Below are 42,271 nucleotides of genomic sequence, written 5' to 3' on the forward strand. Positions count from 1 at the left end.
GAAGGAGCACCTGCTCGAACGCGGTACCGAACTGGGCGAATACGCGCGGGCGCGGTTCCAGAAGATGGTCGACGAGCATCCCATCGCGGCGGCGGTGCGCGGTTGCGGCCTCAACCTGGGCGTGGACATCATGGAGCCCGGCACGCGTACCAAGAGCGCGAAAATGGCGCTGAAGATTGTCTATCGCGCCTTCGAACTGGGCGTGGTCATCATCACCTACGCCGACTCGGTGCTGCGTTTCCAGCCGCCGCTCGTGATCGAGCGCGACGAACTCGATCATGCGCTCGACGTGATCGACCAATGCATCGGCGAAGTCGAGCGCGGGGAAGTGCCCGACGACTTGGTCCCGGCCGGGAAGGGCTGGTAGGAGCCGCCCGGATGAGTCAAAGGGGCTACACTCTTTGACTCATCCGCCTATGGGCCTACAGCGGCAGAAGTGGCGTGAGCAGGCTGAGCAGGGCCTGCGAAGCGGTGGGGAAGGTGAAGACCATCTGCGACAGGTCGCGCCCGGTCAGTTTCCGGTCGATCACGATCGCGGCGAGGTCGGCCCACACGCCGGCATCCTGGCCGTAGAAGGCGGCACCTTCGAGCAGACCGGTTTCCTGCGAGAAGACGAAGGCGAACTCGGCGTCGGCCTCGTTCTTCGCCTCGAACAGCAGCCGTTTACCGAAATCGACGGTTTCGATGCGCCAGCGTTCGGGGCTGGCTTCCGCTTCGGCCAGGGTGACGCCCACCTGCGCGATGCGCGGCAGGGTGAACACCAGGTTGGGGATAGCGGGGTAGGCGATCGGGTCGGAGGAAAGCCCCAGGATCTGCAGGGCGATGTAGTTCGATTCGAACGTCGCGGTGGGCGTGAGTTTGGGGATGCGCTTGTCCACGCAGTCGCCCGAAGCGAAAATGGTGGGCACGGAAGTGCGCAGGTGGTTGTCGACCTCGATGCCGCGGCTCGACGTGGCGATGCCGAGCTCTTCGAGCCCCAGGTCCTCGACGTTGGCGATGCGGCCGGTGGCACCGAGCACGTAATCGCAGGCCAGGGTCGATTCGTCGGTGAAGGTGACGACGGTGTCGCTTCCGATCTGCTCCACCTTGGCGAGCTCGTGATTCAAAAGGAAGGTGACGCCCTGGGCTTTCATCTTGTCGACCACGCGGGAGACGTAACGGGCCGGGTACATCGAAAGGACGCGCTCGTTGCGGTGGACGACGGTGACCTCGGAACCCATGCGCGCGGCGATCGAGGCGAATTCCATCGAGATGATGCCGGCGCCCACGAAAACGATGCGCTTGGGGAAGACGTCGACGTCGAGGAAGTCGCGGCTATCGTGAACGAGTTCCTCACCGGGGACGTCCAAGCGGCGCGGCCTCTCGCCGGTCCCAAGGACGATGTACTCGGCGGTGATGCGCTTGTCGCCGGCCTGCACGGTGTGCGCGTCGACCAGCCTGCCGTGGCCGCGGAACACGGGCATGCCCATCTGGGCGAACATGCCTTCAAGCACCGTGTGGACGGGCGTGACGACCTTCTTCTTGTAAGCCATGAGCGCGGTCCAGTCGATCGAAGGCGCTTCGTCGATGCCGATGCCGCGGTAGCGATCGAGCCCGTCGACCATCTCGAAAGGCGAATCGAGCAGGATCTTGGCGTTGCAGCCCCAGTTGGTGCAGGTGCCGGCTACGGTGTCCTCCTCGACGAAGGCCACCTTCTTCTGGGCTTTGGCAAGCAGAAGCGCGGCATGCCAGCAGGCATGGCCGGATCCAATGAACACCACGTCGTAATCGTACATAGTTGCCTCCTCGGCATCTCCGTCTGTGATGACGGCTTCTTATAGGACGTTAACCAATTGTGCAAAATTGAATAGCGTGTGTCAAGAATCCCGCCGAGGTCTGTACAAGGTCGGCACCGGTGTTGGGGTCGTTGCGGCAAGCTGAGGCGACGGGCTTCGGTTCCATGCCGTATGGCGCGACCGTGTGCGTGGTGCGCTCGCCAACGAAGGGGGTCTGCCAATTCTGCACGGTAAGATTTATGATGAGAACGAACGAAGATGCGTGACCAGGCGCTGCTGCGTCAGGGCCCCTATGGAGCGGCATATGAAGACTTTCGAGAAGCTGAAGAACAACGAACGCGGTTTCACCCTCGTGGAGCTTATCGTCGTGCTGGTCATTCTGGCCGTGCTCGCTGCCATTCTTGTGCCCACGTTACTCGGCTACATCAACCAGGCGGGCGCGCAAAAGGACTACGCGGCCGCCCAGTCGCTGCGCGAAGCCGCTCAGGCCGAAATCGACGAGCACTATGCCGAGGTGCCGACAGAGAAGAACTACCAGGTCATCTACTATGCCGGTGGGGGATCGGGGATTCCAAAACCCTACAATACCGACGCGATTGCCCTGGCAGGCCTTGATGCCAACCAGGTGCACTACGTCTTCTACGTTGACGCCAAGACCCACCAGGTTGAAGAAGGCTGCGTGGCGTTTTCCGGCAAGCACGCCTACTACCTCACGTCCGACAACCAGTGGACCACGACCAAGCCCACCGCCACCGAATACAAGACGGACGCTGCCCTGTCCATGTACGACTACATTCTCAACAGCGTGCAGTAACTCGACTTGGCCAAGGGCGACGGCGCCTCGCCTCGCCCCGTCCTGCGAGCGCTCTGCAGCTGAGACCGGAGCCGCAAGCTGGTCGACCCCCATCCCCGGCGATTGTTGATTCCCCGCATTCGGCTGCTTCCCGTTTCCACGGCTGTGCCCCTGCGTTACGATTCCCCCTCGTATGCATGCGCGGGCCCAGGGTAGGAGAGGCGAAAATGGCAATCGATTTGGATACGTTGAACGACGAGCAGCGCGAGGCCGTGCTCTGCACCGAAGGGCCCTTGCTCGTGCTCGCGGGCGCCGGTTCGGGCAAAACGCGCGTGCTCACCTACCGTATCGCGCACATGATCGAGGATCTGGGCGTCGCCCCGTGGGAAATCCTCGCCATCACCTTCACCAACAAGGCGGCTGCCGAAATGCGCGAGCGCTTGGGCAAACTCGTAGGACATTCGAGCCGCGGCATGTGGGTGTCCACCTTCCACAGCATGTGCGTCCGCATGCTGCGCGCCGACGCCGAAAAGCTCGGGTTTTCGAAGAGCTTCACCATCTACGCCGACGACGACAGCAAGCGCCTGGTGAAGGACATCATGGCCGGTATGGACATCGATCCCAAGCGCTTCCCGATCAACGCCATCCGCAACCGCATTTCCACGGCGAAAAACGAGCTCATCATGCCGGGCGATTTCGCCAGCCAGGCCAACGACCCCATCGCCAAAGTCGCTGCCCGCGTCTACGAAGAGCTGCAGAAGCGCTTGAAGCAGGCCAACGCCTTCGACTTCGACGACCTGCTCGTCTACGCCTGGCTCTTGCTGAAGAACCACCCCGACGTCCTCGAGGCCTATCAGGAACGCTTCCGCTACCTGCTCGTCGACGAATACCAGGACACCAACCATGCCCAGTACGCCATCACTCAGCTGCTGGCCAAGAAGTACGGCAACATCATGGTCGTGGGCGACGACGACCAGTCTATTTACAGCTGGCGCGGCGCCGACATCCGCAACATCCTCGATTTCGAAAAGGATTACCCGCGCGCCCACACGGTCAAGCTTGAGAAGAACTACCGCTCGACCGGCACGATTCTGGCTGCAGCCAACGCCGTGATCGCCCACAACTCCCACCGCACCGACAAAAAGCTCGTGGCCACGGGTGCCGAAGGCGAGAAAATCCAGGTCTACATGGCCAGCGACGAACGCGACGAGGGCCGTTGGATCGCCGGCGAGATCGACCGCCGGCACGCCCAGGGCACAAGCTACAACCAGATTGCCGTCTTCTACCGCACCAACGCCCAGTCGCGTATGCTCGAAGATATGCTCCTGCGCGCCGGCGTGCCCTACCGCATCGTGGGAGGCACCCGCTTCTTCGATCGCGCCGAAATCCGCGACGTTATGGCCTACCTTACCCTGGCGGTGAACCCCAACGACGACATCGCCGCCAAGCGCGTGATCAACGTGCCGCGCCGCGGCGTGGGCAAGACCACGATCGACCGCATCGACGCCCTTGCCGCCCAGAACGGCTGCACCTTCCTGGAAGCCTGCCAGCTGGCAACGGTCGACCCCGACATTCGTGCGGCCACCCGCCGGGCCTTGGGCGAGTTCACGAGCCTCATCATTGAAGCATCGATGTGGGAAGGCGAGCTCCGTCGCATGGTCGAAATGATCATTGACAAGAGCGGACTGGTGCGCGCGCTCGAAAACGAGGGCACCGACGAAGCCCGCGCCCGCGTCGAGAACATTAAGGAATTCCTGGGCGTTGTCGACGAGTACGCCCAAACCCACGACGTCGACGATGCCCAGTTCGCCGCTCCGGTGGCGGGCGATGCCGACATGACCGACGCCGCGCTTGCGGCGGGGGAGGAAGCCCTGCCCGACGCGGATGCGCCCGCCGGCGAAGAGCCGCCCGTGCGCGTGCTTTCGGGCAACAGCCTGGCCGACTTCATCGAATGGGTCACCCTGCGCACCGACCTCGACACGGTCAACGAAAACGATGCGGCGGTCACGCTCATGACTGTGCATGCCGCCAAGGGCCTGGAATTCGACGTGGTCTTCGTGGCCGGCATGGAAGAGACGATCTTCCCGCACGTGATCAGCATCTCCGAAGCGAGCGGCATCGAAGAGGAGCGCCGCCTCGCCTACGTGGCGATCACGCGCGCCCGTAAGCGCCTCTACCTCACCTGCGCGGCGTCCCGCAAGCTCTTCGGCCAAACCCAGGCCAACCCGGTCTCGCGCTTCCTGCACGAGATTCCCGACAGCCTGCGGCGCACGAGTGGGCTGGGTTCAGCGGGCTTTTCGGGCACCGGCTGGGAAAAGCGCGGAAGCCGCAAGGGCATTTCCGGCAGCGGCACCGAAGCCGGCCACGGCCGCGTATTCGGCCAGTCGAGCGCGTCCGCGGCGTATAGGAGACAGGGGCGGCGGGGCCTGCGCTTGCTCGGGGGCCTGCGGAGAGGACATGTCTGATGAATCGTGTGCCGTCGTGCTATACCTGTCTCTTATACACATCTAGATGTGTATAAGAGACAGGGCCGCGCCGCAGCGCAGCGCTTCGGCCGACGTCAACTTCAAAGTGGGCGACATGGTCGTGCACAAGGTTTTCGGCCGCGGCAAGGTGCTCAAGGTCGATGGCGACACCCTGTCGATCCGCTTCGCCAAAACCGGTTCGACGAAAAAACTGTTGAAAGACTACGCGCCGATTGTCAAAATTAATTAGTTAGCCGCTCTCGACGGTCGATGTGCGGCGCTATCAAGGAAGGATATGCATTCATGGCAGAACAAGTAATCGTGGTAGGGCATAAGAACCCCGACAACGACGCCATTTCCGCTGCGGTGGGCCTGGCTTTCTTCGAGAACGAACTGGCCAAGCGCCAGGGTAGGGACGTGGAATACAAGGCTGTGCGCCTGGGCGGCCTTCCGCCGGAAACCGAATGGAACCTTGCCGAAAACGGGATCGACCAGCCCGAGCTCATCGATCACGTCGAAGCGGGACAGAAGGTTATCCTCGTCGACCATAACGAGCTCAAGCAGGCCGTCGACGGTCTGGCCGACGCTGAAGTCGTGGGCATCGTCGACCACCACCGCATCGGCGACGTGACCACCGCTTCCCCCATTTACATGACGGTACGCCCCTGGGGCTCTTCGGCCACGGTCGTCACCGCCCTCTGCCGCCAGCATGGTATCGAAATCCCCGAAGGCATCGCCAACATGCTGCTCGGCGCCATCCTCACCGACACCGTCATCCTGAAATCGCCCACGGCCACCAAGGTCGACGAAGAGCAGATCGCCTTCCTCGAGGGCATCACGGGCAAGAAGCACGTGGAATTCGGCCAGGCCCTCTTCAACTGCCGCGGCGCCGAAGCCGACCTGCCGATTGAGACCTACGTGGGCGCCGACGCCAAAGAATTCGAAGTCTGCGGCAAGACCGTGCTCATCGCCCAGCATGAAACCGTCGACATCGACGGCGCCATGAAGCGCGAGGGCGAGGCCCGCGAACAGATGCGCAAGCTCGCCGCCGACAAGGGCTACGACTTTGTGCTCGTGCTGGTGACCGACATCCTCAACGAGGGCTCCTACTTCCTCGTCGAGGGCAACCATGCCGTGGTCGACCAGGTCTTCGGCATCGATTCTTCCGCGGCCGTGTGGATCGACGGCATCATGTCGCGCAAGAAGCAGGTTGCCGCGCCGCTGCTCAAGGCCTAGGGCCTCGAAGCATCGAAACGAAACGACGGGGCGTTCGCCGGTAGGGCGGGCGCCCCGTTTTCGTGCGCCTTCCCTTGGGTACGCTGAGGAAGATGGGGAAGCGTCGTTTCCGGTCACGAAAAACCCGCCTCCGAAGAGGCGGGTGGCAAGCGCTTGTTGGTATTTGTTTGTACGTGGACGGTCTACACCAGGTGCAGGGAGCGGGCGCGTTCGGCGGCTTGCGAGCGGCGGTTCACGCCCAGCTTCGTGAGAATATGGCTCACGTGAGTCTTCACCGTGGGCAGTTTCACGCCCAGAATCTCGCAGATCTCGTTGTTGCTCTTGTTCTTGCACAAAAGGCGCAGCACTTGCATTTCGGTGTCGGTCAAGGCCTCCACCGTGTCGGGCGCGCTCATAAGGAAGTTGGGGTAATACGACGCCTGCGTGCGGGCTGCCTTCGTAAGCGTGTTGATGAAGGCAGCGCGGTCACTATCTGTCTCCCGGCTGTGAGCATCGGAAAGCAGGGGCAGGACCACGGCCCCGTAGAGAGCGATCGTGCGCACGTAGTGGTAGCGGTAGCACAGGGCAATGGCCTTGTCGAAGAGGTTGGGCCACAGGTCGTCGTCCAGGTTCCAATGCGCGAGGGCGGCAATCGTGTACAGGTGAATGGGCGTGAGCGTCTGCCCGCGCTGTTCGGCGAAGTCCATAAGAGCTCCGGTGAGCATGAGGGCGTCGTGGTAGCGGGCTTCGGCCAGGTAGACCTTGGCAGCCGTCACGTACACGTAGCGGTCAAGGTAGAAGAGGGGCTGGCTCAAATCGGGCGCGTTGTCTTCTAGCCACTCCTGGGTGTAGGACCGGGCGTCTTGGCGCAACCAGATACGGCAGCGCAGGGCGTCCAAGTTGCGGGCCACGCGCTTTTCCATGTAGGAATCGCCGGAGCCGATTGAGCGGCGCAGGTTGTCGAGCTGCTTCATGGCGCCTTTGGCGTCGCCCTGGGTCACGCGGATGCGGGCCAAAAGCCCCACGGCGGCAAACTCGGTCGAGAGCACCCCGTTGCGCTTGATGCGCGGAAGCACGCGCGACATCTTGGCGAGCAAGGGCTCGACGGGCTCGCCTTTCTCGAATTTGCTCTCGGCTAAGACCACGTCGGTCATGCCGATTCCCTCGGAGCCCATGAACCGCTCGGCGAAGACGCCTATGGCTTTGATGGTCTTGGCGTCGTCGGGCACCCAGGCGCTGAAATCGCGCCCGCCGTTGAGCACGCTCGGCATGCCGCTTGTGGCCGATGGTACAAGGTCGGTGTCGTGGCCTACCGATGCACGGGCCAGGTTGCTGAACACCGATACGATATCGTCCATGCGCCGATGGGGCAGGGCGATATCCAAATAGGCCATGTAGGCGCGCGCTTGTTGACGCTGTGCGCGGTCCTTCGATTTGTCGTGGGCGATGCGGGATAGTTCCGCGTACCAATACTCTGATCCGTCGATGTCCATGGCCATGGAATCGAGCAGACTCATGATGCGCATGAGCGAAAGCGACGTCCGCACGATGTCTTTGGGCAGCGTGCGGTAATAGTCTTCGAGCTCAAGGTAGCTGCCCATGCCGGGGTGCAGATGCGAATGCGCTTCGAGCAGCTCGACCATGCGTTCGTAATGCCCCTCACGCTCGCAAAGCTTGAGTGCGCTCACGAAATCATCGCGCGTTTCGAAGTAGTCGATCGCACGTTCGATGGACCGTTCGATTTCGTCGCTATGGCTCCGTTGGGCGTACTCCCATGCGCAGAAGGCGCGAAGGCCCGGCAGTACGGTCCAGCCATTGTCGCTGGGAGTGAGGAAGTTGGTATCGCGGAAGAGCACGTGGCGCATGGTCTGGGCGTCTTCGGGTGCGAACAGGGCGTCGAGCAGGTTGTCGTTGACTTCTTCGAACAGGGACACCAAGAGTAGGGCCCGCTGTTCTTTGGGGTTGAAGCGCTTGGTGAATTCGGCCGAGAAATACGACATGGTGTCGTTTTTCAACTGCCTTCGCAGGGCTTCGTCGCACTTGGCGCCCGTCTGCAGGCGCTGCACGGCCAGTGCGGCCGTGAACGGATAGCGGCGCGTCGCTTCGGCAAGGTAATCGACCGTGGTGGCCAAAGGCGGAAGGTCGTTGGCCACGAGCAGGTGAGCCAGGTCGGTTTTCGTGAACGTCAGGTCGTCCTTCGTCACGAGCAGAAGTTCTCCGCGAGCGAAGAAGGGGGTGAGCCAGCCGGGCAGGGGCGCACGCGAGATGAACACGAAGCGCGTATGGGGACTTCTGTCGACCAGGGTGCTGATGGCGGCGATCGTCTCGCGGTCGTCGACGTCGTGCAGGTCGTCGACGGCCACGGCATGGTAGGCGTCGAGGTCGATATCGTCTATTCGCTCCTTGAGATCGGCCTCGCTGCCGGAAAGCCACAGGGTGGTCGTGTTCGTGGCGTCGAGCATGCGGCGGGCGAACGAAGTCTTGCCGAAACCGCAGGGTGCGCAAATAAAGGCGATGCGCATGTACTTCCACGACGACCAGATGTATTCGTCGAGCTCAAGGGCGATTTGCTGAATCATGAAAAGGAAAGCCTCCTCACCGCGGCATCCTTCCGAATGGGAACATAAGGCACCTGCAGCGGGTCTATTGCCCGCTGCAGGTGCCCGAATCGAGCAGGATATGCTCTTGCATGAAAGTGAATTGGGTACACTTAGAGTTTCGTGAATTGATGCGATTCATGCAAGGTGCGATTCCGACAGAAAGCGCGGAAACGCTGGTACGATGCCTACAAGTCGAGGGCTTCGAGCTCTTGCGCCGTGGCTTCGACGAGCTTTTCAATCTTCTTGGCATTGCCGCCGAAAGCCGAAAAGATCGAATAAACCCCGCCGGTCACGTCGGTGACGGCTTCGTTGATGAGCGCGTTGCCGGCCCCGGCTATCTGGTTCTTCTGGATGAGAATCTTGTTCTTGCCCTGCATCATGACCCAGACCTGGTTCTGACGGTCGAGCGGAGGGAAGACGATGACCTTGTTGAAACCGTGCTCGACGAGCTCGGGTTTGCCGGCCGTAAACTTCTCGTCCTTGATGCGTTCGAACAGCTCTTCCTCGTTGTTAAACGTTTCCTTGGTTTTCACCGTTTTGAGTTTGAATCCGAAAGCCATGAGGGTCCTCCTTTGCGGTGGTGCGGTCGGTGCCAACGCGAACGTGCGCTGTTTAGGCGCAGTATACGAAGGAGACGGCGGGTCCACGTCATGCCAAAGTATGAGAGCGGGGGTGAAAGAGGGCCTCACGCTTGTGTATAGCGCCCCGGGGGATGAGGAGCCACGCTGTCGCGCGCGGCCAACCGGCGGTGAGGAAAGGGGTCCGTCCCAGCCGAACCGATCGAACGGGAAGTCGGCGCGCTGCCGTTTGAGCGTCCGTTCGGCGGGCTTTTGCACACGGCTCATACTTTGGTATGACGCAGCCCATTCGACCGCTTTCTAGAATCGGCTCATACGCCGAGACACCCAGACATTCAGACCATTCGGCACGTGGAAGGAGCCAACAGTGGAAGCGGTTTCGATGAAATGCCCCAACTGCATGGGCGATGTGATCCCTTACGGCAACGGGAAATACGGTCGCTGCAATTCCTGCGACAGCGTGTTCAAGCTTCGCGACGACGTCGATGAGGAAGCCTACGACGAAGATGAAATCGACGACGAAGACGACGAAGAAGAAGCCTTCGATTTCGAGGAATTCTTCGACGACGCCTACGACACCTATGTCGACGATCCCGACGAACTGTCCGACTGCTACTTCGGCAAACGTCTCGAAGACAACGGGTACAAGAAGGACGCGGCTATCAAGCACTTCGAGATTGACGAAGACGATGAAGACGAGATCTGGTGCATCGTGGACACGACGATCTTCGGATCCTGCAAGGTCGGTTTCGCGATGACGACGAGCGGCATCTACTTCGTCGACGAAGACGGCGAGAGCGGATTTATCGATTGGGACGAATACGACGAAAGCCGCATTAAGCGCGACGGCGGCGCCATCACGTTCTGCGGCCACAAGTTCATCCTGTCGAGCGACGAGGCCCGCTTGTTCGTTCGCATCCTGCGCGACCTGCAGGAATAAGTACTCATCATGCGCACGGGCGCCTGCTTGCACGGCCTGCTGGCGTCGGCGAGCAGGCGCCCGGTGCGTGTGCCCCGCGTGAATCCACCGGCTCGTTTCAAAAGAAGGAAGCATCATGGCATTGATCAAAGCGGCGCTCGGCGCCTTGGGCGGCAACCTTGCCGACCAGTGGAAAGAAATGTTCTACTGCGATTCGCTCGACGCCGACACCCTGGTTGCCAAAGGCCAGAAGCGCCAGAACGATCGCACGAGCAACACGAAAGGCGACGACAACATCATTTCCAACGGCTCTATCGTGGTCGTGAACAACGGCCAGTGCATGGTGATCGTGGAACAGGGCAAGATCGTCGATTTCTGCGCCGAGCCCGGCGAATATACCTACGATTCCAATGCGGCGCCTTCGGTGTTCACGGGCGGCCTGGGCAAGGGAATCTTGGACACATTCAAGAACATCGGCAAGCGCTTTACCTTTGGCGGCGATACGGGCCTCGACCAGCGCGTTTACTACTTCAACACGAAAGAAATCGTGGGGAACCGCTATGGAACGGCCAGTCCCGTGCCTTTCCGCGTGGTCGACGCCAACATCGGGCTCGACATGGACATCTCGGTGCGCTGCAACGGCGAGTACTCCTACAAGATCGAAGACCCCCTGCTCTTCTACACGAACGTGTGCGGCAACGTGGAGGACGTCTATACGCGCGACGCGATTTCCTCGCAGTTGCGCAGCGAGCTGCTCACGTCGCTGCAGCCGGCGTTCGCTCGCATCAGCGCCATGGGCGTGCGCTATTCGGCGGTGCCCGCGCATACCGAAGAGATGTCGCAGGTCCTCTCCGATCTGCTGTCGAAGAAGTGGCGTCAGACGCGCGGCATCCAAATAGTGGCGTTCGGCGTGAGCGCCATCGCGGCCGATGCCGAAGACGAGAAGATGATCAAGGACCTGCAGCGCACGGCGGTCATGCGCGACCCCCGTATGGCGGCGGCCAACATCGCGGCGGCCCAGGGCGATGCCATGCGCACGGCGGCCGGCAACGACGGCGGCGCCTTCGTGGGCTTCGCCGGCATGAACATGGCGCAGATGGCCGGCAGCATGAACACGGGCAACCTGTTCGGCATGGCGGCCGGTGACGGCTATGCGGCCCCTCATATGGGGCAGGCGGCTGGGCCCATGGCGGGCCAGGCTGGATTCGCACCTCAAGGAGGCGGCATGCCGGACACCGGCATGGGTGGTCAGCCCGCAGGCACCACCGATGCGGGTGCGGCGGCAGCCGGTGCGGCGGCTGCGGGCGCTGTGGCGGGGGCGGCCGCAGCGGGGGCAGCAGCGCCCACCGCGGCTCCAACTCCGACCGCGACCCCGGCAGCCGATGACGGCAGCTGGGCCTGCCCCTCGTGCGGAACGCAGAACACGGGCAAGTTCTGCATGGAATGCGGTACGCCCAAGCCCAAGCCGGCCGCGCCCCCTCACTACCGTTGCGACAAGTGCGGATGGGTACCCGAAGACCAGACCAAGCCGCCCAAATTCTGCCCCGAATGCGGCGATAGGTTCGACGAGAACGACGTCGAGTAACGTCTACACATCGGGTAGAAAGTCGAAAAGCCTGGCGGGGGGTTGGCCCCCTTGTCAGGCTTTTTTCGCGGTGGGCGGCGGAGCGGTTCATGCTTCGGAACAGTGCGGTTTCTTCTTGCATGGCGAAAAGTATATCCATGCACCTTTCCTATTCCTTCTACGACGCCTCCGGAAAGGACGTGACGCCCTACTTCTCCAACGTCTCGACGGCCGCGGGCGAGCTCACCGTGACGCCCGCGCCGCTCGCGGTGGCGACCGTTTCTCCCTGTCCCGCGGCCGGTGCAAGATCGTCTTCGCCTGCCACGGACGACGTCCCCCTGGGCGCGGTTGTGGCGATAGTGGCCGTCGGCGCCCTGGGCGCCGCAGGGGCTGCTTTCCACCGTGCTCGCAAGCCCAAGCGCTGACAGGGAATCACCGGGCCGGGAAAGATGCCCCCGCCCGGTGATTGTGCTCACGGCCGGGATCCTCATCCCTTGATTCGGCCTGCTCATACTTTGGAATGACGGCGAAGGGGCCCCAATTCCGTAAGATGAAGTCACGTTACACGTGAAAGGGAACACAAGTAAAAGAAAGAAGGTTGTTCCATGCCCTCCTATTCCAAAAAGTCCAACGCCGAGATCCTGCGCATTGCCTCGATTATCATGATCGTCTGGGGCGTCATCGATTTCATCGCCGGCATCTTTTTGACCGCCACCGGCGGTGCCCTCGTCGACGACGTCGAGATGGACGTTGCCGGCGCCGCCGTTGCCATTTTCGGTATGGCTATGATCTGCGCGGGCATCGTCAACGCCATCGTCGGCCTCATCGGCATGAAGTCGGCCAAGCAGGATGGCCCGCACACCGTGGCTTTCGTCCTGGGCATCATCACCACCCTGGGTGGCCTGTTTACCTTGTTCAGCTCGTTTGGTTCCGGCGATGCCGGCCAGGTGGTCAACGGCATTATCGGCTTGGTCGTTCCGGCTCTGTACCTGTACGGCGCTTACCAGCTTCGCAAGGAAGCAGCGTAGGCCCTACAAGAAAGAAGGGGTCAGCATGGGCTCTGCATTCGCACATCGCGTCCATGCGTCTGCCGGTAACAAAGCGCACGGGGCACTGCTCCGTGCGCTTTTTGCTGGGGCGCTTTTCGCAAGTATGGTTGGCTTGGCGTCGTGCGGTTTGCTCGACGACGAAGACGTGACCATGGGCGGCGTATCGGGAACCAACGCTTCGACTGCCGGCATGCGCAGTTACTATACCGACACGGCCAACGCCAAAAATGCTACGGTCATGGTGTATATGGTGGGCTCCGATCTTGAATCGCAGGCGGGCGTTGCCAGCGCCGACATAGAGGAGATGGCAGCGTCGACGGTGGGTACCAACGTCAACTTGGTCATCGAAACGGGCGGGTCGAGCGACTGGTCCTTTTCGCGTCAGGCATCGACCACTACGCGCCAGCGGTGGCTCGTGGCGGGCGGCGAGGTCCAGCTCTTGGGCGATGCCGGCGCTGGCACCATGCTCGACGCGGGCGAAGTGACCGACTTCGTAGACTGGGCTGCCTCCTCCTATCCGGCCGATCGCTACCTGCTCTTCTTTTGGGATCATGGCGGCGGCACGGTGGGCGGTTTCGGCTACGATGAGCTCTATCCCGATGCCCCGGCCTTGTCCCTGGCCGATATCCGTTCGGCCCTCGACGCCACGGGCAAGAAGTTCGACATGGTGGGCTTCGACGCCTGTCTTATGGGCACGATCGAAACAGCCTACGCGCTTGAACCCTGCGCCGACTACCTGCTCGCGTCCGAAGAGCTTGAACCGGGTCAGGGCTGGTCGTGGACCGGTTTTCTTTCGGTGCTCGAAGCCAACCCGGCGGCTCCCTCGGTCGATATCGGCACGCGGGCCATCGACGACTTCATCGATCATTACGCCTCCCAGGGCGAATATGACGTGACCTTGTCGCTCGTGGACCTGCGCGAGGTACCCAGCGTGTACGAGAACCTGGGCGACTTTTTGACCCAGGCCCAAGAGACGATCAAGGCCGACAACGCGAAGTTCCAGGAACTTTCCCAAGCTCGCTCGCGGGCGACGGCCTTTGCCGAAGGGCAAGTGGACCAGGTTGACCTCGTCGATCTGGTAGACCGTACGACCTTTGCAGGCAAAGACGAGCTCAAGGCGGCCGTGCAGAGCTGCGTGAAGTACCGCACCCAATCGGGCATCGCCGGGGCCAACGGCTTGGCCCTCTACTTCCCCTATGAAGCGGTGTCGTCCTATGACGGTATGCGGACCACCCTGCAGCAGATTTCCTACACCAAGCCCACGGAATTCTACGACTACTTCCTGAGCGTCATGGGCAGCTCGACGTCGGCCTACAGCTCGAGCGGCTCGGGCTCGTATTCCGATGGGGCCGGCGGGGCAGGCGACGGCACCGGCGATTTGCTGGATTTGGACGGTCTCATCGACGCCTTGTCGACAGAGCTTTCGACTCCTTCGGAAGACCAGGCGGCGGCTTCGGCTGCGGGCGGCGACTACGCGACCGATGCCTATGCGGGCTCGTCGTGGTTCACCGACCAGTCGAGTGATTTTACCTATCAGGACCTGCCCAGCTCCCTGCTCTTGGTAGAAGACGGTTCGCAGTACGTGGTCGAAATGGATGCCACCCTGTGGGACGCTCTGGCCGATTTCCAGGTCAACGTGATGGAAGAATACAACGGCGGCTATCTCATGCTTGGCTCCGACAACGTGTGGGACACCACGGCCGACGACAACATCATCGTCGATTACGATGGCACCTGGACGTCGCTCGGCGGTGAGCGCGTGGCCTTCTACGGCGATGCCCCCACCGCGCAATCCGACGGGGAGTACAGCTTTTCCGGCATCATTCCGGCCCTGCTCAACGGCACGACCCGCATCGACGTGGTCGTCTACTATCCGCCTATGAGCCAACAGGGCGATCGTACGGTAGGCTACGTGCAGGGGTGGCGCGCCCACGACATGACGGCCAGCAACCTGTTCGGTCATGGTCTGTCGCCGTTCAACGAGGGCGACACGATCACGCCTCTGTTCGACTTCTACGACGCGAGCGGCACCTACCAGGAAACCCTGCAGGGCGACCCCATTGCCATGCAGGAATCGAATATGCCGGTGAGCTACGAAAGTTTCGGCGATGCGGCCACTTATTTCTGGGGAACGATGACGACGGTGTACGGCGACGCGATAGACACGGAAGCGCTCTCCATCGAGTAGCACGTTTTCGTGGATTGATCGAAAGCCCGACAGGAGGTGAGCCCCCTGTCGGGCTTTGTTGTGTCTGAGCGGGGGGCGGGGGAGCTGCAGCAGAACGCACGGGCCTGCAAAGGACAGAGCTCCTTTTGCCAGATGTCGGAGGGCGTGCTGAAACGCCAGCGGGCAATCGGAAGCCCTTGTAAATCCCTCGACGGTCGATCCGCTGGCCGCCGAGGCGTGATTCACGAGCTTGCGCGCTCATTCTGTGCGCTGCGACCAGGGGCAGAGCCGCGTCCCCATTCATGCGAGAGCCGCCTGGTGCAAAGTGGCGGTGCCAGGCGGCTCTCGCATGGTTCCCCGAAACCGAACGAGCCCCGCCGAAGCGGGGCTCGTTCAAGGGACTCTTACCGCTTCCGGCAGCACGGGAAGGGATTCATTGCTGCCGGAGGGTGTGTTGAAGGCTAGGCCAGCGAGTCGGTGTAGGTCTGGATGGCCTGGATCGTGGAGATCGTGTCGTTGATGTCGGCCTTGGCCAACACGGCCTTGCCCAGTTCGTTGCCCATGTCGATCGTGACCGTGCCGTCACCGTTGCTCGCGATGCCGAAGGTCAGGGTGTTGCCGGTGACCTGGTCGGTAACGGTGATCAGGTTCTCGCCGTTCTGCTGGGTCATGGTGGCCGGGCCCATGAAGCTCACGTTAGCGGCATTGTTGGCGTCGACGAAGAAGATGCCGACCTGGGAGTTGTCCTGGTTGGCGATCCAGAAGACGGCTTCGCCGGCTTCGGAAACGCCTGCGTAAGCCTCGGTGATCGAAGCGGCGTCAATCGAGTAGCTGCGCGTGGTGCCGGCGGAGCTTGAAGAGCTCGGCGTGCTCGCGGTGGTCGAAGAGGTGCTAGCGCTCGTGGAGCTCGAAGAGCTGCTAGCGCTCGTGGAGCTCGAAGAGCTGGAAGACGTGGAAGTCGACGAGCTTGAAGGGGCGGCCGCCGAAGACGAGGACGAGCTCGACGTGTCGGAGTCGGAGCCGCCGCAGGCGGTCAGCGTGGCGGCCGGCAGGCCCAGAGCCAGAACGAGGGCGAATGCCATGGTGAGGTTCTTGTGCTTGGTCTTCATGATGATCAGGTCCTTTCCCTAGAATCGTTTGGTACGCGGTCCTTGCGATGGTTAGAGAATACGACCCACCCGATACGCGGGGCATCATCCCGAAGTATGAGGAGACCATGTCCTCCTCTGAGCTGTGTACGGTCTTTGGAGATACGTCTGAGTCGAGGATAGATGCAAGGAATAGACGGAAGTATGAGAAGGACCTGAGGCGAAGGCCAACCCATGGCTCTGTCCTCGGCTGAAATTAAGGCGACGCGGGTTGTTGGGGAGACCGCCCCGGTCGAATGCGGCGGACGGCATCCCGGTTGGCCGCCGCGCTCTGTCTCCGCAGCGGGGCCGCCCGTCGATCTCCTCGCTCAGGAGGCACAGATTGCGCGAAGTGCAGTTGATTTCGCCCGCCACTGGCTTTTGCGGGACGCGGCCGTCGCCTGGTGGGGTGGCTGCCTACGAGCCTGGGCAATAAAAAGCCCGCCTCCGAAGAGGCGGGCTGTCAAACTCTTGAAAGGAGCTCTTTATGCGCGGGTGACCTTGCCAGCCTTGAGGCACTTGGTGCACACGTTGGCCTTGCGCACGCGGCCGTTGGCTTCCTTGATGGTCATCTTCTGCACGTTGGGACGGAACCAACGGTTGGTTACGCGATGAGAGTGGCTGATGCTACGACCAGCAACCGGTGCCTTACCGCAGATTTCGCAAACCTTGGACATTCAAATCACTCCAGACTGTATGTTTTTGGCCTACCCGCGTAGGCATGCATCACAAAAAGCCTTCGTAATATAGCACGAGGCGGAAGGCGGGGGAAAGGAAATTCTCCCGGGCATGCAGAGCGGTTCACACTATCTACGCATAATAACACGCCACCGGGTGTGTCCACAACGAAGGGTGCGTGACTCCATCCGTGCGCCTTCGCGGCAATCCCTGCGGTCTTCCATGCGGACGGGTGGTTCTTCTTTTGCCCTCAGGCACCTCGTTTTCCCGCTCCCCTTCGGCCAATATGGAGAAGTGCTCGAGCGTGGGCGGGGGCGGGTGGGGACGAACCGTATGCGGTATACTAAGCTGCTGAAATCATTCCGACCTTCATGCTTTCCGACATCCGTGAAAGGAAGACTAATGGCAGACTCTATTCCCGGCGATCTGCATGTCGCCAACGATGTGCTCTCCGATCTGGTAGGCAACGCTGCGATGAACGTCTACGGCGTCGTGGGCATGTCGGCCCCCAACGCAGCCGACGGCATCGCCAAGCTGCTGCCCGCTTCCCGCTTGCGTCGTGGCGTGGTCGTCGACACGAACGAAGACGGCGTGCATGTCGACCTTTATGTAATCATCGAATACGGCACCAACATCAACACGGTGTCCCAGAACCTCGTCGAGTCGGTTACGTTCGCGCTCACGCATTACGCACAGGTCCCGCTTTCCGGCGTGGACGTCCACGTTCAGGGCGTCAAGGTCCGCAAGTAGGATTCGTGCGGCCCCATCGGGCCCTTCAAGGAGAGACTCACCAACCATGGCAGATACCTATTCGATTACCGACATCCTTAACGCTATCGCGGTTGCCGGAAAAACGCTCGACCAGCGCAAGGACGAAGTCAACCGTCTGAACGTCTTCCCGGTCCCCGACGGCGACACGGGTACCAACATGTCGCTCACCATCAAGATGGTGTGCGATAACCTGGCCGCCCTGCCCGCCGACGCGCCCCGCGCCGACATTCGCAAGGCCATCACCACGGGTGCCCTCATGGGCGCGCGCGGCAATTCCGGCGTGATCACGTCGCAGATTCTGCGCGGCCTGTGCGAAGGCGCCGCCCAATCCGACGAGCTCACCGTCGCCAGCGTCGACAAGGCCTTCGACGCTGCCGTCACCACCGCCTTCCAGGCCGTGCGCAAGCCGGTCGAGGGCACGATTCTCACCGTCCTGCGCGACACGGCCGCCGCTGCCCACAAGGCCAACAAGAAGAAGATGGAGTTCGACGAAGCCCTCACCTTCATCGTGTCGGAATCCTACGCGTCGGTGCAGCGCACGCCCGATCTGCTGCCTGTGCTCAAGGAAAACAACGTCGTCGACGCCGGCGGCTTCGGTTTGGCCATCCTCGTCGACAGCTTCGTCGCCGCCCTGCTCGGTCACGAGAAGACGGTGGGCGCCGACCTGTCCATCGGCAAGGGCGAACCCAAGGTCGAAATCGAGCACATCAACGACTGGGAAGGTTCCCGCTACACCTACTGCAACGAGTTCCTCGTCGATTCCGACACCCTCAACAAGGAAGAGGCGCTCGACTTCCTGCAGACCATGGGCGACTGCGAGCTGTGCGTGGGCGAGAACCCCAAGTTCAAGGTGCACGTGCATTCCAACCACCCCGACCAGGTCCTCAAGTACTTCCTCGACCGCGGCCAGATCTTCGAAGTCTTCATCCACAACATGAAGCTCCAGGCCGAAGACCGCAACGCCAAGCTCGAAGCCGAACACGAGCGCGAGCACAAGCACATCGGCTTCGTGGCCGTCGCGGCGGGCGAGGGCAACGCCAAGATCCTCGAGAGCCTGGGCGTCGACTACGTCGTGTCCGGCGGGCAGACCATGAACCCGTCGACGAAAGACCTGCTTGACGCGGTCAATGCGCTCAACTGCGATGCCGCCATCATCCTGCCCAACAACTCCAACATCATCATGGCCGCCCAGAGCGCGGCGCAGGTATCCGAAAAGGTGCCTGTCGGCGTGGTGCCCACCAAGAGCGTGCCCGCGGCCTTTTCCGCCCTCTTCGCCGCCGACCAGGACGCGACGCTCGAAGAGAACGTCGAAGCCATGACCGAAGCGCTCGAAGACGTGAAGACCGGCGAGGTCACCACGGCCATCAAAGATGCCAAGGATGCGCACGGCAACCCCATCAAGGACGGCGACACGATCGGCATCGCCGACGGCTCGATTGAAGAGGTGGGCTCTTCGGTAGACGAGGTCACGCTCGCCCTGCTGGCCGACATGGGCGTCGAGGACGCCGACACGCTCACGATCCTGGCCGGCGCCGACCTGCCTCAGGACGCTTTCGACGCCCTCGTCGAAAAGATCGAGGCTACCTATGACGACGTCGAGGTCGACCCCCATCGCGGCGACCAGCCCCTGTACCCGATCGTCTTCTCCCTCGAGTAGGCTTGCCGGGGCGTGACGGCCGTACATAACACATCGGCGCGCAAGGCGGCGGGGACTTCGGTGCCCAGCCGCCTTGCTGCTACCTTGGCGCTCGACAAACCCGTGCAGAGCGTCAAGGCCATCTCGGGCGCGCGCCAGGCGTCGTTTGCGAAACTGGGCATCAAGACGGTGCGCGATTTGGTGACCCATTTCCCGCGTCGCTACATCGACATGTCGCGCGTGACTACCGCTGCCGACGCGCAGATCAACGACACCTGCACGGTCGTGGGCAACGTCTACGACATCAAGCTCAAGCAGACGCGCAAGAAGTGGCTTTCCATCGTGGAAATCACCCTTGTCGACCAGACGGGCGCCCTTATGATCACCTGCTTCCGCCAGCCCTGGCTCATGGACCACGTGCACAAGGGCGACTGGCTTCAGGCTTCGGGTAAGGTCGAGTTCAACTACGGGTTTAAGCGGATGACCAACCCCTATCTGGAAGCCGTCGATCCCTCCTCTCCCAACGGGGGCGTGATTCTGGCGGTGCACCCCGCGAGCGAGAAGGTGCCCGCCAAGCTCATGCGCACCCTGGTGGGCAATGCCCTCGATGCGGTCTGCGGGCTCGACGACCCCCTGCCTGCCCGTCTGCGCATCCGCTACGATTTCTACAGCCGGGGGAGCGCCCTGCGCTGCATCCACTTCCCCCATACGATGGACGAGGCTGCCCAAGCCCGTCGTCGACTCACCTACGAAGAGGTCCTTCTGCTCGAGCTTCACCTGATGCTCGCAGCCGAAAAGCGGGGCAGTGGCGGCGAGCCCTGTGCCCACACGGTCGACGGGCCGCATGTGGCCGCTCTCGAAGCGGCGCTGCCCTTCAGCCTTACCGACGAACAGGCCCGCGCCCGCGACGAGATCTTCGCCGCGATGGCCGCGCCTCGTCCCGCCAACCACCTGCTCTTGGGCGACGTGGGCACGGGCAAGACGGCTGTGGCCGCCTTCGGCCTGGCTGCGGCGGCCGACTCCGGCGGTCAGGCCCTCATGATGGCCCCGACTGAAGTGCTCGCCCAGCAGTACGCGCGCAAGCTGGGGCCCTTGCTCGATGCGGCGGGCGTCAGCTGGGCCCTGCTTACCGGCACGACCGACATGTCCGCCCGCACCCGGATCTGTGCGGGGCTTGCCGACGGAAGCCTGTCGGTTCTTTTCGGCACCCATGCCCTGCTCGAGCCCGACGTGCGCCCCGCCCGTTGCACCTTTGTCGTGATCGACGAGCAGCAGCGTTTCGGCGTGGCGCAACGGGAAAAGCTCGTGGCCAAGGGAGCCTGCGCCGACGTCCTCGCCATGACGGCGACGCCCATCCCGCGCTCGCTTGCCCTGGCCCTTTACGGCGATATGACCCTGTCCTACCTACACCATCGGCCGCTCGAGCGCCAGCCCACCGCGACGCACGTCTTTCCCTTCGCCCAGCGCGGGGCCGCCTACGAGCTCGTGCGCAACGAGCTCGAGGCCGGTCGCCAAGCCTACGTGGTCTGCCCTCTGGTGGGCACGGCGGCGCCCAAGCCCAAGAAGGCCGACAAGGGCGCTTCCGACGACGACTACGCCTACGCCAACATCGCCATCGAGGATGCCGGGGATATGGCGGCGGGGGGCGACGCTCGTGCGGCTATCGACGAGGCCCGCTTCCTGCAGGCCAAAATATTCCCCGGCTTCGAAGTGGGAGTCCTTCACGGCAAGATGAAGGCCGAAGAAAAACGGGAGGTCATGGACCGTTTCGTGTCCGGGGAGGTCCGCGTGCTCGTGGCCACGACGGTGATCGAAGTGGGCGTCGACGTGCCCAATGCGACCGCCATGGTCGTCGAGGACGCCGACCGCTTCGGCTTGGCCCAGCTCCACCAGCTGCGGGGCCGCGTGGGCCGCGGCGAACATCCGGGCGTCGTCTGCCTTGTGTCAGCGAGCAAGGCGCCGGCCGCCCTGGAGCGCCTTGCGGCCATGGAACGCACCAACGACGGCTTCGAGCTCGCCGAATTCGACCTCTCCCTGCGGCGGGAGGGCGACATCCTGGGCAACCGCCAGTCGGGCGCCTCGGTGCTGAAACTCGTCAACGTCGTGCGCGACAAAGACGTCATCGAGGCGGCGCACGGGGATGCCCGGCGCCTGCTCGAAGGCGACCCGAACCTGTCCGACCCAGCGCATCAGGCGCTTCGATACGAAATGGTCCGCATGTTCGGGCCGCTTGAGGGGGAATAGCCATGCGCGTGATCGCCGGCCTCTACCGGGGACGCACCCTTGTGGCGCCCAAGGGGCGCACGACCCGACCCACGACCGACCGCGTGCGCGAGTCGCTCATGAGCACGATATCCTCGGCGCGCGGCGGCTTCGAAGGCGCGATCGTCCTCGATGCCTTCGCGGGCAGCGGGGCGCTCGGCGTGGAATCGCTTTCGCGCGGGGCCCGCTTCGCCTGCCTGTGCGACCGAGACCGCGCCGCTTTGGAAGCCCTTGCCCGCAACACCTCCTTCGTGGAGCGGGGGAGGGCGCGCGTGCAGCGCGTCGACGTTGCCAAGCGGCTGCCCGCCGCTGGTCCGGCGCCCTACGACCTGGTCTATCTCGACCCGCCCTACGCCCTGCGCGCCGCAGACGTGGCCGACCTGCTTGGGCGCCTGGCTGCGGCGGGGCTGGTCGACGGGGGCGCCCTCGTCGTCTACGAACACGACGACAGTCAAGATCCCCTCGCCGAAGGCTCCTTCGATGGGCTACACTTGTGCCCATTGACCAGAAAGACCTACGGCGACACCGTCGTCGATTTGTTCGAAGGGAACCTCAAGTGAAACGCGCGCTCGTACCGGGAACGTTCGATCCAATCACCGAAGGGCATCTCGACATCGTGCGTCGTGCGGCGCAGATCTTCGATGAGGTGATCATCGCCGTCGCCGCTTCGCCTACCAAAAACGGGCACGGGCGGCTCTTTACCCAGGAAGAGCGCGTGGCCATGGCCGAGGTGTCGGTTGCCGACCTAGCCAACGTCCGCGTCGAGCCCTTCGACGACCTGTTGGTGAACTTCGCCCGCAAGATGGACGCGAACGTGCTGGTGAAGGGCCTGCGCGCCATCACCGACTTCGAATACGAGTTCCAGATGACTGCGATGAACTACGAAATCGAGCCTTCCATCGAAACGGTCTTCATCATGTCGCCGCCCAACTATATGTACCTGTCGTCTTCGATCGTGCGCGAGATCGCCAGCTACGGAGGCCCCTTCAAGCAGTTCGTCTCGAAGCCCGTCTTCCACGCTCTCTGCGAGAAGTTTTCCCTCGACGAGGACACGCAGGCCTAGGCGACGGGCAACCGTTCGTCGTCCTGCGGGGCGGTGCCCGCGACATGTGATATTGTTCTGTACGCATGCATTTTTGCATGCCCTCTAAAGGCGCATGCTAAAATACTCTTTTGTTTGGATTCGTATCGCAGCAATTGCGCGCTCTGCTTATTTGGGAAGGACTCACATGGACGAAACGGGAGTTTTGGGGTTGATCGAGGAGCTTTCGATCCTTCTTGAAGATTCGAAGCCCGCCTTCGGTCGCAATAGCAACATCCGTCAGGTCGACGTGGCTGCCGCCTTCGAAATCATCGACGACATCCGCGACGCGTTCCCCAGCGAGTTCGCTCAGTCCCGCCAGATCGTGCGCGAGCGCCAGAGCCTGCTCGACGACGCCGAGGCCGAAGCAGACCGCATGATCGAAGACGCGCGCAACCAGGCGCTTACCATTGCGAGCGAGCAGGAAATCGTCCGCATTTCCCAGCAGCAGGCCGATCAGATCATGGCCGATGCGCGCGAGCTCGAGCGCGAAACCCGCGCCGGCGCCGAAGATTACGCCGACGAAGTGTTCGGCCATGTCGAGCAGAGCCTCGATTCGCTGTTGGCCAATGTCCGCCGCTGCCGCGACCGTTTGAACTCGAGCGCGAGCAACGCCGGCGGCCCCGCGTCCCGCTAGGCTGCCGCCATGTCCGCCCTGCGCATCGAGATCCCCGATCGTCTGCTGGCTCCCGCGGAGTGCGAGACCTTCACGGGTACGATCGACCTGCCCGAATTCGACGCCAAACCCGACACCTACCGGTTCGCCGACCCGCTTGCGTGGAGCGTCACGGTGTCGAACACCGGGGACGCCCTGGTGGTCGACGGGCACGTGAAGGGGGTGGGCACTACGTCGTGCGCCCGCTGCCTCGACGACTTCGACCTCGACATCGACGGCCATGTAGAAGGCTATTATCTGCTTCCCGAAGCGGAAGAGCCCGAAGACCGCGACGAAGACGACTACGATCGCCTGTCCGAAGACCATGTCATCGACCTCGAGCCTCTTATCGAGGCGGCCATTTTAGTAGACGTGCCGCTCGTGCCCCTGTGCCGCGAGGACTGCAAGGGCCTCTGCCCCGATTGCGGGGCCAACCTCAACCGCGAGACCTGCGACTGTGCCGCCAAGCGCGCTCAAGAGCGCGCGAGCTTCGAGGACGCCGCCAATCCCTTTGCGGTTCTGAAGGACCTCGATTTCGGCGACGGTGGGGAAGACGTCCAAGGCCGATAGGCTCTTTGGGCCTATAGATGCGCCCGGGAGCGTGATACACAGGCACCTGGGCCTGCGCGTATGAAGTATCGGTGGATACGTCTTGCGCCCTTTGCGCGACTTCGTTAATATAATTCGTCGCGTGTTCATGTGGAACTTCAGCGTGGAGCGATTCCCGCTGTACACAAAGGAGATACAAATGGCAGTACCTAAACAAAAGATGGGGCGCATCCGCACCCATAACCGTCGTTCCGCTAACGACAAGATCGCCGCCCCCGCCCGTTCCGTGTGCCCCCAGTGCGGCGAAGTGAAGCTTCCGCACCGCGTGTGCCCGAACTGCGGCTATTACCGCGACCGCGAGGTCATCGAAACCGCGTAGGTGGCTGCCTTTATGTGAAGCGAATCCCCTGTGCCGCCGTGCGGCGCGGGGGATTTTTTTTGATGGGGGGCACGCCGCGTGACGACGGGCCCCAGCTGAAAGGAAACTGACGTGAGTGAAACGGTGACCATTGCCGTCGACGCAATCGGGGGAGACGCCGGCGCGTCGGTCGTCCTGCCCGGCGTCGAAGCCGCGCTTGCCGCAGACACCGACCTTGCGGTCCTGCTCTGCGGCCCTGCCGACGTGGTCGAACCCTTCGCTGCCGCGCACGACCGCTGCGAGGCGGTCGTCTGCACCGAAGAGATCGCCATGGGCGAGCATCCCGCCCAGGCGGTGCGCAAGAAGAAGGACTCCTCGATCGTCGTGGGCTGCCGCAAGGTTAAGGAAGGCGCTGCCGACGGCTTCTTTTCGGCCGGTTCGACGGGTGCCGTCATGAGCGCCGGTACGCTCATGATCGGCCGCATCCGCGGGGTCAAGCGCCCGGCCCTCTGCACCGTCCTTCCCGCGCCCAGCCAGAAGGTCCTCTTGTGCGACTGCGGCGCAAACGCCGACTGCAAGCCCGAATACCTTCTGCAGTTCGGTCAGATGGCCTCAATTTACGCCGAAAAGGTCATGGGCATCGCCCAACCGCGCGTGGCCCTGCTCAATATCGGGTCGGAAGAGGCCAAGGGTTCGGCCCTTGCCCAGGAAGCACATGCCCTGCTCGCCGCGCACCTGCCCACCTTCGTCGGCAACGGGGAGGGCACCGACGTGCTTTCGGGTCGTTTCGACGTCTTCGTTGCCGATGGCTTCACGGGCAACGTGTGCTTGAAGACCATCGAGGGCACGGCCGGCGCCCTCATGGGCGCTCTGAAGGGCGTCTTCAAAAAGAATGCGCTCACCATGCTCGCCGCCGCCTTGGTCAAGGGTGGTCTTTCCGGCCTGAAGCAGTCGCTTTCGGCCGATTCGGTGGGGGCGGCGCCCCTGCTCGGCGTGAAGGGCGCCTGCACGGTAGGCCATGGGTCGTCGAACGAAACCGCCATCAAGAACGGCGTGCTCACGACGGCGGCGATTGCCCGCGCCCACGTTTCTGATTTAATCGCGCAAGAGGTTCAGCCTAAAAGCGCTTAGAGTACCATGTACCGATAAGGTGCGTTCAGTCGCCGGCGCGGGTTTCGCCTGCGTCGGCGCTTGTTGCAAAGGAGGGAAGCAGAAGTGGATTCGGTCTCACAGGGAGAACAGCGCGAAAAGCTCGACCGAGCGCAGATGATTCTGGGCTACCGCTTCAAGCAGGAGAGATATCTGCTTTCCGCTATCACCCATCCGTCCGCCGTCGAGGGGAAGCCCGTCAAGTATTCCTACGAACGGCTCGAGTTTCTGGGTGACAGCATTTTGGGCGCCGTCGTGGCAGACGCCGCCTTTCACCGGTTCCCCGAAATCGACGAAGGCGGGCTCACCCGCATCAAGGTGGCGCTCGTGTCCGGCGAAACGCTTTCCAAGGTGGCCAATGAGCTCGGCTTCGCCGATTTCATCATCTTCGGCAGCTCCGAGCGGGGCACGGGCCGTCGCGGCCTGCATTCCGCGCTCGAAAACGTCTACGAAGCGGTGGTAGCCGCCCTCTATCTGGACAGCGGCATGGACACGGTGCGCGAGTTCATCGCTCGCACCCTGCTCGATTACATGGACATCAACATGGCCAAAGAGCCCGAAAATCCCAAGAGTGTCCTGCAGGAGCGCTTGCAGGAAGACGGGATCACGCCCACCTACAAGCTCATCGAAACCCAAGGGCCCCCGCACGACCGTACCTTCGTCACCCAGGTCTTTGCCGGCGTGAAGGCGCTCGCCCGCGGGGTGGGCCGCACCAAGAAGGAATCCGAAAGCCATGCGGCCCGCACGGCCCTCACCCTGCTTTCCAGCGAAGACGAGGCGTCGGGCATGAGCGAAAAAGAACTCAAGCGCCAGCGCAAGGCCCGGGCCAAGGCGCGCAAAGCACAAGAGCGTGCGGAAGCCAAGGCCGAAAAGGCTGCCGACAAGGCCGAAAAGGCAGCGGAACGCGCCCGTCAGACCAAGCCTGCGGAAGACGATGCGGCTTCCGATGCGGAGCGGCGGTAGCGCGTGTACCTGAAGTCTCTCGTCCTGAAGGGGTTCAAATCCTTCGCCGACCGCAGCGTGCTCACCTTCGAGCCGGGCATCACGGCGGTGGTGGGGCCCAACGGGTCGGGAAAATCGAATATTTCCGATTCGGTCCTGTGGGTCTTGGGCGAACGCAACGCCAAGAACCTCCGCGGCCAGTCTATGGAAGACGTGATCTTCGCTGGGTCGAGTGCGCGCAAGGCCGTGAGCGTAGCCGAAGTCGAACTCGTGCTCGACAATTCCGACGGCACCTTGCCCGTCGATTACGCGGAGGTCTCGATCGGTCGGCGTATGTACCGTTCGGGCGAAAGCGAGTACCTGATCAACGGGGTTGTGGCCCGCCGCATGGACGTGCTCGACATCCTGCACGATTCGGGTTTGGGAACCGGTACCCATTCGATCATCTCCCAGGGCCACCTGGCGTCTATTCTCGCCAGCAAGCCCGAAGACCGGCGCGCCCTCATAGAAGAGGCGGCCGGCGTCCTCAAGCACAAGCAGCGCAAGGCCAAAAGCGAGCGCAAGCTCGAGCGGATGGACGACCATCTGGCCCGCGTGCGCGACGTCGTGGCCGAAGTACAGCGACAGGTGAAACCCCTCGAGCGCAAGGCCAAGCGCGCCCTTGCCTACAAGGAGGTTTCGGCTCAGCTCGCCGAAATCGATCTTGCCCTTGCCGTCGACGACCTGCGGTCCCTGCAGGAGAAATGGGACGGCGTCATCGAAGCCGAATCGAAGCTCGTGGGCCAGACCCAGGAGCTTCATTCCTCGATTGCCCATAGCGAGTCTCAATCGGAAGCTCTGCAGAAGAAGCTCCAAGCCGCCACCGAAGCTGCCGGCAAGACCTCCGACCTCTATCGCCGCGCCCAGGCGGCCTCCGACAAGCTCGACTCCCTGGTCCTCCTCTTGCACGAAAAGAAGCGGTCGGCCCAAACCTACGTAACCGATCTGGAGCTGCGCGTGCAGGCTGACGAGGCTGCGGCGGCTGACCTGGACGCCCGTCGCGCCGAGGCCAAGAAGGCTGCCGATGAAGCGGCAACGGCGCGCGAAGCGGCCGACAAACGCTTCTCTGACGCCCGCGAGCGCACGCGCGACCTGCAGGAACAACGGCGCGGTTTGCAGTCGAAGCTCGACGAGGCCACCCGCGCCCGTCGCGATGCGCTGGCCCAGCTCGAGGCCGTACGCGCCAAGCAGGCCCGCACCCGCGAGATCCTGGCGAGCAATCGCGCGCAGGAAAAGCTCATCGGCACCCATGCGGCCGAACTGGAAGAGCGCCTTTCCGCCGCTCGGTCGACGGCTGAAGAAGCTGCGATAGGTGCGCAGAAGGCGGTCGCCGCGGTCGATACGGCCAAAGAGGCCGATACGCGCGTACGTGCGCGCGTGGGCGAGGCCGTAGCCGAACGCGACCGTCTGCGCGCTGCCGTCGATGCCGCCCGCGAAACCCGTGCGGCCGCCACCGCGGAAGTGCGCTCGCTCGAAGCCGCTCGCCGCGCGCGTACGGCTGCAAACCCCTTGCTGGCCTCTTCCGTGAAGGCAGCGGGGGAGTCCGCCCGCGCCCTGGCCGACGTCATCGATGCCACCCCCGAGCTGTCGGCGCTCATTTCGGTCCTGCTTGGATCCGATCTGGACGCCCTGGTCGTCCCGGCCGACCGCATCGACGCGTGCGCCGCCCGGGCTGCCGCGGCGCCTGAAGCGGGAGCGGTCCTCTTCGTGCCGACCGACGCGCGTGCGTTGACGGTGCCGGCAGGCGTTGGCGCCCGACGTTTGGTCGACGAGATTTCCTATCCCGCATCCGCTGCCGCGGCGGTGGAGTCCCTGCTGGGCAACGTGGTCGTGTGCGATGAGCCCTCCGAGGCCCGCGCCCTCGCGGCGGGCAACCCGGGCGTGTGTGCCGTGACGGCTGCGGGGGCCATCGCCCGCGAGAGCGGGTCCTTGGCGGTCGTGCGTCCGTCGAGCGACGCCGTCGACGCAATCGCCGAGCATCGCAAGCTCGAAGAGGCGCGCGCCCGGGCGAAAGAGGCCGAAGACGCCCTTGCCCAGGCGCAAGCCCAGGCAGCAGAAGCCGAAGCCGCCCTGCGTGACGCCCAGGCGGCAAGCCTCGACGCTTCCCAGGCCCTTGCGCAGAAGAAGGGCGATGCAAACGCGGCGCGGTCGCGGGCCCAGAGCACCCAGCAGGCGCTTGCGGCCTTGGAACGCGAGCAGCGTGCGATCGAGGCCCAACGCGAGGCCGCCCGCAAGGCGCTCGAGAAGGCCGAGCCCGACGCGGCAGCCCTCGATGCCCGCGAGAAGGAGCTGGCCGACACCGTCGAAGGCGCAAAGGCCGACATCGATGATCTGCGCGAAGCCCTGTCCCCCCTGCGGGTCAAGGTCGACGAAGCCCAAAACGAGCTTGCCGAAGCCAAGCTTGCCGCTGCCACGGCGAAAGAGCGCACCGACTACTCGGCCCGTATGCTCATCACCCGCGAGCAAGACGTGCGAGCCTCGCGCGATGCCCGCGCCAAGGCCAAGGCCAACATCGCCCGAAAAAAGGCGGCGGCCGAGCGCATCGATCCCCTCATCGCCCTCTTCGAGCGCCTCGCCGGCGCCGCCCATCGCCGCACCGAACTTCTGGAAGACCGGTCTGCCCGGTCGCAGGCGGTTTCCGCCGACCTGCACGAGCAGATCAACGCGGTTCGCTCGCAGACGCGGGACGCCCACGAGGCCTTCGATGCCGCCAACGGACAGCTGGCCAACGTGCGCGTCGAGAAGGGCCGGCTCGAAATGCAGGTGCAGGCGGCCGTGAAGGCGATCACCGAAGACTGCGACACCCCGATCGAAGTCGCCCAGGAACTGCCCCGTCTCGAGGAACGCGCTCCCCTGCAGGACCAGGCCGACAAGCTCCGTCGCCGCATCAAGAACATGGGGACCATCAACCCCGATGCGGCGGACGAGTACCGCGAGCTCAAGGCGCGCTATGATTACCTACAGGCCCAGCTCGACGACATGGTGGCGGCCCGGCGGTCGCTTTCGAAGATCGTGCGCGTGATCGACGCCCGCATGAAGGACGATTTCGTGCAGACGTTCTCACAGGTCAACGAAAACTTCCAAACCATTTTCCGCCTGCTCTTCCCCGGCGGATCGGGCTCGCTCGAGCTCGTCGATCCCGAAGACCCCGAAAACACCGGCATCGAGGTCAACGCCCAGCCGCGCGGCAAGCGCGTCCTGAAGATGTCGCTTCTTTCGGGCGGCGAGAAATCGCTCGTGGCGCTCGCTTTGCTCTTCGCGGTCTACAAGACGCGGTCGACCCCCTTCTACATCCTCGATGAGATCGAGGCTGCCCTCGATGACACCAACCTGCGTCGTCTTCTTGCCTATCTCGATTCGATTCGAGAGGACACGCAGTTCATCATGATCACCCACCAGCGCCGTACGATGGAGATGGCCGACGTCCTGTACGGCATCTCCATGCAGTCCGACGGCGTGACCAAGGTAATGAGTCAGCGCTTGGACCAGGCGCTGCGCCATGCGGAAGGATAACCGATGTTCGAACGAGTAAAGGCGGGCATGTCCCGCACGCGCACGCGTTTCACCGAGCGCATGAACATGCTTCTCGACCGCGGCCCCGATGTCGACGACGACTTCTGGGACGGGCTCGAAGAGGCCCTCATCCTGGCAGATGTGGGTGCGCCCGCTGCCCTGCATATCGTGGAAACCATGCGGGAGGAAGCCACGCGCAAGGCCCTGCCCGACGCCTATGCGGTCATGGACGCCTTGGCCGACCAGATTGCCAGCGAGTTCACGATGGCCGATGTGAACCTCTTCGACGAGAACCCGGTCCTCGTGCTCTTCGTGGGCATCAACGGGGCGGGCAAGACCACTACGGTGGGCAAGATCGCCTACGAACAGCATGCCAAGGGGCGCAACGTCCTTCTGGGCAGCGCCGACACCTTCCGCGCCGCGGCCATCGAACAGCTTGAGGAATGGGGGCGTCGCGCCGACGTGGAAATCGTCGAGCGCGAGCGCGGGGCAGATCCGGCAAGCGTGTGCTACGACGCGATCGAGCGCGCCGAAGCCAAGGGTTCCGACCTGGTCCTCATCGACACGGCCGGCCGCCTGCATACCTCCGACGACCTCATGCGCGAACTGCAGAAAGTGGTCAACGTGGTCCGCAAGCGTTCCCAGATGCCGGTGAAGACCGTCCTCGTCATCGACGCGACCACGGGCCAGAACGGCCTGTCGCAGGCCCGCAAGTTCGACGAGGCGCTCGATTTGGACGGCCTTATCGTGACCAAGCTCGACGGTACGGCCAAGGGCGGCATCGCGCTGGCGGTGTCGCACGAACTGGGCCTGCCGATCGCTAAGATCGGGGTGGGGGAGCACCTGGAAGACCTTCAGGATTTCGACGCCCACGATTTCGCCGCTGCTCTTATTGGGGCCGAGCCGGAGGGCGACGAGGATGAAAATGCGCGCCCTGCGGAACCTGAAGCCGCGCCTGTTCCGGAACCGGAAGCCGAGGCCGAATCGAGGGCCGATACGGAAGCGTTCGATGGGATCGATGTCGAAGACCGAGGGTCTGCACCGACGCCCGAAGAGGCCGCATCCGCCGCTTGGCCGGCGTCTGTCGCGGAGGGCGAGGTTTCGTCACCCGCAGACGAAGAGGCGCCTGCTGGCGATGAGACGCGCGTCGACGACGAGCCCACCGACGAAGCGCCCGCCGACGAAGACGGGGAGCCCGCCGACGAGGCGGCCGAGGAAGAGCCCCAGAAGAAGGGCCGTATCCGCCGCCTGTTCAAGTGGCGCGGAAGGAAGGAATAAGCATGCTCGACAATCTTTCCGATCGACTGCAACACATCTTCGGGGGCCTGCGCAGCAAGGGCAAGCTCACTGAAGACGACATCAACGCCGCCATGCGCGAGATCCGTATGGCCCTGCTCGAAGCCGACGTCAACTACAAGGTGGTCAAGGACTTCACCAAGCGCACCAAGGAGCGCTGCCTGACCGCCGATGTGCTCGAGTCGCTCACGCCGGCCCAGAACGTCGTCAAGGTCGTGCTCGACGAGCTCACCCACCTCTTGGGCGATGCCGATTCCAAGCTCGTCCTGTCGAGCCGCATGCCCAACGTGATCATGCTCGTGGGCCTGCAGGGCGCCGGCAAGACCACGGCGGCGGCCAAACTCGCCTACCTCTTGAAGAGCAAGAACCATTCGCCCCTGCTCGTCGCCTGCGACGTCTACCGCCCCGCAGCCGCCGACCAGCTCGAAACGCTCGGCAACGAGATCGGCGTGCGCGTCTACCGCAGCGATTCTAAAGACCCGGTGGCCATCGCCAAGGCGGGCGTGCAGGACGCCATCGACCACCTGCGCGACGTCGTGATCGTCGACACGGCCGGTCGCCTGCACGTTGACGATACGATGATGGACGAAGCGGCCAATATCAAGGCCGCCGTCAAGCCCGACCAGGTCCTTATGGTCGTCGATGCCATGACCGGCCAGGACGTCGTCAACGTTGCGGCCGCCTTCGCCGAAAAGGTCGACTTCGACGGCGTGATCATGTCGAAGATGGACGGCGACGCCCGTGGCGGCGGTGCGCTTTCGATCCGCGAGGTCACCGGCAAGCCCATCAAGTTCATCTCGTCGGGAGAAAAGCCCGATTCGCTCGAGGAGTTCCATCCCGACCGCATGGCCAAGCGCATCTTGGGCATGGGCGACGTGGTGAGCCTTATCGAAACGGCGTCAAAGCTGCAGGAAGAGAAGCTCGAGCAAGAGCAGACCGAGCGCATGCTCAAGGCCCAGCTCAATCTGAACGACTTCTTGGAAATGAACAAGCGCGTCCACAAGATCGGCGGCGTGCAGAAGCTCGTGTCGGCCCTGCCCGGCGGCGACAAGGCGCTCGCCCAGGGCCAGGTCGACACGTCGGCCCTCGACCGCATGGAGGTCATCATCCATTCGATGACGGCCGAAGAGCGCGTGCATCCCGAAGTGCTCAACGGCAGCCGCCGCGCGCGCATCGCCCGCGGCGCCGGCGTCACGGTCACCGACGTCAACCAGCTCATCAAGAAGTTCAACGAAACCAAGAAGATGCTCAAACAGGTCATGCCCGCCCTAGGCGGCGGCAAGGGGGGCGGCAAGAAGCGCGGCAAGCAGCGCAAGCGCCGTCGCGGCCTTCCCGGCATGCAGGGCATGAACATGGATGACATGAAGAAGCTTCAGCAGATGCTCGACGACCAGAAATAGACGTTCCTTGAAGGTCTCTTGTCGGCGAAGACGCTTCGGTCTGCCTGCGTCATACTGTAGGGTATGAGGCTGAGTGGCCTAATGTGAGCGTTTCGCGTGAGCGCTTGCGTTCGCATGCTGTTGGCATTACACTTTTGAATCGCTGTTTTTAAGGGAGTTCGGCTTCCTGGTATATTGGATTAAAGGAGTTCACCTCTATGGCAACCAAGATTCGCCTCGCCCGCCATGGCGCTAAAAAGGCACCGTACTATCGCGTCGTCGTCATCGACGAGCGCGCCGCTCGCAACAGCAAGCCCATCGAGGAAGTCGGCCGTTACAATCCCTGCGTCGATCCTTCCATGATCGATCTCGACCTGACCAAGATCGACGAGTGGCTGTCCAAGGGCGCCCAGCCTACCGACACCGTCCGTTGCCTCATCGAAACGGCCCGTAAGGAAGCTTAAGGCCCATGCCTGAATCCACGTTGGATATCGCCGGCCTCGTCCGCACGCTTGTTGAGCCGATTATCGAACACGAAGAGGACCTTGACGTCGTCCAGTCTGAAAACGAAGACGGCGACATTCTCGTCGAGGTACGTGTCAACGATGAGGACACCGGTAAGGTCATCGGCCGTCAGGGCCGTGTGATCAAGGCCGTCCGCACGCTTGCCCGTGCTTCGGCCACGCGTGACAACGTTCATGTCGACGTAGAAATCGTTGAGTAACATGAGCGATTGGGCCCGGGTTGCGCGTATCACAAAAACCAGGAACCTTGAAGGGAGCCTCGTTCTGCGATCGGTAGACGGGCTCCCTTTTCTTCTGTCGCCCCAGATGAAAGTGCGTTTCGTGCCGCCTACCTTGCGCGGTCCCTTCGGCGGTGCCGTTGCCTCGGTGCGCGAATTCCGCGAAGGCTCCTTCGAAGTCGCTTTCGACAGCGTGTGCGACGTGCGCACGGCCGAAACGCTCGTCGGGTCATATTGCCTCGTCCGCAAGGCCGACCTGCCCGACATCGACCGTTTGGAAGAGCCGGCCACTCTGGTGGGTTGGCGGGTCGTCGATGATGAGTGGGGCGATTTAGGCACGGTGGCCGACGTCGACGAAACCTCTCTGCAGGCGCGCCTTGTGGTGCGCGGAGTGGATGGAGAGGTGCTCATCCCCCTGGTCGACGCCTTCGTGGCCGATTTTAGCGAGGCTGACCACACCATTTCGGTTCATATCCCCCAGGGCCTGCTCGACCTGGCGCGTAGCAACGCGCATGAGGCGGGGGAGTAACGTGCGCATCGAAACCCTTTCCACCTTTCCCGATATGTACGCATCGGTGATGGGCGCTTCGATGATGCGCATTGCACAAGACAAGGGCGCGCTTGATTTCTGCGCCTATGACCTGCGCGATTGGACGCACGACCGCCATCGCACGACCGACGACGAACCCTACGGGGGCGGCCAGGGGCTCGTGATGAAGTGCGCGCCCATCTTCGAAGCCTACGACGACATCGCCGCGCGCTTTCCCCAACGGCCCCACACGGTCTTCCTTGCGCCCACGGGCACGCCCTTCACCGAAGCCCATGCCCAGCGCCTCGCCTGCGAAGACCGCCTTCTGTTCGTGTGCGGCCACTACGAGGGCATCGACGAGCGTGCCTACACCCTGGCGGACAGCTGCTTTTCCATTGGCGACTACGTCCTTACGAGCGGCGAGCTGGCGAGCATGGTGATCATCGACGCCGTCGTGCGCCTGTTGCCCGGTGTGTTGGGGGACGACGCAAGTGCCGTCGACGAAAGCTTCCACGACAACCTGCTCGAATACCCCCAGTACACGCGCCCGGCCGAATACCGCGGCATGGCGGTGCCCGACGTTTTGCGCTCGGGCGACCATGCCAAGGTCGATCGCTGGCGTCGCGAGCAAAGCTTGGCCCGTACGGCTGCCCGTCGCCCCGACTTGCTCGAGGACGCTTGTCTTGATTCCGCCGACCGCGCGTTTCTAGATTCTTTACGCGCGCCTCGCGACCCGCGCGCCTAAAGCGGTATCATGGGCGCTTGTGCGGGATGCGCCGCACGTTGTCGTTCGTGAAAGGGAAACCATGGCTCAGCAGGACCAAGTGAAGCGCTCGCATGGCTTTCTGCGCCTGGTGCTCATGGTCGTCGTGGTCCTTGCCTGCGTGTGGGGCCTGCGCACCTTCGTGATCGCCCCTTACGAAATCCCGTCGGGTTCGATGGAAACCACGATCATGACGGGGGACCGCATCTTTTCCGAGAAGATCACCTACTACACGCGCGACATCCAGGCGGGCGATATCGTGACCTTCGACGATCCCATCAATCCGGGGCGCACCCTGATCAAGCGCGTGATCGCCACCGGCGGTCAGACGGTCGACTTGCGCGATGGGGTGGTCTATGTCGACGACGTGCCGTTGGCCGAATCCTATACGCATGGCTTGCCCAGCTACCCCCTTTCCGTCACGGCGGTCGACGTGAGCTTTCCCTATACGGTGCCCCAAGGCGACGTGTGGGTCATGGGCGACAACCGCACCAATTCGGCCGATTCGCGATCCTTTGGGGCGGTGCCGGTTGCCAACGTGACCGGCAAAGCCTGCGCAATCTACTGGCCCCTGAACCGCATCGGCGGTTTGTCATAGGCAATTCGGCGGGCTTTGGGCCCGCTGTTCGTTTTCGATGGGCGCCGAAGGGGCGCCCCGTTCAAGGAGGAGCATTGGAAGGCATGCAAGCTGCCCCCGGTAAGCTCGGCCAGGTGCCCAGCTTCCAGGACATCATCATGAACCTGCAGCATTTCTGGGCCTCGCAGGGTTGCGTCGTTCTGCAACCCTACGACAACGCGGTCGGCGCGGGTACCAACCACCCAGCCACCACGCTGCGCAGCTTGGGGCCCGGCACCTGGCGCACGGCCTACGTGCAGGGCTGCCGCCGTCCCACCGACGGCCGTTACGGCGAAAACCCCAACCGCCTGCAGTACTACTACCAGTTCCAGGTGCTCATGAAGCCCTCGCCCGACAACATCCAGGACCTCTATCTCGACAGCCTGCGTGCGATCGGCATCGAGCCCAACGAGCACGACGTCCGCTTCGTCGAAGACGACTGGGAAAGTCCCACGCTCGGTGCCTGGGGTCTGGGTTGGGAAGTGTGGCTCAACGGCATGGAAGTGACCCAGTTCACCTACTTCCAGCAGGTGGGCGGCTTCGAGTGCGATCCCGTGCCGGTCGAAGTGGCCTACGGTCTCGAACGCTTGACCATGTACATCCAGGGCGTCGACAGCGTCTACGACATCATCTGGGCGCGTGGCGACGACGGCGTGGAATTCACCTACGGCGACGTCTACCTTGAAAACGAGCGCGAGTTTTCGGCCTACAACTTCGAAATCGCCGACACCGACTTCCTCTTCAAGGCCTTCGACAAGTTCGAAGCCGAAGCCAAAGCCTGCCTCGACGCACACCTGGCCCTGCCGGCCTATGACTGGGTGCTCAAGTGCAACCACGCCTTCAACCTGCTCGACGCCCGCGGCGTGATTTCGGCCACCGAACGCATGGCTTACATCCTGCGCGTGCGCTCGATGGTGAAGAGCTGCTGCGCCGCCTACATGGAACACGTGGTGGGTATCGAGCCCGCCGCCGACGAAACGGAAGGGGAGTAGCATGGCCCAGACGCATACACTCGCATTCGAGGTCGGCGTCGAAGAAATTCCCGCCTTCGACTTGGATTCCGCTACCAAGCAGCTGCGCCAGATGGTGCCGGCAGCCTTCGACGACGCCCGCATTCCCTACGAATCGATCGAGGTGCTCTCTAGTCCCCGTCGCTTGATTGTGATGGCCTACGGCGTGGCCGACGAAACGCCCGCTTTGGAAGAGGAGTACCGGGGCCCGGCCGCCAAAGTGGCTTTCGACGCCGACGGCAACCCCACCAAGGCCGCCATCGGTTTCGCTCGCGGCAAGGGGCTTACGGTCGACGACCTCGAGCGTCGCGAGGTGAAGGGGGTCGACTACGTCTTCGCCACGAAGAGCATCTCCGCGCAGCCGGTCGCCGAGCTCCTTCCGCCGATTCTCTCGCAGTTCATCGTCGATTTGAAGTGGCCGCGCAGCCAGCGCTGGGCTTCGTATCGCGCGTACTTCGTGCGCCCTGTGCGCTGGATTGTCGCGATGCTTGACGACGTGGTGTTGCCCGTATCCTTCGCCGGCGCCGTGTCGGGCAAGGAGACCTGGGGCCATCGTGTGCTCGCCCCGGGCGCGCATGCGGTCGATACGGCTGCCCACCTGCTCGACGTGGTGCGCGCCGCCTACGTGGTGCCCAGCGAAGAGGAGCGCGAGGCGATCATTCGTGCCGGCGTCAAGAAGATCGAAGAGGAGACCGGCTTCACGGCCGAGCTGCCTGCGAAAACCCTGCTCGAAGTGGTGAATCTCTCCGAGTACCCCACGCCTTTGTGCGGCACCTTCGACGAGGAGTTCCTGCAGGTGCCCGAAGAGATCATCGTCGACGCCATGCTCATGCATCAGCGCTACTTCCCCCTCTACGACGGTAACCATAAGCTCACCAACCGCTTCATCATCGTGAGCAACGGCGACCCGGCATGTTCCGACACCATTCGCGACGGCAACGAGCGCGTCGTGCGCGCCCGCCTCGACGATGCCAAGTTCTTCTACGAAGAGGATCTGAAGAAGCCCCTCGAAGCCTATGTCGAAAAGCTCGACACGGTGGTCTTCCAGGAATCCCTGGGCACGGTGCGCGACAAGACTGCCCGCCTGGTCAAGCTCGCCGACCATCTGGGTCGCGATGCCGGCCTGTCGGAAACGGATGCCGCCGACCTGTCGCGCGCCTGCTATCTGTGCAAGGCCGACTTGGTCACCAACGCCGTGATCGAATTCACGAGCGTGCAGGGCATCATGGGGAGCTACTACGCCAAGGCCGCCGGCGAAACCGACCAGGTGGCCCAGGCCATCGGCCAGCACTACCAGCCGCGCTTCGCCGGCGACGACGCACCCGACACCCTGGTGGGCAAACTTACCGCCTTCGCCGACAAGCTCGACACCGTGTGCGGCCTGTTCAGCGTAGGGCAGGGGCCCACGGGTTCGAGCGACCCCTTCGCTCTGCGCCGCAGCGCCATCGGCATTGTCAACATGCTCGACGACGGTCTGCCCGTGTCCTTGGGGGCCGCGATCGATGTGGCGCTTGCAGCTTTGGCCGACCAGGGCGTTTCCTTCGACGCTGCGGCCGTGCGCGCCGAGGTCGTCGACTTCTTCGTCACCCGCACGAAGGTGATCCTGCGCGATGCCGGGGCGACCGCCGACGCGATTGACGCCGTGCTCGCCGCCGGGGTCGACGAGCCGGCCGTGATTTGCGCCCGCACGCGCGCGCTCGAAGCTGCGCGCGCCCAGATGCCCGAGGTCATGGTCGACCTTGCCACGGCTTTCGCGCGCGCCAACAATCTGCGCGACGCCAAGCTGGGCGAGGATACCGATGCGGCCTTGTTCGGCGCTGAAGAGAAAGCCCTTTCCGAGGCCGTCGACGTCGCCTGTGCCCGCGTGCCGCAGGCCCTCGAGATGGGCGACTATGCAGCGGCCCTCACCCAGCTCGCCGAGCTGCGCGGCCCGATCGACGCCTTCTTCGACGCGGTCATGATCATGGACGAAGACGAAGCGCTGCGCGCCAACCGCCTGCGTCTGCTCAACCGCTTCGTGGCCGTCTTCCGCGACGTGGCCGATTTCGGCAAGCTCGCGCCCGCCAAGGCCAAGGGCAAGGGGAAGAAAAAGAACAAGTAACGGTGACGCATTCGTAGCGTTTCGGGGCCGGCAGCCAAGCTGCCGGCCCCTTTGTTTTGGAAAGGAGTGCGCGGTGCTCTCGTGCCGCTCGGGGTATGATGGAGGCACCGTCAACGAGAGAGGAAGCGTATGGACGCGTTCACCCTTCGCGAGAACCAAACCTCCATCCCCACCATCCACGTGATCAGCGATTCGGTGGGGGCCACGGCGCAGGCGATTGCCCGCGCGGCGGCAAGCCAGTTCGGCGAGGCCGACCCCAACATCGAGCTGCTTTCGAACGTACGCAATTTCCAAATGGTCGAAAAGTTCCTGCTCGAGCAGCTCGAGACCCACGAAATGGTCTTCGGCGACCCCCGCATCGTGGTCTTCTACACGATCATCGACGACGACATCAAAACCCGTCTTCACAAGTTTCTCGTCGACCATCCCACCATTTACGCCGTCGACCTGCTCACCAAGGCAGTCGACGCCATTGCGCAGGTGTCGGGCATGGTTCCTATGGACGTGCCGGGCGAGCAGCATATCGTCAACGAGCGCTATTTCCATCGCATCGAGGCCATGGAATGGACCATCGCCCACGACGACGGCCGCAATCCCCAAGACCTTCCCAAGTCGGAAATCGTTCTGCTCGGCGTGTCGCGTTGCGGCAAAACGCCCACGTCGATTTACCTTGCCCAAGAGGGCTACCGGGTGTCCAACGTGCCGCTCGACCCGCAATCTACGCCGCCCAAAGAAATCTTCCAGGTCGATTCGACCCGACTTTTCGGCCTCATGACAACCGTCGACGTCCTCCGTCCCATCCGCAAACGCCGTTTGGGCAATGCTCTGGGAGTGGCCTCCGACTACGCCGATCCCGAAAAAATCGAGGAGGACCTAGAGAAATCGCGCGCCCTCATGCGCAAGCTCGGCTGCATTGTGGTGCACACCGAGAACCGAGCTGTTGAAGAAACGGCCCAGCAGATCTTGCGTTATTATGAAATGGCTCACCCACGAAAGGCCGGCAACGGTCGTCGTGGATAAATCTTTACGCAAAGATTTTGAACATAGTCGCGAATAAGGAGTAACAGTGACTGAAGAAGTGAAGCGCGTGTTCGCATTCGGCAAGGATGCGAATGGCAACAACGTGACGGAGGGTAACACCAACATGAAGCCCGTCCTGGGCGGCAAGGGTGCGAACCTGGCCGAAATGGCCAACATCGGCCTTCCGGTCCCTCCGGGATTCACTATTTCCTGCCAGACCTGCATGGAATACGCGAATGCCGGCAACGTGTGGCCCGAAGGCGTGCTCGATACCATCCACCAGTATCGTGAAGACCTGGAACAGCGCGTCGGCAAGAAGATCGGCGACCCCAAGGACCCGCTGCTCGTCTCCGTGCGTTCCGGCGCTCCCATGTCCATGCCGGGCATGATGGACACGGTTCTGAACCTTGGCTTGAACGACGAATCCATCAACGGCCTCATCGCGCAGACGCAGAACCCTCGTTTCGGCTGGGACTCCTACCGCCGTTTCATCCAGATGTTCTCGAACGTGGTCATGGGCCTCGACGGCGACCTGTTCGAAAACGCCATCAACGTCAAGAAGGCCCAGCGCGGCGTGAAGGACGACACCGACCTCACCGCCCAGGACCTGCAGGAGCTCGTTGAAGAGTTCAAGCGCATCTTCTCCGAAAACGTCGATCCCGACCAGTATCCCGACCTCGCTCGCGAAGGCGTGGCCGTCTTCCCGCAGGACCCGATGATCCAGCTCAAGCTGGCCATCGAGGCCGTCTTCGGCAGCTGGGACAACCCCCGTGCCGTCCTCTACCGTAAGAAGAACAAGATCGACGACAACATGGGCACGGCCGTCAACGTTCAGACCATGGTCTTCGGCAACATGGGCGACACGTCCGCCACGGGCGTGGCCTTCACCCGCAACCCCGCCAACGGCGACAAAGAATTCTACGGCGACTACCTGGTCAACGCCCAGGGCGAAGACGTCGTCTCCGGCATCCGCAACACGAGCCCCATCGCCGAGCTCAAGCATACCCCGGGCCTTGAAGAGGCCGGCAAGGAGCTCGAAGAGGTCTTCGTCATCCTCGAAAACCACTTCCACGACATGATGGACATCGAGTTCACCATCATGCAGGGCAAGCTCTACATGCTGCAGACCCGCGTGGGCAAGCGCACCGCCCAGGCCGCCCTGCACATCGCGATCGATATGGAAAAGGAAGGCCTCATCGACAAGAAGACGGCCGTCCAGCGCGTCGAGCCCGAACAGCTCGACCAGCTCCTGCACCCCCAGTTCGACAAGAACGCCACCTATGACGTGCTCTGCAAGGGCCTCAACGCTTCCCCGGGCGCTGCCGTGGGCGAAGTCGTCTTCTCTTCCGAAGCCGCCGTCAAGGCCGCCGAAGAAGGCCGCAAGACCGTGCTCGTGCGTTGGGAAACCACGCCCGACGACCTGGCCGGCATGATCGCCGCCGAAGGCATCCTGACGAGCCATGGCGGAAAGACGAGCCATGCGGCCGTTATCGCTCGCGGTATGGGCGCGCCTTGCGTCTGCGGCGCCGACGCCCTGCACATCGATGCCGACAAGAAGGAAGTTATCGTGGCCGGCACCGACGTCGTGCTGCACGAAGGCGACATGATTTCGCTCGACGGTTCCACCGGCGACGTCGTTCTGGGCGCCGTCGACCTGGTCCTGCCCGAACTCACGGGCGACCTCGACACGATTCTGTCCTGGGCCGACGACATTCGCGAGCTCGGCGTGCGTGCCAACGCCGACAACCCCGAAGACGCTCAGCTCGCCCGCGACTTCGGTGCCGAAGGCATCGGCCTGTGCCGCACCGAGCACATGTTCCTGGGCGACCGCAAGCAGATCATCCAGAAGTTCATCTTGAACGACGACGAAGAGATTCGCGCCGACTGCGTGGCTCAGCTGGGCGAACTGCAGAAGGGCGACTTCCTGGGCATGTTCAAGGCCATGGATGGCCTGCCCGTCATCGTTCGTTTGCTCGACCCGCCCCTGCACGAGTTCCTCGAAAGCCCCCGCGCGCTCGACGTGGAAATCGCCCACATGGAAGAGCAGGGCGCCCCGGCCGAGGAAATCGCCGCCAAGCGTCACCTCATGGAACAGGTCGACTCCTGGTCTGAGGCCAACCCCATGCTCGGCCTGCGCGGTTGCCGCCTGTCGATCGTCTTCCCGCAGCTCCCGAAGATGCAGGTGCGCGCCATCGCCGGCGCCGCTGCCGAACTTAAGAAGCAGGGTCTCAACCCCCAGCCCGAAATCATGATTCCGCTCGTCGCCTTCGAAAGCGAAATCGAAACGCTGCGCGCCACGGCCGAAGAGGTCGTCGCCGAAGTGGCCAAGGAAGAGGGCGTCGAGCTCAACATCAAGATCGGCACCATGATCGAGCTGCCGCGCGCTGCCGTGATCGCCGACAAGATTGCCGCTCATGCCGACTTCTTCTCCTTCGGCACCAACGACCTCACGCAGACCACGCTGGGCTTCTCGCGCGACGATGCCGAAGCCAAGTTCCTGCCGGCCTACCTTGAGCAGCACCTGCTCAAGCGCAACCCCTTCGCGACCGTCGACGACGGCGTGGCCGAACTGGTGAAGATGGGCTGCGAGAAGGGCAAGGCTGCCAACCCCGCACTGGTGTGCGGCGTCTGCGGCGAGCATGGTGGCGACCCCGAGTCCATCATGAAGTTCGCCAAGATCGGTCCCGACTACGTGAGCTGCTCGCCCTACCGCGTGCCGCTCGCACGTCTGGCTGCCGCTCAGGCCGCCCTGGCCAAATAAGCCTCTCGCTTCGCGCGTATGGGAAAGGGGCCGCAAGCGTCATGAACTGCGTCCCAAAACTTGGACGGCCAAATAGAGACTAAGCCACATTCAGGGACTGATTCCGGAACTCCTCCGGGGTCAGTCCCTTCAGTTTAACTTGCCGCCTTCTCGTGTTCCAGTGGATGAC

Annotated in this window: 36 protein-coding genes and 1 pseudogene (1 of these 37 cut by a window edge); 31 read left to right on the plus strand and 6 right to left on the minus strand. The window is 63.1% G+C overall.

Annotated features, from left to right (window positions below; translation table 11 throughout):
* Window positions 1–367, plus strand: partial view of an aspartate aminotransferase family protein gene (locus BN3270_RS01630; protein WP_058985461.1) — the 3' portion only. It extends 989 nt beyond the left edge of the window; only the last 367 of its 1,356 coding nucleotides appear in the window; its start codon lies beyond the left edge, outside the window; its stop codon occupies window positions 365–367.
* 55 nt (window positions 368–422) lie between these two features.
* Here BN3270_RS01630 and BN3270_RS01635 read toward each other — a convergent pair whose 3' ends face one another.
* Window positions 423–1,775 carry a dihydrolipoyl dehydrogenase family protein gene (locus BN3270_RS01635; protein ID WP_058985462.1) on the minus strand — a complete coding sequence of 451 codons (1,353 nt, stop codon included), beginning with the start codon at window positions 1,773–1,775 and terminating at the stop codon, window positions 423–425.
* A gap of 304 nt (window positions 1,776–2,079) precedes the next feature.
* Between BN3270_RS01635 and BN3270_RS01640 the strand changes: the two genes are divergently transcribed.
* The 3 genes and pseudogenes from BN3270_RS01640 (at window position 2,080) to BN3270_RS01650 (ending at window position 6,269) form a co-directional block, all read left to right on the plus strand.
* Window positions 2,080–2,589 carry a type II secretion system protein gene (locus tag BN3270_RS01640; RefSeq protein WP_058985463.1) on the plus strand — a complete coding sequence of 170 codons (510 nt, stop codon included), beginning with the start codon at window positions 2,080–2,082 and terminating at the stop codon, window positions 2,587–2,589.
* A 206-nt stretch (window positions 2,590–2,795) separates the two neighbouring features.
* A pseudogene (locus BN3270_RS01645) lies at window positions 2,796–5,283 on the plus strand (ATP-dependent helicase).
* 53 nt (window positions 5,284–5,336) lie between these two features.
* Window positions 5,337–6,269, plus strand: a complete 933-nt coding sequence (locus BN3270_RS01650; protein ID WP_058985464.1) for a manganese-dependent inorganic pyrophosphatase — start codon at window positions 5,337–5,339, stop codon at window positions 6,267–6,269.
* Window positions 6,270–6,451: 182 nt separating this feature from the next.
* On the opposite strand, the gene BN3270_RS01655 is transcribed toward BN3270_RS01650, so the two are convergent.
* Entirely contained in the window at window positions 6,452–8,827 is a 2,376-nt protein-coding gene (locus BN3270_RS01655; protein WP_058985465.1) for a LuxR C-terminal-related transcriptional regulator, read from the minus strand.
* A gap of 206 nt (window positions 8,828–9,033) precedes the next feature.
* Window positions 9,034–9,408 (minus strand): hypothetical protein, encoded by a 375-nt coding sequence (locus BN3270_RS01660; protein WP_058985466.1) that lies wholly within the window; start codon window positions 9,406–9,408, stop codon window positions 9,034–9,036.
* Between the two features lie 385 nt (window positions 9,409–9,793).
* Between BN3270_RS01660 and BN3270_RS01665 the strand changes: the two genes are divergently transcribed.
* From BN3270_RS01665 to BN3270_RS01685, 5 genes are all read left to right on the plus strand, one after another.
* Window positions 9,794–10,366: a hypothetical protein gene (locus BN3270_RS01665; RefSeq protein WP_058985467.1), complete on the plus strand. Its 573-nt coding sequence runs from the start codon at window positions 9,794–9,796 to the stop codon at window positions 10,364–10,366.
* A gap of 115 nt (window positions 10,367–10,481) precedes the next feature.
* On the plus strand, window positions 10,482–11,930 hold the full coding sequence (locus tag BN3270_RS01670) for an SPFH domain-containing protein (RefSeq protein ID WP_058985468.1): 1,449 nt from the start codon (window positions 10,482–10,484) through the stop codon (window positions 11,928–11,930).
* Window positions 11,931–12,067: 137 nt separating this feature from the next.
* Window positions 12,068–12,334 carry a hypothetical protein gene (locus BN3270_RS01675; protein ID WP_058985469.1) on the plus strand — a complete coding sequence of 89 codons (267 nt, stop codon included), beginning with the start codon at window positions 12,068–12,070 and terminating at the stop codon, window positions 12,332–12,334.
* 180 nt (window positions 12,335–12,514) lie between these two features.
* On the plus strand, window positions 12,515–12,937 hold the full coding sequence (locus tag BN3270_RS09590) for a hypothetical protein (protein WP_058985470.1): 423 nt from the start codon (window positions 12,515–12,517) through the stop codon (window positions 12,935–12,937).
* 133 nt (window positions 12,938–13,070) lie between these two features.
* Window positions 13,071–15,146 carry a clostripain-related cysteine peptidase gene (locus BN3270_RS01685; protein ID WP_271711870.1) on the plus strand — a complete coding sequence of 692 codons (2,076 nt, stop codon included), beginning with the start codon at window positions 13,071–13,073 and terminating at the stop codon, window positions 15,144–15,146.
* Window positions 15,147–15,586: 440 nt separating this feature from the next.
* Here BN3270_RS01685 and BN3270_RS01690 read toward each other — a convergent pair whose 3' ends face one another.
* Both BN3270_RS01690 and rpmB read right to left on the minus strand, forming a co-directional pair.
* Window positions 15,587–16,234: a hypothetical protein gene (locus BN3270_RS01690; protein ID WP_058985472.1), complete on the minus strand. Its 648-nt coding sequence runs from the start codon at window positions 16,232–16,234 to the stop codon at window positions 15,587–15,589.
* Window positions 16,235–16,737: 503 nt separating this feature from the next.
* Window positions 16,738–16,929: a 50S ribosomal protein L28 gene (rpmB, locus tag BN3270_RS01695; RefSeq protein WP_058985473.1), complete on the minus strand. Its 192-nt coding sequence runs from the start codon at window positions 16,927–16,929 to the stop codon at window positions 16,738–16,740.
* 403 nt (window positions 16,930–17,332) lie between these two features.
* Between rpmB and BN3270_RS01700 the strand changes: the two genes are divergently transcribed.
* From BN3270_RS01700 to ppdK, 22 genes are all read left to right on the plus strand, one after another.
* The gene (locus BN3270_RS01700; RefSeq protein ID WP_058985474.1) at window positions 17,333–17,680 is read left to right on the plus strand and encodes an Asp23/Gls24 family envelope stress response protein; all 348 of its coding nucleotides are present in this window, start codon (window positions 17,333–17,335) and stop codon (window positions 17,678–17,680) included.
* A gap of 46 nt (window positions 17,681–17,726) precedes the next feature.
* Window positions 17,727–19,358 carry a DAK2 domain-containing protein gene (locus BN3270_RS01705; RefSeq protein ID WP_058985475.1) on the plus strand — a complete coding sequence of 544 codons (1,632 nt, stop codon included), beginning with the start codon at window positions 17,727–17,729 and terminating at the stop codon, window positions 19,356–19,358.
* A gap of 12 nt (window positions 19,359–19,370) precedes the next feature.
* Window positions 19,371–21,581: an ATP-dependent DNA helicase RecG gene (locus BN3270_RS01710; protein WP_271711871.1), complete on the plus strand. Its 2,211-nt coding sequence runs from the start codon at window positions 19,371–19,373 to the stop codon at window positions 21,579–21,581.
* Between the two features lie 2 nt (window positions 21,582–21,583).
* On the plus strand, window positions 21,584–22,159 hold the full coding sequence (gene rsmD / locus BN3270_RS01715) for a 16S rRNA (guanine(966)-N(2))-methyltransferase RsmD (protein WP_058985477.1): 576 nt from the start codon (window positions 21,584–21,586) through the stop codon (window positions 22,157–22,159).
* Window positions 22,156–22,662: a pantetheine-phosphate adenylyltransferase gene (gene coaD, locus BN3270_RS01720; protein WP_058985478.1), complete on the plus strand. Its 507-nt coding sequence runs from the start codon at window positions 22,156–22,158 to the stop codon at window positions 22,660–22,662. Before rsmD ends, coaD begins: the two co-directional genes overlap by 4 nt.
* A gap of 166 nt (window positions 22,663–22,828) precedes the next feature.
* Window positions 22,829–23,317, plus strand: a complete 489-nt coding sequence (locus tag BN3270_RS01725; RefSeq protein WP_058985479.1) for an ATP synthase subunit B family protein — start codon at window positions 22,829–22,831, stop codon at window positions 23,315–23,317.
* Between the two features lie 9 nt (window positions 23,318–23,326).
* The gene (locus BN3270_RS01730; protein ID WP_058985480.1) at window positions 23,327–23,905 is read left to right on the plus strand and encodes a YceD family protein; all 579 of its coding nucleotides are present in this window, start codon (window positions 23,327–23,329) and stop codon (window positions 23,903–23,905) included.
* A 178-nt stretch (window positions 23,906–24,083) separates the two neighbouring features.
* Window positions 24,084–24,263: a 50S ribosomal protein L32 gene (rpmF, locus tag BN3270_RS01735; protein WP_058985481.1), complete on the plus strand. Its 180-nt coding sequence runs from the start codon at window positions 24,084–24,086 to the stop codon at window positions 24,261–24,263.
* Window positions 24,264–24,374: 111 nt separating this feature from the next.
* A complete protein-coding gene (gene plsX, locus BN3270_RS01740) occupies window positions 24,375–25,373 on the plus strand; it encodes a phosphate acyltransferase PlsX (protein ID WP_058985482.1) in 999 nt (332 codons plus the stop codon).
* Between the two features lie 135 nt (window positions 25,374–25,508).
* Window positions 25,509–26,354, plus strand: a complete 846-nt coding sequence (rnc, locus tag BN3270_RS01745) for a ribonuclease III (protein WP_058985500.1) — start codon at window positions 25,509–25,511, stop codon at window positions 26,352–26,354.
* Window positions 26,355–26,357: 3 nt separating this feature from the next.
* Window positions 26,358–29,885: a chromosome segregation protein SMC gene (smc, locus tag BN3270_RS01750; protein ID WP_058985483.1), complete on the plus strand. Its 3,528-nt coding sequence runs from the start codon at window positions 26,358–26,360 to the stop codon at window positions 29,883–29,885.
* A gap of 3 nt (window positions 29,886–29,888) precedes the next feature.
* Window positions 29,889–31,163: a signal recognition particle-docking protein FtsY gene (ftsY, locus tag BN3270_RS01755; RefSeq protein ID WP_271711872.1), complete on the plus strand. Its 1,275-nt coding sequence runs from the start codon at window positions 29,889–29,891 to the stop codon at window positions 31,161–31,163.
* Between the two features lie 2 nt (window positions 31,164–31,165).
* On the plus strand, window positions 31,166–32,581 hold the full coding sequence (ffh, locus tag BN3270_RS01760) for a signal recognition particle protein (RefSeq protein ID WP_058985484.1): 1,416 nt from the start codon (window positions 31,166–31,168) through the stop codon (window positions 32,579–32,581).
* A 197-nt stretch (window positions 32,582–32,778) separates the two neighbouring features.
* Complete coding sequence (gene rpsP / locus BN3270_RS01765) at window positions 32,779–33,024, plus strand: 30S ribosomal protein S16 (protein ID WP_058985485.1); 246 nt, start codon at window positions 32,779–32,781, stop codon at window positions 33,022–33,024.
* A gap of 5 nt (window positions 33,025–33,029) precedes the next feature.
* Window positions 33,030–33,284, plus strand: a complete 255-nt coding sequence (locus BN3270_RS01770) for a KH domain-containing protein (protein WP_058985486.1) — start codon at window positions 33,030–33,032, stop codon at window positions 33,282–33,284.
* 121 nt (window positions 33,285–33,405) lie between these two features.
* Window positions 33,406–33,831 carry a ribosome maturation factor RimM gene (locus BN3270_RS01775; protein ID WP_148335449.1) on the plus strand — a complete coding sequence of 142 codons (426 nt, stop codon included), beginning with the start codon at window positions 33,406–33,408 and terminating at the stop codon, window positions 33,829–33,831.
* A 1-nt stretch (window position 33,832) separates the two neighbouring features.
* Complete coding sequence (gene trmD / locus BN3270_RS01780) at window positions 33,833–34,576, plus strand: tRNA (guanosine(37)-N1)-methyltransferase TrmD (RefSeq protein WP_058985488.1); 744 nt, start codon at window positions 33,833–33,835, stop codon at window positions 34,574–34,576.
* Window positions 34,577–34,637: 61 nt separating this feature from the next.
* On the plus strand, window positions 34,638–35,192 hold the full coding sequence (lepB, locus tag BN3270_RS01785; RefSeq protein WP_058985489.1) for a signal peptidase I: 555 nt from the start codon (window positions 34,638–34,640) through the stop codon (window positions 35,190–35,192).
* An 83-nt stretch (window positions 35,193–35,275) separates the two neighbouring features.
* Complete coding sequence (gene glyQ, locus BN3270_RS01790) at window positions 35,276–36,202, plus strand: glycine--tRNA ligase subunit alpha (protein ID WP_058985501.1); 927 nt, start codon at window positions 35,276–35,278, stop codon at window positions 36,200–36,202.
* 1 nt (window position 36,203) lies between these two features.
* Complete coding sequence (glyS, locus tag BN3270_RS01795) at window positions 36,204–38,321, plus strand: glycine--tRNA ligase subunit beta (protein ID WP_058985490.1); 2,118 nt, start codon at window positions 36,204–36,206, stop codon at window positions 38,319–38,321.
* Between the two features lie 129 nt (window positions 38,322–38,450).
* Complete coding sequence (locus BN3270_RS01800; RefSeq protein WP_058985491.1) at window positions 38,451–39,341, plus strand: pyruvate, water dikinase regulatory protein; 891 nt, start codon at window positions 38,451–38,453, stop codon at window positions 39,339–39,341.
* A gap of 46 nt (window positions 39,342–39,387) precedes the next feature.
* Complete coding sequence (gene ppdK / locus BN3270_RS01805) at window positions 39,388–42,102, plus strand: pyruvate, phosphate dikinase (RefSeq protein WP_058985492.1); 2,715 nt, start codon at window positions 39,388–39,390, stop codon at window positions 42,100–42,102.
* A gap of 79 nt (window positions 42,103–42,181) precedes the next feature.
* Here ppdK and BN3270_RS09410 read toward each other — a convergent pair.
* Window positions 42,182–42,271: IS3 family transposase (locus tag BN3270_RS09410; protein WP_148335450.1), on the minus strand; the 90-nt coding region annotated here is incomplete at its 5' end.

This window comes from Hugonella massiliensis (assembly GCA_001486445.1).
In the GTDB taxonomy this organism is placed as follows: domain Bacteria; phylum Actinomycetota; class Coriobacteriia; order Coriobacteriales; family Eggerthellaceae; genus Hugonella; species Hugonella massiliensis.

Excerpts from the sequence above, each read along its gene's own strand:
- BN3270_RS01640 (WP_058985463.1), top strand. The coding sequence starts at position 2,080 with ATGAAGACTTTCGAGAAGCTGAAGAACAACGAACGCGGTTTCACCCTC.
- BN3270_RS01725 (WP_058985479.1), top strand. The coding sequence starts at position 22,829 with ATGGACGAAACGGGAGTTTTGGGGTTGATCGAGGAGCTTTCGATCCTT.
- glyS (WP_058985490.1), top strand. The coding sequence starts at position 36,204 with ATGGCCCAGACGCATACACTCGCATTCGAGGTCGGCGTCGAAGAAATT.
- BN3270_RS01690 (WP_058985472.1), bottom strand. The coding sequence starts at position 16,234 with ATGAAGACCAAGCACAAGAACCTCACCATGGCATTCGCCCTCGTTCTG.
- lepB (WP_058985489.1), top strand. The coding sequence starts at position 34,638 with ATGGCTCAGCAGGACCAAGTGAAGCGCTCGCATGGCTTTCTGCGCCTG.
- BN3270_RS01700 (WP_058985474.1), top strand. The coding sequence starts at position 17,333 with ATGGCAGACTCTATTCCCGGCGATCTGCATGTCGCCAACGATGTGCTC.
- BN3270_RS01650 (WP_058985464.1), top strand. The coding sequence starts at position 5,337 with ATGGCAGAACAAGTAATCGTGGTAGGGCATAAGAACCCCGACAACGAC.
- BN3270_RS01670 (WP_058985468.1), top strand. The coding sequence starts at position 10,482 with ATGGCATTGATCAAAGCGGCGCTCGGCGCCTTGGGCGGCAACCTTGCC.
- BN3270_RS01660 (WP_058985466.1), bottom strand. The coding sequence starts at position 9,408 with ATGGCTTTCGGATTCAAACTCAAAACGGTGAAAACCAAGGAAACGTTT.
- glyQ (WP_058985501.1), top strand. The coding sequence starts at position 35,276 with ATGCAAGCTGCCCCCGGTAAGCTCGGCCAGGTGCCCAGCTTCCAGGAC.
- BN3270_RS09590 (WP_058985470.1), top strand. The coding sequence starts at position 12,515 with ATGCCCTCCTATTCCAAAAAGTCCAACGCCGAGATCCTGCGCATTGCC.
- BN3270_RS01770 (WP_058985486.1), top strand. The coding sequence starts at position 33,030 with ATGCCTGAATCCACGTTGGATATCGCCGGCCTCGTCCGCACGCTTGTT.
- BN3270_RS01705 (WP_058985475.1), top strand. The coding sequence starts at position 17,727 with ATGGCAGATACCTATTCGATTACCGACATCCTTAACGCTATCGCGGTT.
- BN3270_RS01730 (WP_058985480.1), top strand. The coding sequence starts at position 23,327 with ATGTCCGCCCTGCGCATCGAGATCCCCGATCGTCTGCTGGCTCCCGCG.
- ftsY (WP_271711872.1), top strand. The coding sequence starts at position 29,889 with ATGTTCGAACGAGTAAAGGCGGGCATGTCCCGCACGCGCACGCGTTTC.
- BN3270_RS01675 (WP_058985469.1), top strand. The coding sequence starts at position 12,068 with ATGCACCTTTCCTATTCCTTCTACGACGCCTCCGGAAAGGACGTGACG.
- BN3270_RS01655 (WP_058985465.1), bottom strand. The coding sequence starts at position 8,827 with ATGATTCAGCAAATCGCCCTTGAGCTCGACGAATACATCTGGTCGTCG.
- BN3270_RS01635 (WP_058985462.1), bottom strand. The coding sequence starts at position 1,775 with ATGTACGATTACGACGTGGTGTTCATTGGATCCGGCCATGCCTGCTGG.
- rnc (WP_058985500.1), top strand. The coding sequence starts at position 25,509 with ATGATTCTGGGCTACCGCTTCAAGCAGGAGAGATATCTGCTTTCCGCT.
- ffh (WP_058985484.1), top strand. The coding sequence starts at position 31,166 with ATGCTCGACAATCTTTCCGATCGACTGCAACACATCTTCGGGGGCCTG.
- rpmB (WP_058985473.1), bottom strand. The coding sequence starts at position 16,929 with ATGTCCAAGGTTTGCGAAATCTGCGGTAAGGCACCGGTTGCTGGTCGT.
- rsmD (WP_058985477.1), top strand. The coding sequence starts at position 21,584 with ATGCGCGTGATCGCCGGCCTCTACCGGGGACGCACCCTTGTGGCGCCC.
- rpsP (WP_058985485.1), top strand. The coding sequence starts at position 32,779 with ATGGCAACCAAGATTCGCCTCGCCCGCCATGGCGCTAAAAAGGCACCG.
- BN3270_RS01800 (WP_058985491.1), top strand. The coding sequence starts at position 38,451 with ATGGACGCGTTCACCCTTCGCGAGAACCAAACCTCCATCCCCACCATC.
- rpmF (WP_058985481.1), top strand. The coding sequence starts at position 24,084 with ATGGCAGTACCTAAACAAAAGATGGGGCGCATCCGCACCCATAACCGT.